Annotated in this window: 52 protein-coding genes (1 of these 52 cut by a window edge); 26 read left to right on the top strand and 26 right to left on the bottom strand. The window is 64.1% G+C overall.

What is annotated here, in order from left to right; all coding sequences use genetic code 11:
- Together BN1121_RS08800 and BN1121_RS08795 are read left to right on the top strand one after the other, a co-directional pair.
- A protein-coding gene (locus BN1121_RS08800) for an ABC transporter ATP-binding protein (protein ID WP_005349365.1) crosses the window boundary here: on the top strand, positions 1-454 show its 3' portion. It extends 1,352 nt beyond the left edge of the window; only the last 454 of its 1,806 coding nucleotides appear in the window; its start codon lies beyond the left edge, outside the window; it ends in the stop codon at positions 452-454.
- Entirely contained in the window at positions 448-2,187 is a 1,740-nt protein-coding gene (locus BN1121_RS08795) for an ABC transporter ATP-binding protein (RefSeq protein WP_005349378.1), read from the top strand. The genes BN1121_RS08800 and BN1121_RS08795 overlap by 7 nt, the downstream gene beginning before the upstream one ends.
- A gap of 93 nt (positions 2,188-2,280) precedes the next feature.
- Here the strand turns inward: BN1121_RS08795 and pyk are convergent, their stop codons facing one another.
- Entirely contained in the window at positions 2,281-3,318 is a 1,038-nt protein-coding gene (pyk, locus tag BN1121_RS08790) for a pyruvate kinase (protein WP_005349381.1), read from the bottom strand.
- Positions 3,319-3,381: 63 nt separating this feature from the next.
- A complete protein-coding gene (locus BN1121_RS08785) occupies positions 3,382-4,719 on the bottom strand; it encodes an MFS transporter (RefSeq protein WP_005349383.1) in 1,338 nt (445 codons plus the stop codon).
- Between the two features lie 264 nt (positions 4,720-4,983).
- Between BN1121_RS08785 and BN1121_RS08780 the strand changes: the two genes are divergently transcribed.
- From BN1121_RS08780 to BN1121_RS08770, 3 genes are read left to right on the top strand one after another with little or no spacing between them, the layout of a single operon-like run.
- Positions 4,984-6,264, top strand: a complete 1,281-nt coding sequence (locus BN1121_RS08780) for an ABC transporter substrate-binding protein (protein WP_005349385.1) — start codon at positions 4,984-4,986, stop codon at positions 6,262-6,264.
- A complete protein-coding gene (locus tag BN1121_RS08775; RefSeq protein WP_005349388.1) occupies positions 6,264-8,609 on the top strand; it encodes an ATP-binding protein in 2,346 nt (781 codons plus the stop codon). The genes BN1121_RS08780 and BN1121_RS08775 overlap by 1 nt, the downstream gene beginning before the upstream one ends.
- Entirely contained in the window at positions 8,606-9,862 is a 1,257-nt protein-coding gene (locus tag BN1121_RS08770) for a sigma-54-dependent transcriptional regulator (protein WP_005349392.1), read from the top strand. The genes BN1121_RS08775 and BN1121_RS08770 overlap by 4 nt, the downstream gene beginning before the upstream one ends.
- 1 nt (position 9,863) lies before the next feature.
- Here the strand turns inward: BN1121_RS08770 and BN1121_RS08765 are convergent, their stop codons facing one another.
- A complete protein-coding gene (locus BN1121_RS08765) occupies positions 9,864-11,507 on the bottom strand; it encodes a methyl-accepting chemotaxis protein (protein ID WP_005349396.1) in 1,644 nt (547 codons plus the stop codon).
- 116 nt (positions 11,508-11,623) lie between these two features.
- Positions 11,624-12,349: a VP0952 family biofilm-associated protein gene (locus BN1121_RS08760; protein ID WP_005349398.1), complete on the bottom strand. Its 726-nt coding sequence runs from the start codon at positions 12,347-12,349 to the stop codon at positions 11,624-11,626.
- Between the two features lie 119 nt (positions 12,350-12,468).
- On the opposite strand from BN1121_RS08760, the gene blrA reads away from it, so the two are divergent.
- The 5 genes from blrA (at position 12,469) to BN1121_RS08735 (ending at position 18,053) form a co-directional block, all read left to right on the top strand.
- A complete protein-coding gene (blrA, locus tag BN1121_RS08755) occupies positions 12,469-13,143 on the top strand; it encodes a beta-lactam response regulator transcription factor BlrA (protein WP_005349401.1) in 675 nt (224 codons plus the stop codon).
- A complete protein-coding gene (gene blrB, locus BN1121_RS08750; RefSeq protein ID WP_005349403.1) occupies positions 13,143-14,594 on the top strand; it encodes a beta-lactam sensor histidine kinase BlrB in 1,452 nt (483 codons plus the stop codon). Before blrA ends, blrB begins: the two co-directional genes overlap by 1 nt.
- A 32-nt stretch (positions 14,595-14,626) precedes the next feature.
- Positions 14,627-15,418 carry a class D beta-lactamase gene (blaOXA, locus tag BN1121_RS08745; RefSeq protein WP_005349406.1) on the top strand — a complete coding sequence of 264 codons (792 nt, stop codon included), beginning with the start codon at positions 14,627-14,629 and terminating at the stop codon, positions 15,416-15,418.
- 114 nt (positions 15,419-15,532) lie between these two features.
- A complete protein-coding gene (creD, locus tag BN1121_RS08740) occupies positions 15,533-16,816 on the top strand; it encodes a cell envelope integrity protein CreD (RefSeq protein ID WP_005349409.1) in 1,284 nt (427 codons plus the stop codon).
- Positions 16,817-17,102: 286 nt separating this feature from the next.
- Positions 17,103-18,053: a sensor domain-containing diguanylate cyclase gene (locus BN1121_RS08735; protein ID WP_005349412.1), complete on the top strand. Its 951-nt coding sequence runs from the start codon at positions 17,103-17,105 to the stop codon at positions 18,051-18,053.
- A 16-nt stretch (positions 18,054-18,069) separates the two neighbouring features.
- Here BN1121_RS08735 and ubiK read toward each other — a convergent pair whose 3' ends face one another.
- On the bottom strand, positions 18,070-18,327 hold the full coding sequence (gene ubiK / locus BN1121_RS08730) for a ubiquinone biosynthesis accessory factor UbiK (RefSeq protein ID WP_005349415.1): 258 nt from the start codon (positions 18,325-18,327) through the stop codon (positions 18,070-18,072).
- Positions 18,328-18,600: 273 nt separating this feature from the next.
- Here ubiK and BN1121_RS08725 point away from each other — a divergent pair, with 273 nt between their 5' ends.
- Positions 18,601-21,024, top strand: a complete 2,424-nt coding sequence (locus BN1121_RS08725) for a VolA/Pla-1 family phospholipase (RefSeq protein WP_005349418.1) — start codon at positions 18,601-18,603, stop codon at positions 21,022-21,024.
- A gap of 57 nt (positions 21,025-21,081) precedes the next feature.
- Here BN1121_RS08725 and BN1121_RS08720 read toward each other — a convergent pair whose 3' ends face one another.
- The 4 genes from BN1121_RS08720 to coaBC all read right to left on the bottom strand — a co-directional run bounded on the left by BN1121_RS08720 (position 21,082) and on the right by coaBC (position 24,385).
- The gene (locus tag BN1121_RS08720; protein ID WP_005349422.1) at positions 21,082-21,912 is read right to left on the bottom strand and encodes a mechanosensitive ion channel domain-containing protein; all 831 of its coding nucleotides are present in this window, start codon (positions 21,910-21,912) and stop codon (positions 21,082-21,084) included.
- A 122-nt stretch (positions 21,913-22,034) separates the two neighbouring features.
- On the bottom strand, positions 22,035-22,631 hold the full coding sequence (slmA, locus tag BN1121_RS08715; protein WP_005349425.1) for a nucleoid occlusion factor SlmA: 597 nt from the start codon (positions 22,629-22,631) through the stop codon (positions 22,035-22,037).
- 69 nt (positions 22,632-22,700) lie between these two features.
- Positions 22,701-23,159, bottom strand: coding sequence for a dUTP diphosphatase (dut, locus tag BN1121_RS08710; protein WP_005349428.1), 459 nt, complete (start codon positions 23,157-23,159; stop codon positions 22,701-22,703).
- Positions 23,156-24,385, bottom strand: coding sequence for a bifunctional phosphopantothenoylcysteine decarboxylase/phosphopantothenate--cysteine ligase CoaBC (coaBC, locus tag BN1121_RS08705; protein ID WP_005349431.1), 1,230 nt, complete (start codon positions 24,383-24,385; stop codon positions 23,156-23,158). Before coaBC ends, dut begins: the two co-directional genes overlap by 4 nt.
- Positions 24,386-24,529: 144 nt before the next feature.
- Between coaBC and radC the strand changes: the two genes are divergently transcribed.
- The 6 genes from radC (at position 24,530) to BN1121_RS08680 (ending at position 28,169) form a co-directional block, all read left to right on the top strand.
- Positions 24,530-25,204, top strand: a complete 675-nt coding sequence (gene radC, locus BN1121_RS08700) for a RadC family protein (RefSeq protein ID WP_005349434.1) — start codon at positions 24,530-24,532, stop codon at positions 25,202-25,204.
- A gap of 140 nt (positions 25,205-25,344) precedes the next feature.
- Entirely contained in the window at positions 25,345-25,581 is a 237-nt protein-coding gene (gene rpmB, locus BN1121_RS19415) for a 50S ribosomal protein L28 (RefSeq protein WP_005349438.1), read from the top strand.
- Positions 25,582-25,592: 11 nt separating this feature from the next.
- The gene (gene rpmG / locus BN1121_RS08695; protein WP_005307500.1) at positions 25,593-25,760 is read left to right on the top strand and encodes a 50S ribosomal protein L33; all 168 of its coding nucleotides are present in this window, start codon (positions 25,593-25,595) and stop codon (positions 25,758-25,760) included.
- Positions 25,761-25,854: 94 nt separating this feature from the next.
- Entirely contained in the window at positions 25,855-26,316 is a 462-nt protein-coding gene (locus tag BN1121_RS08690; RefSeq protein WP_005349441.1) for a hypothetical protein, read from the top strand.
- A gap of 8 nt (positions 26,317-26,324) precedes the next feature.
- Complete coding sequence (gene mutM / locus BN1121_RS08685) at positions 26,325-27,137, top strand: bifunctional DNA-formamidopyrimidine glycosylase/DNA-(apurinic or apyrimidinic site) lyase (RefSeq protein ID WP_005349442.1); 813 nt, start codon at positions 26,325-26,327, stop codon at positions 27,135-27,137.
- A gap of 165 nt (positions 27,138-27,302) precedes the next feature.
- Positions 27,303-28,169 (top strand): VirK/YbjX family protein, encoded by an 867-nt coding sequence (locus tag BN1121_RS08680; RefSeq protein WP_005349445.1) that lies wholly within the window; start codon positions 27,303-27,305, stop codon positions 28,167-28,169.
- Here BN1121_RS08680 and coaD read toward each other — a convergent pair.
- Positions 28,154-28,651, bottom strand: a complete 498-nt coding sequence (coaD, locus tag BN1121_RS08675; protein WP_005349448.1) for a pantetheine-phosphate adenylyltransferase — start codon at positions 28,649-28,651, stop codon at positions 28,154-28,156. The genes BN1121_RS08680 and coaD overlap by 16 nt on opposite strands.
- A 136-nt stretch (positions 28,652-28,787) precedes the next feature.
- Here coaD and BN1121_RS08670 point away from each other — a divergent pair, with 136 nt between their 5' ends.
- Positions 28,788-29,828, top strand: a complete 1,041-nt coding sequence (locus BN1121_RS08670; protein ID WP_043157236.1) for a glycosyltransferase family 9 protein — start codon at positions 28,788-28,790, stop codon at positions 29,826-29,828.
- A gap of 87 nt (positions 29,829-29,915) precedes the next feature.
- On the opposite strand, the gene BN1121_RS08665 is transcribed toward BN1121_RS08670, so the two are convergent.
- From BN1121_RS08665 to msrB, 5 genes are all read right to left on the bottom strand, one after another.
- Positions 29,916-30,281: a hypothetical protein gene (locus tag BN1121_RS08665; RefSeq protein WP_156139396.1), complete on the bottom strand. Its 366-nt coding sequence runs from the start codon at positions 30,279-30,281 to the stop codon at positions 29,916-29,918.
- Between the two features lie 223 nt (positions 30,282-30,504).
- Entirely contained in the window at positions 30,505-30,951 is a 447-nt protein-coding gene (locus tag BN1121_RS08660; RefSeq protein WP_005349456.1) for a hypothetical protein, read from the bottom strand.
- 92 nt (positions 30,952-31,043) lie between these two features.
- Positions 31,044-33,197: a 5-histidylcysteine sulfoxide synthase gene (gene ovoA / locus BN1121_RS08655; RefSeq protein WP_005349458.1), complete on the bottom strand. Its 2,154-nt coding sequence runs from the start codon at positions 33,195-33,197 to the stop codon at positions 31,044-31,046.
- A 124-nt stretch (positions 33,198-33,321) separates the two neighbouring features.
- Positions 33,322-33,828 (bottom strand): peptide-methionine (S)-S-oxide reductase MsrA, encoded by a 507-nt coding sequence (msrA, locus tag BN1121_RS08650; RefSeq protein WP_005349462.1) that lies wholly within the window; start codon positions 33,826-33,828, stop codon positions 33,322-33,324.
- 18 nt (positions 33,829-33,846) lie between these two features.
- Positions 33,847-34,296: a peptide-methionine (R)-S-oxide reductase MsrB gene (gene msrB / locus BN1121_RS08645; protein WP_005349465.1), complete on the bottom strand. Its 450-nt coding sequence runs from the start codon at positions 34,294-34,296 to the stop codon at positions 33,847-33,849.
- Positions 34,297-34,545: 249 nt separating this feature from the next.
- On the opposite strand from msrB, the gene BN1121_RS20030 reads away from it, so the two are divergent.
- Entirely contained in the window at positions 34,546-34,701 is a 156-nt protein-coding gene (locus BN1121_RS20030; RefSeq protein WP_197065753.1) for a hypothetical protein, read from the top strand.
- A 162-nt stretch (positions 34,702-34,863) separates the two neighbouring features.
- Here BN1121_RS20030 and priA read toward each other — a convergent pair whose 3' ends face one another.
- Positions 34,864-37,071 (bottom strand): primosomal protein N', encoded by a 2,208-nt coding sequence (priA, locus tag BN1121_RS08640; protein WP_081606401.1) that lies wholly within the window; start codon positions 37,069-37,071, stop codon positions 34,864-34,866.
- A 149-nt stretch (positions 37,072-37,220) separates the two neighbouring features.
- On the opposite strand from priA, the gene rpmE reads away from it, so the two are divergent.
- The 3 genes from rpmE to BN1121_RS08625 all read left to right on the top strand — a co-directional run bounded on the left by rpmE (position 37,221) and on the right by BN1121_RS08625 (position 40,397).
- Entirely contained in the window at positions 37,221-37,436 is a 216-nt protein-coding gene (gene rpmE, locus BN1121_RS08635) for a 50S ribosomal protein L31 (RefSeq protein WP_005349471.1), read from the top strand.
- A gap of 94 nt (positions 37,437-37,530) precedes the next feature.
- Positions 37,531-38,964 carry a DUF2867 domain-containing protein gene (locus tag BN1121_RS08630; RefSeq protein WP_005349472.1) on the top strand — a complete coding sequence of 478 codons (1,434 nt, stop codon included), beginning with the start codon at positions 37,531-37,533 and terminating at the stop codon, positions 38,962-38,964.
- 188 nt (positions 38,965-39,152) lie between these two features.
- Positions 39,153-40,397 (top strand): malic enzyme-like NAD(P)-binding protein, encoded by a 1,245-nt coding sequence (locus BN1121_RS08625; RefSeq protein ID WP_005349473.1) that lies wholly within the window; start codon positions 39,153-39,155, stop codon positions 40,395-40,397.
- A 78-nt stretch (positions 40,398-40,475) separates the two neighbouring features.
- On the opposite strand, the gene BN1121_RS08620 is transcribed toward BN1121_RS08625, so the two are convergent.
- The 9 genes from BN1121_RS08620 to BN1121_RS08580 form a co-directional block, all read right to left on the bottom strand.
- Complete coding sequence (locus BN1121_RS08620; protein WP_005349474.1) at positions 40,476-40,658, bottom strand: hypothetical protein; 183 nt, start codon at positions 40,656-40,658, stop codon at positions 40,476-40,478.
- Positions 40,659-40,712: 54 nt separating this feature from the next.
- Complete coding sequence (gene rstB, locus BN1121_RS08615; protein WP_005349479.1) at positions 40,713-42,038, bottom strand: two-component system sensor histidine kinase RstB; 1,326 nt, start codon at positions 42,036-42,038, stop codon at positions 40,713-40,715.
- A 39-nt stretch (positions 42,039-42,077) separates the two neighbouring features.
- Positions 42,078-42,785, bottom strand: coding sequence for a two-component system response regulator RstA (gene rstA, locus BN1121_RS08610; protein WP_005349482.1), 708 nt, complete (start codon positions 42,783-42,785; stop codon positions 42,078-42,080).
- Positions 42,786-42,853: 68 nt separating this feature from the next.
- Positions 42,854-44,101, bottom strand: a complete 1,248-nt coding sequence (locus tag BN1121_RS08605) for an ABC transporter substrate-binding protein (RefSeq protein WP_005349484.1) — start codon at positions 44,099-44,101, stop codon at positions 42,854-42,856.
- Positions 44,102-44,103: 2 nt separating this feature from the next.
- Complete coding sequence (locus tag BN1121_RS08600; RefSeq protein ID WP_005349487.1) at positions 44,104-45,549, bottom strand: ATP-binding protein; 1,446 nt, start codon at positions 45,547-45,549, stop codon at positions 44,104-44,106.
- Positions 45,546-46,271 carry a response regulator gene (locus BN1121_RS08595; protein WP_005349489.1) on the bottom strand — a complete coding sequence of 242 codons (726 nt, stop codon included), beginning with the start codon at positions 46,269-46,271 and terminating at the stop codon, positions 45,546-45,548. Before BN1121_RS08595 ends, BN1121_RS08600 begins: the two co-directional genes overlap by 4 nt.
- Positions 46,272-46,483: 212 nt before the next feature.
- Complete coding sequence (gene fadA, locus BN1121_RS08590) at positions 46,484-47,647, bottom strand: acetyl-CoA C-acyltransferase FadA (RefSeq protein ID WP_005349491.1); 1,164 nt, start codon at positions 47,645-47,647, stop codon at positions 46,484-46,486.
- A 21-nt stretch (positions 47,648-47,668) separates the two neighbouring features.
- On the bottom strand, positions 47,669-49,816 hold the full coding sequence (gene fadB / locus BN1121_RS08585; protein WP_005349493.1) for a fatty acid oxidation complex subunit alpha FadB: 2,148 nt from the start codon (positions 49,814-49,816) through the stop codon (positions 47,669-47,671).
- 203 nt (positions 49,817-50,019) lie between these two features.
- Positions 50,020-51,960, bottom strand: coding sequence for an acetoacetate--CoA ligase (locus BN1121_RS08580; RefSeq protein ID WP_005349496.1), 1,941 nt, complete (start codon positions 51,958-51,960; stop codon positions 50,020-50,022).
- A gap of 188 nt (positions 51,961-52,148) precedes the next feature.
- Here BN1121_RS08580 and pepQ point away from each other — a divergent pair, with 188 nt between their 5' ends.
- Genes pepQ through hemG form a run of 4 tightly spaced genes read left to right on the top strand, consistent with a single transcriptional unit; the run spans position 52,149 to position 56,101 of the window.
- Positions 52,149-53,471: a Xaa-Pro dipeptidase gene (gene pepQ / locus BN1121_RS08575; RefSeq protein ID WP_005349497.1), complete on the top strand. Its 1,323-nt coding sequence runs from the start codon at positions 52,149-52,151 to the stop codon at positions 53,469-53,471.
- Positions 53,468-54,079 carry a YigZ family protein gene (locus tag BN1121_RS08570; RefSeq protein ID WP_005349500.1) on the top strand — a complete coding sequence of 204 codons (612 nt, stop codon included), beginning with the start codon at positions 53,468-53,470 and terminating at the stop codon, positions 54,077-54,079. Before pepQ ends, BN1121_RS08570 begins: the two co-directional genes overlap by 4 nt.
- 31 nt (positions 54,080-54,110) lie before the next feature.
- Positions 54,111-55,568 carry a TrkH family potassium uptake protein gene (locus BN1121_RS08565; protein WP_005349501.1) on the top strand — a complete coding sequence of 486 codons (1,458 nt, stop codon included), beginning with the start codon at positions 54,111-54,113 and terminating at the stop codon, positions 55,566-55,568.
- Positions 55,569-55,576: 8 nt separating this feature from the next.
- Positions 55,577-56,101, top strand: coding sequence for a menaquinone-dependent protoporphyrinogen IX dehydrogenase (gene hemG / locus BN1121_RS08560; RefSeq protein WP_005349502.1), 525 nt, complete (start codon positions 55,577-55,579; stop codon positions 56,099-56,101).
- Between the two features lie 49 nt (positions 56,102-56,150).
- Here hemG and BN1121_RS20200 read toward each other — a convergent pair.
- The coding region (locus tag BN1121_RS20200; RefSeq protein ID WP_231553023.1) for a hypothetical protein at positions 56,151-56,362 on the bottom strand (212 nt) is incomplete at its 5' end.

Genomic DNA, 56,362 nt, shown 5'->3' with positions numbered 1-56,362 from the left:
CCAGGAGGTCGAGGCCGCCGCGCGCCGCGCCAACATCCACGACCGCATCCTGGCCCTGCCGCGGGGCTACGACGCCGTGGTCGGTGAGGACGCCAACCTCTCCGGCGGCGAGCTGCAACGGGTCAGCATCGCCCGCGCCCTGCTGCTCGACCCGCCGGTGCTGGTGCTCGACGAGGCCACCGCAGCCGCCGACGCCGACAACGAGGTGAAGCTGCAACAGGCGCTCTCCACCTTCGCCCACGGCCGCACCCTGGTCGTCATCGCCCATCGGCTCGACACCGTGATGCACGCCGACCGGATCCTGGTGCTCGACAACGGCGTCCTGTGCGAACAGGGGCGCCACCACGAACTGCTGGCCCGCCGCGGCCGCTATGCCCGTCTATGGGAACAGGGGGGATACGACACTCCCACCCAGACCCACACCCCTCATCAGGAGGCCGTCCCCACATGCTGAACACCTTCCTGCGCCTGCTCGGCGACGACGCCATCCTGCTGCGCCGCTACGGCCTGCTGGCCCTGCTCTACGGCCTGCTCTGCGGCCTGACCCTGGTCTGCCTCATCCCGGTGCTCACACACCTGCTGCGCGCCGAGACCGACGCCGCCACCGGCTGGCTGCTGGTGCAGCTGATCGGCGTGCTGCTCTGCTGGAACCTGCGCCGCCGGGTGGAAAAGGCCGGCATCGCCGTGGGGATAGCGGTGCTGCGCACCGGCCGCCACGCCCTGGGCGAGCACGTGGGCAGCCTGCCGATCGGCTGGTTCACCCCGGCCAACACAGCCCGCCTCAACCACCTGGCCTCGCAAGGCATGATGGAGCTGGCCCAGCTGCCGGCCCACGTCTTTACCCCCCTGCTCGGCGGGGTGATCACCCCGCTGGTGGTGCTGGTGGCCCTGTTTGCCCTCGATGTGCAGCTCGGCCTCATCGCCCTGGTCGCCCTGCCGCTGCTGGTGGCGGTCTTCCTGCTCACCACCCGCCTCAACCAGCACGCCGACCAGACCTTCCACCAGCATGCCGCCGATACCAGCCAGCGCATGGTGGAGTTTGCCCAGGCCCAGTCGGTACTGCGCGCCTTCAACGGCGAGCAGGGGGGCACCCGCTTCCTCGAGCAGGCCATCGCCCAGCAGCAAGCCTCCGGCAGGCAGTTGATCCGGCTCACCGCGCTGGCCTCCGGGCTCAACGTCTGGGCAGTGCAGGCCTGCTTTGCCACCCTGTTGCTGGTGGCCGCCCAACACCTGGGCGGTGCCGACAGGGAGAACCTGATCGCCGCCCTGGTGACCCTGGTGCTCATCAACCGCTTCATCGATCCCCTGCTCGACGTGGCCGGCTACAGCGACGTGCTGCGCGGCGCCCGTGCCCAGCTGGCGGCCCTGCAAACCATGTTCGACTACCCGGCCCAGCCGCAGCCGGCCACTCCTGCTACCCCGCTGGATGACTCAGTGGTGCTGCGCGGGGTGCACTTTGGCTATGACCCGGCCCACCCGCAGGTGCTCAAGGGGGTGGATCTGGAAGTAGCGCCCGGCAGCATGACGGCGCTGGTCGGTGCCTCGGGCTCGGGCAAGAGCACTGTGCTGCGGCTCATCGCCCGCTTCTTCGACGTCGGCGAGGGGGCCGTGCTGGTGGGAGGGGTGGACGTGCGCGCCATGAGCGGTGAGACCCTGGCTCGTCACATCAGCCAGATCTTCCAGGATGCCTATCTATTCCAGGGCACCATTGCCGACAACATCCGCATCGGCAAGCCCGAGGCCAGCGATGCCGAGCTGCTGCATGCCGCCCATCAGGCCGGGGTGAGCGAGATAGTCGAGCGCCTGCCGCTCGGGCTCGACACCCAGGTTGGCGAGGGCGGTGCGCGCCTCTCGGGGGGCGAGCGCCAGCGGATCGCCATCGCCCGCGCCCTGCTCAAGGACGCCCCCATCCTGCTGGTGGATGAGGCCACCGCCGCGCTGGATGCGGAGAACCAGGCCGCCATCACAGAGACGCTGGCCCGGCTGCGGGGCAAACGCACCCTGATCGTCATCGCCCACCAGCTCTCGACCGTGGCCATGGCCGATCAGATAGTGGTGCTCGACGATGGCATGGTGTGCGAGCAGGGCCCCCACGCCGTGCTCAGCCGCCAGCCGGGGCGCTATGCCCACTTCCTGACGCAGCGCGCCAGCGCCAAGGGGTGGCGCCTGACCGGAGAGGGGGCGTGAGAGTGCGTGCCCCATATGAAAAAAGCCATTGGTGACAATGGCTTTTTATTATTTATCGAACCGGGTGCTACCGGGTGGATACGCGGGTCACGCTCAGCGAGCGAGCTGTAACTCCCGCTCGGCGCCGAGGGCGATGCGGGCCATGGCCTCGACCGTCTCGACCGGGTACTGACCGGTTGCCGACTCGGCGGAGAGCATCAGGGCATCGGTGCCATCAAACACGGCGTTGGCGACGTCCATCACCTCGGCGCGGGTCGGGATCGGGCTGCCGATCATCGACTCCATCATCTGGGTGGCGGTGATGACGGGCCGACCGAGCAGACGGCTACGCTGGATCAGGCGTTTCTGCACCCCAGGCAACTGGGCGTCGCCGATCTCGACCCCGAGATCCCCGCGCGCCACCATGATGACGTCGGCGGCCCGGATCATCTCATCCATGGCCTCGGCACTGGCCACCACCTCGGCGCGTTCCATCTTGGCGACGATCAGGGCCTGGCTGCCAGCGGCACGCACCAGTTGGCGCGCCAGGTGCAGATCTTCCGGGGTCCGCGGGAAGGAGACGGCAACGTATTCGACCTCCATCAGGGCCGCTGTCAGTATGTCCTGGCGATCCTTGTCGGTCAGCGCCGGGGCCGACAGGCCGCCCCCGAGCAGGTTGATCCCCTTGCGGTTGCTCAGAACCCCGCCGACCACCACTCGGGTCAGCAGCTGGCGGTCACGTTTTTCCATCACGTCGAGCTGGATGCGGCCATCGTCCAGCAGCATGCGATCGCCCACCTTGACGTCATCGACCAGCTGCGGGTAATCGAGCCCGACGCTGTGGCGTGAGCCAAGCTGCGGCGCCAGATCGGCGTCCAGGATGAAGTGTTCACCCTGATTGAGAAGGACAGAGCCCTCGGCAAAGCCGGCGATACGGATCTTGGGTCCTTGCAGATCGGCCAACAGGGCGATCTCCTCGCGCAGGCGAGTGGCAACGACGCGCACCCTTTCGCTCATCTGCAGGTGCTGCTCGGCACTGCCGTGGGAGAAGTTGAGTCGAAAGACATTGACCCCGGCCCGGATCATCCGCTCGATCATGGCTTCAGAAGCAGTGGCCGGGCCCAGTGTGGCGATGATCTTGGTTTTACGCATCTTGATTGTCTCAGTAAAACGAACGAAAAAACCCGGGGCAAGCCCCGGGAAAGGAGAGGTGTATCAGTACTCGACAACTTTCTTGGCATTCCAGACGGTGAGTGCCAGGAACAGGGAGACCACAGAGGCACCGAGCCAGAAGTACTGGGCGCTGCTGAAGTCGTAGTGGGTGACACCATTGACCTCGCTGGTCTTGATCAGGGCGGCGGAGACCAGCTCCTGAGCCGAGGCGGCGACATAGGAGCAGAGGCCGATGAAGCCTTTCACGGCACCGACGGCGGTCTTCGGCATCAGGTCACAGGCGGTCAGACCGGCCAGGAACACCACCAGACCCCCGATGGCATAACCGATGAGGCCCAGGGCGACGGCGTCCATCATGCGGCTCTGGGGACCCCAGAACATCAGGCACATGCCGGCGATGTTGGCCAGACCGTAGAGCAGGGTCGGGATGTGGCGGTTGGCGTTGAACACCTTGTCGGAGATGATGCCGGCCAGAATCGCGCCGATGAAACCGGCGATCGGGTAGGCAGACATGGCGAAACCGGCGTCGATCAGGCTGTAACCCTTCTGCTCTTGCAGATAGAGGACGGCCCAGGAGCTCATGGCGTAGCGGGAGACGTACATGGCGGCACAGGCGGCGGCGATGAGCCACACGACCGGCTGCTTCAGGACGAAGATCTGGGCGCGGCGCACTTCCTTGGGATCGCTCTTCTTGGCGATCTCGGGCGCTTCACCGAAGGCGACAGCCGGCTCGGGCAGGCCATAGGTCTGCGGGCGATCCTTCAGCACCAGGTACATGCAGAGGGCGGCAGCCAGGGTGGCCAGACCGGCACCGATGAAACCGGCGCGCCAGCCGAAGTAGCTGACGATGGTGGCGGTCAGCACCCAGGTGATCCCTTCGCCGAGGTTACGCGAGCCACCCCAGATGGAGTAGACGGAGCCGCGTTGCTTGGGCGAGAACCACTGGAAGATCGAGACGCAGGAGGGCGCAGAGCCCACCGACTGGAACCAGCCGTTGAGTGCCCACAGCACGACGAAGAAGGCGGTCGCCGTGTTCATCCCCATTAGCAGACAGGTGATGGCCGACAGGCCGAGCGAGACCGACATGAAGCGACCAATGTTCGCGTAGTCGGACAGGAAGCCGTTAGAAAACTTACCCACGGCGTAGGTGAAGAGGAAGGCGGAACCGATCACCCCGAGTTCATCGACGGTGACGATGCCCGCATCCAACATGGGTTTCTTGGCAACGTTGATACTCATGCGGGTGACGTAGAACATGGCGTAACCAAACACCAGCCCAAGGAACACCTGCCATTGATACTTGCGATATATCGACCTTATCTGATCGGCGGTTGCCTCGATCAGTGGGCGGTCTTGCCCGGTTTTGAAAAAGCCCAGCATGGCCTATCTCCCGAATAGTTCTGCAGTGAAACCGGAGATGTAGAGGCCACTCCGGCATGGAAGTGAGCCTATGGGAGATGAAAAAACCTTACAAAATCGGGGTTTTGGGTCGAAACTAACCCAAACAGGCGAAAACAGGTGTCAAAGCTGGAACATCCGTCCCCTTGGCGGGGAGTGAGTCACGGCATAATACTCGGGTAATGAGTCACTCCTTACCCAAACCGGCACAGTCCGCCAGGGGACGAGATCGCAAAAGTTTGAAGCATGACACAAAAGCATATCCTCTCTACGTTCATGACCGGCCTGCTGCTGGGATCTTGCCTGCTGCTGGCGGCGCCGGCGCGGGCCGAAAACAGCTGTTTGGTGATCCTCACCTCCTTCTCTGAATCGCCGATCAAGGCGCTGGTGGATGACTATCATCGCCAACCGGGGAGCTGCCCTGTTCGCGTCATCTACCGTCGAACGCTACCGGCATTGCGGCTGTTGAGTCAGGGGGGGCGCGCACCGATCGACGTGGTGATCTCCTCGTCGCCCACCTTCTTCCATGCCCTCGAGCGGATGGACCTGCTGGCCCCCCGGGTGCACTCCACGCCGCCACCCGACTGGTTGTCTCCCCATGCACTGGTGCTCTCCGACAAGGCCACTCCGGTCGGCTATTCGGGGATCGGCATCATCTATAACCGGGATTATCTGAAGCGGGCACATCTCAAGGTGCCGCGTACCTGGCAGGCGCTGGCCGAGCCGGAGTACCGAGGCCATCTGATGATGAGCTCTCCCTCCCAGTCGGGCACTACCCACATGATGGTCGAGAGCATATTGCAGCAGCTCGGTTGGCAGCAGGGGTGGGCGCTGCTGATGAAGATCGGCAGTAACCTGGCATCGGTGTCGGCGCGCAGCTTCGGTGTCAGCGAGGGGGTGGCGCGCGGCCTGGTCGGTGCCGGGCCCGTCATCGACAACTATGCGCTGACCAGCAAGGCACGCTTTAGCTACGTGGATTTTCACTATCTGCCCGACACAGTGATCCTGCCCACCTACTATGCCGTGATGAAGGCGAGCCCCCATCAGAAGATGGCGACCACCTTCCTCGACTATCTTCTGTCGCCGCGCGGTCAGCACATCATCAGCAAGACCAGCACGGCCAAGACGCCTCTCGACAGCCCGACCCTGGCCAAGGGCACCCGCTTCGTGACCGACAAGCCCCAGCTCTACGGCCGCAATCAGGTGCTCAAGGTGTTGTTCGATCAGGTGATCACCCACCAGCTGCCGAGGTTGCGCCAGACCTGGCAAGGCATCTACCTGGCGCAGCGCGAGATGAAGCAGACCACCGCCAACCAGGCCAAGCTGGCCGAGGCGATCCGCCTGGCCAGTACAGTGCCGCTCACCGAAGCGCAGGCGCTCTCTCCCGAGCTGGCGCACGTGTTTGAAGAGATGGGCCAGCGCAGTGATAACCCGGAGTCCGAGCGCCTGACCCAGGCGTGGCGAGCCCAGATCGCCAGCCAGCTCGAACAGGCGCTGACGCTGCTGCAAACGCTGGAGTACCCCTGATGCGCGCCCGTTTCGTGCGCTCGCGGCTTGGTCGCCGCTTGCGGCTCGCCTTCCTCACCATGATGGCGCTCACCGCCTTGCTGGGCGGGATCAGCATGATGGCGTGGGAACGCCTCTCGACCCAGGTGGCGGGGCTGGTGGAGCGCAGCCTGCCGACCATCAGCACCACCTATCAGCTGGAGCGGGTGAGCAACCGCCTGCTGCTCCTGCTCACCCGCCTGCAGACCCCCCACGACGAGCTGATGCAGCAGCAGATGGAGCGCCAGATCGAGCAGGCCATGGGGGAGCTGGAGCAGATCTATCTGGTCAATGTGCGTGGTGAGGCCGAGCACGCCCGCAAGATCGCCGAGTTTGGGCTGCTGCGCCGGTTGATCGACGAACAGAATGCCCTGCTGCGCAACCAGATCCATCATGCTCAGGGGGTCGCCCTGCTGCACAAGCAGCTGATCGGTCTGCATCAGGATCTGGTAGAGGAGATGACGCCGCTGCTGCAAGAGGTGGAGTGGCACCTGCTGGGACAGATAGGTGACGGCGACAACGGCACCGCCGACTCTGTGGTGCACGAGTTCTCCCTGCTGCAGGATCTCGCCTTCAAGGAGAACGAGCTGAACCAGCTGGTGGGGGAGATCATGGTGCAGCGCTACGAGCGGGAGTTGGATAATGCCTTCGTTTTCATCGGTTACAAGATCGAGGAGATCCACCGGCTCACCAGCCAGCTCACCGGCTACCCCTCCACAGTGACTCACCGCCAGATACTGGAAGACCTGATTCAGCTGGTTCGCCCCGAGGGGGAGTTGCACAGGTTGCTGCGCCAGGATGTGGACAATCACGCCCGACTGGGGCTGCTGCAACCTAGGCTCGATGCCCTCATCCAGGACTACCACAGGCAGGTGCAGGCGGCCGTTCAGGAGGCCAGTCAGGATCTGGCCACCCTCAACCTCGACACGGCCAGCACGGCCCGCGATGGCAAGCGCATGATCCTGCTGGTGCTTGGCCTGACCCTGTTGGTGGGGGGCTTCGTGCTGGTGGTGCTCATCTCGCGTCGCCTCATCGGCCGCCTCAACCAGCTCAGCCAGGATCTCGCCAACGTCTCGGCCGGCAATCTGGAGAGCCCGGTCACTGTGAGTGGCCACGACGAGATAGGCCAGCTTGGCGAGCGGCTGCGCGCCTTCTGTGGCGAGCTCAGGGAGATGGAGCAGACCAATGCGCTGAACCTCATCAACAACACTCAGGCAAGCCTCATCACCTGCTTTGCCGATGGCACCGTAGAGTCGGTCAACCCCAGGGCCTTGGCGCTGCTGGGTGGCAAGGAGTACCGGCAGCGACCGCTCTGGCTCGCCTTCCCCGGTGCGGGTCAGGGGGTGCTGCAGGAGCAGTTTTCCCCCGAGAGTCTCTTGGTGACGCAGGGAGCAAGCGACTGCCTGGTCGAGCGAGAAGAGCAGGGGGAGCGGCGTTACCTGCATGTGGATCTGCGGCGCTATCGGCAGGGCGAGGTGAGCAAGTTCATCATCACCATCACGGACGTCACACGCCAGGAGCTGACCGCCCGTGAGCTGACGGCGCTGGTGGCCGAACAGACGCGGGATCTGCAGGAGAAGAACCAGGCGCTGCGGGGGGAGGTGGAGCGTCGCACCCAGGCCCAGGCCGAGCTGTTGCAGGCCCAGGATGAGCTGATCCAGGCGGCCAAGATGGCGGTGGTCGGGCAGACCATGACCAGCATGGCCCACGAGCTGAATCAGCCGCTATCGGCCCTCTCGACCTATCTGTTCACCAACCGGATGGCGCTGGAGCAGGGGGATCTGGCCCAGCTCGGCGAGAACACCAACCGGATGGAGCACCTGGCACAGCGGATGCGTCGCATCGTGGGGGCGGTTCGCCAGTTTGCCCGTAAGTCGCCGGCCGACAGGGTGGGGCAGTGGGTCGATCTCGCCGAGGTGGCCGATAATGCCCTGCTGCTGCTTGAGGCACGGGCGCGTCGCGATGGCAGCCAGCTTAGTAACGATTTGCCGCGCCCCATGCCGATCTTTTGCGATCCGCTCGAGGTCGAGCAGGTCCTGATCAATCTGCTGGTCAACGGGCTGGATGCGGTGGCGGGTGCCCCCACCCGCACCCTTCACATCCTGGCCCTGGCAGACAACTGCCTGGCCGTGAGCGATAGCGGGCAGGGTTTCCCCGACGACCTGCTCCCCAACCTGTTCAAACCCTTCACCACCACCAAGGAGGTGGGACTGGGGCTCGGTCTCTCTATCTGCCGCTCTCTGATGGAGCGCCAGGGAGGCCATATCTACCCCGCCGCCACCCTGGAGGGGGGTGCCATGATGATACTGGAGTTCGCCAAGCCATGACCCCCAACCTGTTGCTCATCGATGACGATGAGGATGTACTGGACGCCTGCCGCCACCTCTTCACCATGGCGGGCTATCGGGTAAAGGCCACCACGGCGCCGGAGAAGGTGCTGACCATTCTGGATCGCGCCTGGTGTGGCGTAGTGGTCTCGGATATCTATATGCCGGCCATGAACGGCCTGACCCTGCTCGAGAAGGTACAGGAGATAGATCCCGCTATCCCGGTCATCATGATGACCGGCCACGGCGACATTCCGCTCGCGGTGAAGGCGGTCAAGGCCGGTGCCTTCGATTTTTTGGAAAAGCCCCTCGATCCCCCCCTGCTGCTCGAACTGATCCGGCGTGCCCAGGAGAAGCGCGCCGCACTGGTGGAGATGCGCCGCGCCGTACAAGACTCGGTGCAGCACCAGCTGATCGGCAGCAGCGCCCAGATCAGCACCCTGCGCGAACAGGTGAGCCAGCTCGCCATGACGGATCAGGATGTGCTGCTGGAAGGACCGCTCGGCTCCGGGCGTCACACGGTCGCCCGTTTGCTGCACGATCTGGGTGAGCGCAGGCTGTGCCCGCTGGTTACCCTGGACTGCTCCCCGCAGACCACTCAGGAGCGGTTGCTGCAAGGCCTGCAAGAAGCGGCCGGAGGGACCCTGGTGCTGCGCCACCTGGAACACCTGCCGACCGAGTTGCAGCGCTGGCTGGGTGGCTATCTGCTGGATCAGGAGCGCAGTGGCAGCAAGGCCGTGCGCTCCATCGCCCTGTTCGAGCTGAGGCCAGAGCAGATGGTCGAGCAGCACAAGCTGACCCCCGAGCTCTATTACTACCTGTCGCAGGTGCGCCTGCGGCTCCCGCCGCTGGCCGAACGCAGCAGCGACATCATCCCCTTGTTCCGCGCCTTCCTGCGCGAGAGTTGTCGGCGGCTCGGCAAGGGGGTTCCGACGCTGGAGCGCGGCTATCTGGATAGCCTCAAGCATCACGACTGGCCCGGTAACGTGCGTGAACTACGCAACGTGGCCGAGCTCTATGCGGTGGGCATCGTCAAGCTGGCGGGGGTGGAGCGGGTGGTGGCGAACGGCCCGCTCGGGCCGCTCGACGATCTGGTGGAGGAGTACGAGCGCAAACTGATCGAGGATGCGCTCTACCTCTTCTCGGGGCGGGTCTCCGAGGTCGCCGACTATCTGGAGATCCCGCGCAAGAAGCTCTATCTGAGGATGAAGAAGTACGGCCTCGACAAGGAGTGCTTCAAGCCGAGGGGCTGACTCATACCCTGAAGCGGGAGAGCATACCGTCCAACCCCCGGCTCTCTTGCTCCAGCGCCTGGCAAGCCAGGCGCATGGCCGTGACCTTCTCCTTGATGGTCAGGGACTGGGCCACCGCCTGACGCAGGCGCTCGTCCATGCCACAGTGCAGTGTGCTCTGCTCGTTGGCGGCGGTCTCGACCTGGTGGTTCATGTCGCGAATCATGCCGATGGCCTGCTCCATCTGCGCCAGGCTGGCGCCGGCGCCCGCCATCAGTTGCACCGCCTGACGGCCATAACCCTGGCTCTCCTCCATGGAGACCAGCGACCGGCGGCTGCTCTCTTGCAGCTCATCGATCATGGTGCGGATCTCGTCTGTGCTCTGTTGTACCCGGTTGGCCAGGGTGCGCACCTCGTCGGCGACCACGGCGAAACCGCGCCCCTGTTCACCCGCACGCGCCGCCTCGATGGCAGCGTTCAGCGCCAGCAGGTTGGTCTGGGCGGCTATGTTGCTGATCACATCGGCGACCGTGGTGATGCCGTCGACCGTGTCACTCAGGGCCGAGAGGGTGGCGTCGGTACCATCCAGCCGGCTGGCCAGGCTGTGGATGGCACCGCTGGTCTCTTGCAGTGCCGTCAGGGTGGCCTCTGTCTGACTGACCAGCACCCGGGTTGCATCGGCGGCATCGGTGGCACAGTGGCGGACCTGATCGCTGGCCACCGTCTGTCCCTGCATGGCATCGGCGATGCTGTCGTGCTCGCTCTGCTGGCGATCGGCCTCGACCCCCATCTCCTGGCTCAAGCCATGTAACCGCTGGCGAGCCCCGGCCACCGAGGTGGAGATGCGGTGCGCCTCTGTCATTATCTCGTGGATGCGGGCCACGAAGCCGTTGAAGGCGTGGCCGAGGCGGGCGGTCTCATCGCGTCCCGTGACGGTCAGGCGGCGGCGCAGATCCCCCTCTCCGTGAGCGATTTCTTCGAGGGCGTCGGCCAGATGCAGCAGGGGGCGCAGGCTGGCGCGTCCCAGCCAGCTGCTGCCCCCGAGCGCCAACACCATGGCCAACAGGCAGCCGAAGGTGATCGCGCGCTGGGCCTGCTCGGCCATCTGCAGGTTCTGATCCGACAGGCGCACCTCAAGCAGCTCCACCTCATCCTTGAGCTGGTTAAGCCCCCGGCGCAGTGCGCCGAACTCCTGCCCCATCTGGTCAAAGTGGCGGGTCAGATAGGCATCCGCCTGATGGGGATCGGCAAAGACCGCCTGATAGTGCCGAAACCAGGTGTCGAAATCTGCCAGGGTGGCCGCCAGTGTCGCCCTGTGCCGGGGATCGACCAGTCCCGCGTCGATCAGCGTAGCAAACGCCGCCACCCGCGCCCTCGCCTTGCCACCATTGTCTTGATACTCGAACTGCTGATGCTTGAGGTTCTCCTCGCTCAGACCACCTATCACCAGTGCCTGCCCGGCGTCGATGACCTGATAGAAGTCCCGGTAGGCATTCTCGATGCTGTCCTTGACCGGCAGGACCTGATGGCGCAGTTGCAGGGTCGTCTGGTGCTGAAGCGAGAAACGGTGATAGACGAATGCAGACAGCAGCAGAAACAGGCTGACCGCCAGCAGCGAAGGCAGCAGAAACTTGGTGCGAAAAGAGAGGTGGTGGAGTGGTGACATGGTGCTCAATCCGGCAATAAAACGGTTCAGGCACCATAAAGAGTTCATTTTTGATCGGCCAGCGATGACATCACACTTCACCGACAGCAAGAGAGTCCCTTTGTGTCAGGGGTGACTTAATTTGCCGACTCTTCGTCGCCGAGTAGCAGCTCGCCGCCCCATGCGGTTGCAAACAGCATCAGCCAGGCGATGAGCACAGGGTTGGGCAGCTCGGGCACCAGCAGCACCTGAGTGGCGAAGGCCAGTGCAGGTAACAGCAGGGTGAGGGGCGGGAGCCAGCGGCTGGCTCGCACGGAGAGGGCGTGCAGCGAGAAGAGCAGCATCATGAGGCCGCAGGCGAGGGCGATCAGCGCCTCATGCCAGAGGCATAAGGCCAGCAGCAGGAGCCCCAGCAGCGGGTGCCAACTCATCGCCAGCGGCGTCTGGCGCAGGCTGTGCCACAACAGCGCTACGCCTCCCAGCTGCAACAGGGTGGCGGCCGGTACACCCGCCAGCTGGCCGTCGAGCTGCAAGTAGAGCAGGGTGCCGTACATGCTGGCGGCAACCAGACCAAGCAGTTGGCGCAGGATCGGGTTGCCGCGGGGATGAAAGGCCAGCGTGAGCAGGGGAAACAGGGTGCACACCGCCACCGAGAGGGACGGTGGCTGCCAGGCCACCACTGCGCCCAGCATCAAGAGCCCGAGGCCGGCCCGAAGGGCGCGCGGCGAGCGAGATGCGCCGAGGGCCGCACAGGGGAGCAGCAGGGCCAGCCAACCATAGCCGATGTCATCCGAGAGGAGACCCATGCTGGTGCAGACGGCGGCCAGGATCGCCAGGACAAACAGGGAAAACGGATAACTCATGTCCACCTCGAGAGGTAAAAACGTACCCGAATGATATGTAAGGAAATCGACGGCAAAGACAGTATGATATTTAGCCCGATTTCTCACAATACAGCACGGTTCGCCGGGCACAGAACGACATGAGAGAACAACCGCAGGTCTGGCTGGTGGAAGACGAAGCCAGCATAGCCGACACCCTGATCTATACCCTGCAGACCGAAGGGTTTGCGGTGGAGTGGTTTCCCCTCGGCCGCCCCATGCTGGCGCGGCTGGCAGATATGGTGCCCGACTTCATTATCCTCGACGTGGGGCTGCCCGATATCAGCGGCTTCGAGCTGTGCAAGGCGGTGCGTGCCGTCAGTCAGGTGCCGCTGATGTTCCTCACCGCCCGCAGCGAGGAGATAGACCGCCTGATCGGTCTCGAGATCGGCGCCGATGACTATGTGGCCAAGCCGTTCTCGCCGCGGGAGGTCTCGGCCCGAGTGCGGGTGATTCTGAGGCGCAGCCAGGGCGTCAGCTCGGCCACCCCACCCGGTTTGCAGCTGGATGAGGAGCGGGCCCGCATCACCCTGGAGGGCAAGGCGCTCACCCTCACCCGTTACGAATACCTGCTGCTCAAGACCCTGATGCAGGCGCCGGGGCGGGTCTTCTCGCGCCAGCAGCTGATGGAGCGGGTGTGGCAGGATGCCGAGGAGAGCCTGGATCGCACCGTCGACACCCATATCAAGACACTGCGCGCCAAGCTGCGCGAGCAGGCGCCCGGGTTTAATCCGATCCTGACCCACAGGGGTCTTGGTTACAGCCTGGAGGGGTGATGCGGCTCTGGCAGCAACTGCTGGTGGGGCTGGTCCTCATCTTCGCCCTCGGTGCCTGGTTTGTGCTCGAGATCTTCGTGCAGGAGATAAAGCCGGGCGTGCGCAGTGCCACCGAGGATACCCTGGTGGACATGGCCCAGCTGCTGGCCCCCCTGGCTGCCGAGGATCTCCAGCGCGGGCGCATGACCGATGGCAGCCTGGCCAAGGCCTATGCCCGCCTCAACCAGACACCGATCAACGCCCTCATCGACGGCCACCTCAAGGAGCTGGTGGAGTACCGGATCTATGTCACCGACCGTCTGGGCAAGGTGATCTACGACTCGGCCGGGGAGGCCCTCGGCCAGGACTATTCGCGCTGGAACGACGTCTATCTGACCCTGCGTGGCGAGTATGGCGCCCGCAGCACCCGCAGCGATCCGGACGACCCCGCCACCTCAGTGATGCACGTGGCCGCCCCCCTGCGCGACGGTGAGGCGATCGTCGGCGTGCTGACCGTGGCAAAACCCAACCGGGCCCTGATGCCGGCCATCGAGCGCAGCGAGCAGCGGTTGCTGCGCGCGGCCGGACAGCTGCTGCTGATCGCCCTGTTGATCGGCGCCCTGCTGGTGTGGTGGATGAACCGCGGCATTGGCAAGCTGGAGCAGTATGCCGGCGCCGTGACCCGAGGGGAGGCGGCGCCTCTGCCGCGCCTCTTCACCCCCGAGCTGGACCGGCTCGGCCGGGCCCTCGAGACTATGCGTCGCCAGCTCGACGGCAAACGTTATATCGAGCGCTATGTGCATGGTCTCACCCACGAGCTCAAGAGCCCGCTGGCCGCCATCCGCGGTGCCGGCGAGATCCTGGCGGAGTCTCCACCCCCCGAGGTGGCCGCCCGTTTTCTTGCCAACATCCGCGAACAGGGCGACCGCATGCAGCAGCTTATCGATCGCATGTTGCAGCTGGCCCGCCTCGAGTCGGGGCAGGGGATAGAGCGTCAGCCAGTCGCCCCCGCGGCACTGGGGCAGCGGGTTGCGGCCGGCAAGGAGACCCAGGCGAGCCAGCGACAGATCCGTCTCACGCTGGATCTGGCCGAGGCTCACGCCCTGCGCTGGGATCCCCTGTTGGTGGAGCAGGCTCTCGGCAATCTGATCGACAACGCGCTCGACTTCGCGCCCCCCGGCAGCACCATCACCCTGCAGGGGCGCCCCACTCAGGGCGGTTATTGCTTCCTGGTGGAAGATCAGGGGCCGGGCATACCCGAGTACGCCCTGCCGCGCATCTTCGAGCGCTTCTACTCCCTGCCGCGCCCCGACAAGGGCAAGAGCAGCGGCCTCGGGCTCAGCTTCGCCCGTGAGGTGGCCCAGCAGCACGGAGGGAGCCTGACCCTGAGCAACCGTCCCGGGGGCGGGGTCAGCGCCGAGCTGGCGTTGGCCTCGCCGCGACTTCACAAGGAGCACACTCAGCCGGGTTAGAGTCGGTGCATTCATACCCATGAGGAGTTTCCATGTCTGCTCTGTTGCTGCGCGGCCTGCTGGCCGCCGCCCTGTTGCATGCCATCCCGGCCTCGGCCGCCGGCTGCTTCCTGTTTGCCGATGCCAGCGGCAAGCCCCTCGAGCGGGAGGGAGAGTGCAGCCAGCGCCTGCCGCCGGCCTCCACCTTCAAGATCCCCCTGGCGTTGATGGGGTTCGACAGCGGCTTTCTGGTCGACGCCGGACACCCGGCCCTGCCATTCAAGCAGGGCGATGAAGACTGGTTGCCGGCCTGGCGCGAAACCACCACCCCGAGCCGCTGGATGACCTATTCGGTGGTCTGGTATTCCCAGCGTCTGACCGAGTGGCTCGGCGCCGAGCGTTTCCAGCAGTACGTCGACCGCTTCGACTATGGCAACCGGGATCTCTCGGGCACCCCTGGCCAGCACGATGGCCTGACCCAGGCCTGGCTCAGCACCAGTCTCGCCATCAGCCCGGAGGAGCAGGCCCGCTTCCTCGGCAAGATGGTGAGCGGCAAGCTGCCGGTGTCGGCTACGACCCTGGCACGCACCGCCGAGATCCTCAAGGTGACCGAGATCGACGGCTGGCAGGTGTATGGCAAGACCGGCATGGGATACCCCAAGCGCCTCGACGGCACGCCAAACCGGGAGCAGCAGATCGGCTGGTTCGTCGGCTGGGCCAGCAAGGGCGGCGAACGGCGCATCTTTGTGCATACCGTCATCCAGCCGCCGGGCCAGCAGTTTGCCTCTCTCAAGGCCAAGGAAGAGGTGTTGGCAACCCTGCCGGCACGCCTCGCCGCCCACTGATCCCTCCGGCGCCCATGCGCCGGTTTTTTTGTCCACTTCACCCGGCCTTCACACGGCCCCATTCCACCTTCACGACAAGCCCCTAGAGTGGCACCGTCTCAAGGAGGGATTGTCATGGTGAAACAGATACTGACTCATAAAACGACCCTGTTGCTGCTGCTCAGCCTGCTGCTGATGTTGCCGATGCAGTGGATCCTGGACCTTAACCAGGAGCGCCAGGCCTATCGCCGGCAGGCGATAGAGAAGATCATGGGCAGCGCCAGCGGCCCCCAACGACTGATCGGGCCCATCCTGGTTCAGCCTCTCGTCCGCGAGGTCATGCTGAACGATGGCAAGGAGTGGAAACGTCATCAGGAGCGTCTGCTGCGCTACCGTCTGCCACAGCGGCTCGATGCCCAGATCGGGATGGAGGTGACCCCGCGCCATCTCGGTATCTACCAGGCTCAGGTCTATCAGGCCGTCATCACCCTGAGCGGCACGCTGGGGACACAGTCCGATTGGCAGGTGCCCGACGATGCGGTGGCCGAGACTCCCTATCTCAGTCTGGCGCTCTCCGATGCTCGGGGTATCAGTCAGATCCCTGCGGTGACGCTGGCCGGCAAGAGCCGTGAGGTGGTGCCGGGGGCCCGGCTGGGCCAGCTGGCGGGGGTCCATGTGCCGCTGACGGTGGGTGAGGGGGGGAACTTCGAGGTGAAGCTGGCCCTGCAAGGGATGGAGAGTATCGCCCTGGTGCCGATCGGCCGCGACAGCAGTCTCACCCTGGCGGGGAACTGGCCCCACCCTAGCTTCCTCGGTGACTTCCTGCCCACCAGCCGGGAAGTGAACTCGGCGGGGTTCACCGCGCGCTGGCAGACCAGCTGGTTTGCCACCGACATGGAGAGTCGCCTGCCGGGCCTCATCGAGGGGCAGAGCGAGACGCTCCCCGCCTTCACCACCAGCCTGGTGCAACCGGTCGATCATTATCAGCAGAACGAACGCAGTGCCAAGTATGCCCTGCTCTTTATCGGTCTCACCTTCCTGGCCGTGGTCATGGGGGAGCTGCTGCGCGGACTGCGCATCCACCCGATCCAGTACGCCCTGGTGGGGATGAGTCTGGTGATCTTCTACCTGGTGCTGCTGGCCCTGACCGAACAGATTGGCTTTACCCCCGCCTATCTGCTGGCCAGTCTGGCTTGTGTGTTGCTTAATGGCGCCTACCTGAGCCAGTCCCTGGGGGGCGCCCGCGCCGGTCTCGCCTTCGCCGGCCTGCAGGCCCTGCTCTATGGCGTACTCTATGGCCTGCTCCAGGCCGAGGATCTTGCGCTGCTGTTGGGGGCCCTGCTGTTACTGCTGATCCTGGCCCTAGTGATGATGCTGACCCGCAAGTTTGATTGGTATGCCCTGAGTCGGGAACCCTGAGAGCGGGGCCTGCTCCGCCAGCCCGGGGCCCCTTGTCAAAATTGGTGTCGATGGCCCCTCGCTCCCCTGGCGTGAGGGGCCGGTTGTTCAGTGCGCCTCGCCCCGGTTCACCCTCGAAAACCCTCCACTCTCGGCGGCGCGTACCGGCGTTGCCATCTGCGCCTCCTGCATACCCCTTCCCAACCCGTGATGGCCCTCTCTCCGGGACGCTTCATTCCTTGCATTTTATTGATAATCAACATTACTGTGTCTCACTTGGAGCACCAGTGTTCATTGCATGGAGGCGATGGTGACGGAATGTTCGGAGTGGTTAAGGCAGCCACAGGCACAAGAAGGGGCGCTGCAGCAGCTGCGCGATGCAGTGCGCCAGCTGGAACAGGAGAAGCGGGTCTTGCAGGAGCGTCTCAATGCCGCGCTGGATGGTACCGGCCTCTGTATCTGGCAGGGGCTGATTCCGACCGGTGAGCTTAAGGTCTTCAACTTGCAGCATTTTGAGGCGGGAGATGTGGCCCCTCACTTCGAACAGTGGAAGGCCAAGCTGCATCCTGAAGACAGAGAGCTGGCCCTGACCCGTTATTTCGAGCATCTGGCGGGAAGAAGCCCCTTCTATGAGGTCGAGTACCGCACCTTGGGCCCCGATGGTCGGGTGACCTGGCTCTGGGATCGCGGTCGAGTCGTGGAGTGGGATGGTGATGGCAAGCCATTGCGGATCCTCGGCTCCCATCTCGATATCACCCATCGTAAGGAGAACGAGCAGCGTCTGGCCCGTCAGGCCCGGCGCGATGCCCTGACCGATCTGCTCAACCGGCAGGGGTTGGATCAGGCCTTCAGCGACACCCCGGATCTGGCGGCGCTGCTGTTTATCGATCTCGATGACTTCAAGCTGGTCAATGACCGGTTGGGACATGCCTGTGGGGACAGGGTACTGCAACAGATTGCGGGCTGGCTGCGTGACATCATGCCAGCGTCGGCACCGTGCGGGCGTTATGGCGGAGATGAGTTTGTGGTCTGTCTGCCGGCCGGGGTGGCACCGGGTCCGCTGGCCGAGCAGCTATTGGAACGGGTGAACGGTGATTTGCCCGATCCGACGGGCAGTTTGCAGCTCGGGATGAGCATAGGCATCGCCCGGTGGGAGGCGGAACGTCCCCCCTTCCGGTTGGCGCTGGAAGTGGCGGATCGGGCCATGTATCTGGCCAAGGAGCGGGGCAAGCAGCGTTGGCATCAGCTCTTCCTGTGACGGCCTGCCCACGGGGTTACTCGCCCTTCTGACCCAACTGCTGCTCAAGCTGCTCCAACTTGGCTTCCAGGGTGGCCAGCTTCTCGCGGGTGCGCAGCAGCACCTTGGTCTGCACGTCAAACTCTTCGCGGCTCACCAGATCGAGTTTGCCGAGCTGGGACTGCAGGACCTGACGAATTTTCTTTTCCACCTCTTCCCCTACGCTCTTGATGCCGGGCGGCATGGCGTTGTGGATCTGCTTGGCGATCTCTTCCAGTTTTTTCGGGTCAATCATGGCTGTCTCCTTTTTGCTGGCCAGCATTCTACCCCTAATGGCCTCACCTGCCGAGCCTGTTTGGAGCGCCGCCTGGTCGGAGCGGGTTCTGAAGGGGGCTGTGCTAGTCTGCGTTCCCTCCTGATGAGGGGTGTGTCGCATTTTTGAGCATGAATCGAGATCCGATGACGGACCAGTTGCTTCTCGGCTGTTGCTTTTATGTTAACGTGGTTGGGTGCGGGTTGGAGCCGTACCCGCCTCATCAGGACACATTCACAATAATGAGACATGGATATGAAGAAGAAGCTGATCTTTATTGCGGTGGCCTCCGCGCTGCTGACCGCCTGTGGCGGTGGTGACGACGACAAGGGGGATACCTCCTCCTCCCTCGATTATCTCTTGACCGGTTCTGCCGGTCTGCGCGCCAGCGTATTGGCTCCCCGTGATGCTGACGGAACCCTGAAATTTTCCACCGAGACGGCGGATCTCTCCAACCCGGTGTCTGCTCTCTCCACGCTGGATGGCTGGTCGACCACCCAGCCCGTCACCCTGATCCCCACCGGGATCGAAGGGGTGAGTGTGCCGGTGCCCGCCAAGGCCGACTTTGCCGCCGCCGTAGCGCCCATCTATCTGTTCGAGCTGGAGTTTGACAGCACCACCATGGCCCCCAAGGGGATCAAGAAGCAGTGGGTCTATGGCACCGACTTCGTCGTGGCCGATAGCGGCGGCAAGCTGGCCCTGGTACCGCTCAAGCCCTTCAACCCCTCTTCGTACTACATGACGGTGGCCACCAGCTCCCTCAAGGACAGCCGTGGCAGTGCCCTGCGTGCCGGCGACGACTACGCCAACCTGAGGGCAAACAGCGGCAGCAGTGCCACCGAGCAGAAGCTGCACGGCCTGATCGCCCTGCAAGAGGGGCTGTTCTTGCAGGCGACCGGCATCGCCTCGGACAAGGTGATCTTCTCCGACTGGTTTGCCACCCAATCCGGCGCCGATGTGCTGACCACCGTCAAGGGCGCGGCCGCCAGCATCCTGGCCAAATCTGCCACCCTGGATGCCGCCGCCCTGTGGCATCAGGATGCCCACGGCAATACCAGCCTGCCGGGAACCTATACCATCAACCAGATCGATGGCGGTACCGCCTTCCTGACCCGACTGGCTGCCGAGCCGTTTTTGCCCCAGGCCTCGCGTGATCAGCTGGCTCAGGTGATTGGTGCCGATCCGACACTCTCTGGCTTGGCCGCTGCGACCAAGGTTTATGCCGGCACGGTCAAGCTGCCCTACTTCCTCTCCACCCCGGCGCTGTCGGGCTCCTGGAACAAGGCCAAGACCGAGTCCTGGCACGGTGCCATCGACAGCCTGTATGCCATCGGCAACGCCCTCAAGGCGGGCGATAAAGAGGTGATTGGTGGACTGGTGGGTGCCGGTGTCGATCCGGCGCTGCTTGGCGAGCTGATTGCCGACCCGAGCCGCTCCGCCGAACTGCTGGTTGAGGCGAGCAAGCTGATCGGGGTGACCCTCACCTCCGGCGGCAAGCCCCTCGATGCCCAGCACAACATCGGCCGCTTCAACCCGTTGCCGGCCCTGAGCGAGGTGCAGTCGGTGCCGATGCGTATCTTCGCCGCGGCGCCCCTGAGTGCCGTGACCGATGTGATCATCTACCAGCATGGCGTCACCTCGGTGAAAGAGAACGCCTACGCCCTGGCCCTGAGCCAGATCGGCGCCGGCATGGCGGCCAGCAAGAACGTGGCCATCGTGGTGATCGATCACCCCCTGCACGGGGAGCGCGGTTATGCCCTGAGCGGCAGCATGGATACGGTCGCCACCAGCAGTAACCCGACCCCCTACCTCAACCTGAGCTACCTGACCGTGGCCCGTGACAACCTCAAACAGAGCGTCGCCGACTTGCTTGGCCTGCGTCTGGCAGTGGGTCTGGCCAACAGCAAGGGGATGATCGGCGGGGCTGGGCTCAAGGTGCACTTCTTGGGTCACTCGCTGGGGGCCATGACCGGCACCAATCTGCTGGCGGTCGCCAACCAGTCGGTGGGTAACCCGGTCGCCGATGCCCTGTTCAAGTTCGACACCGGCGGCCTGGCCATGCCCGGTGGCGGTATTGCACCCCTGCTGCTCAACTCCCCGACCTTCGGGCCGACGATCCAGTACGGGGTGCTGACCAATGGCTCCGAGGCGCTCAAGAACGGCTTCGCCGCCTATGCGCCGAGCTGCCAGAAGGCACCGGACCCTGCCTGCTTCGTCAACGAGTTCCTGCCGAAGCAGGATGCGTCGATCCAGGCTGCCGCCGCCGCCACCCTGGCCAGCTACAGCTTCGCCGCCCAGTCGGTGCTCGACTCGGCCGATCCCATCAACCTGGGGGCCGGCATCAAGAGCGACCTCAAGCTGTTTGCCACCGAGATCGTGGGCGACGGTGCCCTCAACCTGCCGGATCAGGTGATCCCCAACAGCACCAAGACCTCGCCGCTGGGGGGGACCGAGCCTCTGCTCAAGGTGCTGGGGTTGCAGTCCCTGACCAACACTCAGGTTGGACCGATCCGTCATGTGGCCCGCTTCGTCGACGGCGGCCACAGCTCGCTGCTGTCGCCGGACGGTGGCGACGACACCGGGGCTGTGACTGCCGAGATTCAGAAGGAGTTTGCCAGCTTCTTCATGAGCGGCGGCGCGGCGGTGCAGGTCACCGACCCCAACCTGCTCAAGCAGTAAGCCTGTCCGATAACAAGAAGGCCGCCCCTAGGGGCGGCCTTCTTCATGGGCGCAAGCTCACCCTTGTTTCATGTGCACCACGCGCTGGGGGAAGGGAATCTCGATCCCTTCGGCGTCGAAGGCCATCTTCACCTTCTCATGGAAGTCAAACCAGACCCCCCAGTAGTCGGCGGTCTTGACCCAGGGTCGCACCACCAGGTTGACCGCGGAGTCGGCCAGGGCGGCGACGGCGATGGTCACGGCCGGATCTTTCAGGATGCGCGGCTCCTCGTTCACCAGACGCTCGAGGATCTGCTTGGCCTTGCGGAGATCCGAGCCATAGCCGATGCCGAAGGTCATGTCGACGCGGCGGGTCTCCATGCGCGAGTAGTTGACTATGGTGCCGTTGAGGATGGCGGAGTTGGGCACCACCACCATCTTGTTGTCACCTGAGGTGAGGGTGGTGGTGAACAGCTGAACGGATTGCACCACGCCATTGGTGCCTGCCACCTCGATAAACTCGCCTGCCTTGATGGGGCGGAAGATGATGAGCAGGAAGCCGGCGGCGAAGTTGGAGAGCGATCCTTGCAGCGCCAGACCGATGGCCAGACCGGCGGCACCGATAATGGCGACGAAGGAGGCGGTCTGCACCCCGACCCGGCCCAGCGCCGCGATCACCACGAATACCAGGATGGCGTACTTGAGGATGCTGCCGACAAACTCGGTGATAGTAGTGTCGAGTTTGCGGCTTTTCATCACCTTGACCACACCACCGCTGATGAGGTTAGCGGCGATATAGCCGACCAGCAGGGTCAGCAGGGCGGCCGCAATGTTGACGCCGTATTCGATGATCAGCGTCTGGTTATTTTGCAACCAGGTCTGGGCCTCGTTGAGGATCTCGGGTTCCATAGGGTCTCCTGTCCGTTGTGATGATGGGCAAAGGGGCGATTAGAGCACATGGGTGCGACGAGTACGGTCGCATATGAAGCAGGTAAAAAGAAGGGGGAGACCTCTGGTCTCCCCCTCGGCGGTCAGCTCTGTAGTAGCTGGCTGCGGATGAAGTGCCACTGCTCCTCGAAGCCGGCGGTGGGCTTGAGCTTGAACTCGGAGCGGACAAACTGGCTGATGCGCCCCTCGGCGTAGGCGAGCAGCAGGTTGGCCAGCATGGTCTCGTCGAGCTGGAAGCCCTGTCCTTCACGCAGACGCTTCTCGCGCAGCACCTGCTTGAGCTGGGTCTCCAGCTTGTCGAACAGCAGGCCGATGCGATCGCGCAGGCGGTCGTTCTCGCCCAGCAGGGCATCGCCATTGAGGATGCGGGTGATGCCGGGGTTGCGCTCGGCAAACATCAGCAGCAGTTGCAGTATGTGGCGGCAGCGCGCCATGGTGTCCTTCTCCTCGGCCAGGATCAGGTTCACCCGGGAGAGCAGGGAGTCTTCGATGAAGTCGATCAATCCCTCGAACATGCGGGCCTTGCTGGGGAAGTGCCGGTACAGTGCGGCCTCCGAAACCCCGACCTCGGCGGCCAACCGGGCCGTGGTAATGCGCTGCCCCGGGCTGGTTTCCAGCATGTGGGCAAGAGCCTGCAGGATCTGCTCCCGACGGCTCTGCTTGAGTTGACTGCTTGCCATAAATTCCCCTAAAAAAACAATGCCTTCTCTTTATTATTCGGCGCTGCCCGGGTGCGTCTGCCGGCGGCGTTACTGGCGTCCGGAGGAACCAAAGCCCCCTTCGCCCCGCTCGCTCTGATCAAACTCATCGACCAGCGTAAAGCTGGCCTGTACCACCGGCAGGATCACCAGTTGGGCGATGCGCTCGCCCGGTTGCATGGTGAAGCTCTCCTGGCCACGGTTCCATACCGAGACCATCAGCTGTCCCTGGTAGTCGGAATCGATGAGGCCAACCAGGTTGCCGAGCACGATGCCGTGCTTATGGCCGAGGCCGGAGCGCGGCAAAATGGTGGCGCACAGGCCGGGATCCTGGATATGGATGGCCAGGCCGGTGGGGACGAGGAAGGTCTCGCCGGGGGCCAGCGTGATGCTCTCGTCCAGCAGGGCGCGCAGATCCATACCGGCAGAACCGGGGGTGGCGTAGGCAGGCAGCGGAAACTCGCGACCGATGCGGTCATCGAGGATTTTCAGTTCAATCTGTGTCGTCATGAGTGCTTAGTATCTTGGGCGCGGCGGCGCAGATAGTGTTCCGCCACCAGAGTGAGCAGGTGCCGGGCGATCGACAGCTTGTCGGCCAGCGGCAACTCGTGGCGTCCCCCCTGCCAGTACAGGGTAAGGGCGTTGTCATCGGCATTAAATCCTTGTCCGGTGCGCGACACGTCGTTGGCGGCGATCATGTCGAGCCGCTTCCGTTGCAGCTTGTCGAGGGCATATTGTTCCACATCCACGGTTTCGGCGGCAAACCCCACGGTGAAGGGCTTGTCGCTGAGTGCGCCGACCGAGGCGATGATGTCCGGATTTTTCACCAGGGTTACGACCATCTCCTCTTTATCGACCGTTTTCTTGATTTTCTGAGGGTGTACCTCGGCCGGTCGATAATCGGCCACGGCGGCGCAGCCGATAAAGATATCGCTGCTGGCCACCTGTGCCATCACGGCCGCGTGCATCTGCTCGGCGCTCTCCACGTCGATCCGGGCTACTCCGGCCGGGGTCGGCAGGTGCACCGGTCCGCTGACCAGGGTGACCTCGGCCCCCAGCTCGGCGGCGGCGCGGGCCAGGGCAAAGCCCATCTTGCCCGAGCTGTGGTTGCTGATGTAACGCACCGGATCGAGCGCCTCCCGGGTCGGGCCTGCGGTCAGCAGCAGGCGGCAGCCGGCCAGAGGGCGGGCGCCCTGCAGCTGCGTCACGCAGCGCTCCACCAGTTCGAGTGGGTCGAGCATGCGGCCCGGCCCCACGTCGCCACACGCCTGGCTGCCCGAGTCCGGCCCCCACAGCAGCACACCGCGGCTGGCCAGGGTTTTGAGATTGGCCTGGGTGGCGGCGTTGAGATACATCTGCTGGTTCATGGCCGGCGCCAGTGCGACTGTGGCCGGGGTGGCCAGGCAGAGGGTGGTGAGCAGCTCGTCGGCCATGCCGGCCGCCATGCGAGCCATCAGGTTGGCGCTGGCCGGGGCGATCAGTACCAGGTCGGCCCACTTGGCCAACTCGATATGCCCCATGCCCGCCTCGGCGGCCGGGTCGAGCAGGCTATCGGCCACCGGGTGGCCCGAGACCGCCTGCAGCGTCAGGGGGGTGATGAACTCCTTGGCGGAACGGGTCATCACGACCCGCACCTCGGCCCCCTGATCCTTCAGGCGGCGCACCAGCTCGGCACTCTTGTAGGCGGCGATCCCCCCGCTGATGCCCAGCAGGATGCGTTTGTCGGCCAATCTCATGGATCTCGTTCCGGTCGTCTCAGTCACTGGTCGGCTAAGATATCACACCCCTCTGTCCGGGACAGGGGGCAAGGTCAAGTTCGTGAATAAGCAGGGGAGGAGGGGAAGGACTAAGGTTGTTTCATGGCTCAGGGAGGGTGACAAATGGCTATCAAAGACTGGCCCCGGGACGAACGCCCGCGCGAGAAACTGTTGGCGAGGGGGGCGGAGGCGTTTTCGGATGCCGAACTGTTGGCCATCTTTTTACGCACCGGTGTCAGCGGCATGGATGCGGTAACCCTGGCGCGCAATCTGTTGGGGGAGTTTGGTTCCCTGCGTGCCCTGATGAGCGCCGAGCGGCAGGCTTTTTGTCGTGGCCGTGGTCTGGGAGAGGCTAAATTTGTTCAATTGCAGGCGGTGCTCGAGATGGCCCGTCGTCATCTGGCCGAGCGGTTGGAGCGGGGCGAGGCCCTCACCAGTCCCCAGCTCACCCGCGACTATCTGCAGAGCCGATTGCGGGATCGTGAGCGGGAGATCTTCGCGATCCTGCTGCTCGATAACCAGCACAGGGTGATCCACGACGAGGAACTGTTCCAGGGAACCTTGGGTAGTGCCAGCGTCTGGCCAAGAGAAATTGTGCGGATCGCGATCAAACATAATGCAGCCGCCGTGATTCTGGCGCATAATCACCCGTCCGGCGTGGCCGAGCCCAGCCGGGCCGATCGCCAGTTGACGGAACGGATCCTGGCCGCACTGGCCCTGATCGATGTGCGAGTCCTGGATCATCTGGTGATCGGTGACGGCATCACGGTTTCCTTCGCCGAGCGCGGTTGGCTCTGACAATCCTGGCGCTGGGCCCCGTTTTAGTTGATCTTTGATCACAGATGCTGTATAAAATGCCGCCTTCTGTTTGCCCCGCAATCGAAGGCCAGCGGGGCAAATATTTGCTCGAGCAAGAAGTAAGATTTGGAGAGACTGACATGTCTAGAGTATGCCAAGTAACCGGCAAGCGTCCGGCTGTTGGTAACAACCGTTCGCACGCTAACAACGCTACCAAGCGTCGTTTCCTGCCGAACCTGCACACTCACCGTTTTTGGGTTGAGAGTGAAAAGCGCTTCGTAAGCCTGCGTGTTTCCGCCAAGGGCATGCGTATCATCGACAAGCGTGGCGTAGAAGTCGTTCTGGCTGAACTGCGCGCCCGCGGTGAGAAGGTATAAGGAATTAGATCATGGCTAAAGGTATTCGCGAGAAGATTCGCCTGAACTCCAGCGCCGGTACTGGTCACTTCTATACCACTACCAAAAACAAGCGCACCATGCCCGAAAAGATGGAGATCAAGAAATTTGATCCGGTCGTTCGTCAGCATGTGATCTACAAGGAAGGCAAAATCAAGTAATTACTTGATCTTGCACTCCCAAAAACCCGGCTTAGGCCGGGTTTTTTTATGGTCGCGATCCACAGTACACTGCTCCCTCACTCAGGAGGAAAGCATGTTCAGACTCTCCCGTCGGGGCTGGAACAACGTCATCATAGTCGGCGTGTTGGCCGCCATTACTCTGTTGCATCGCATGGAGCAGATGCAGGAGATCAACAGCCAGAGCCGCCAGCGAACCCTGTTGCCGGCCGACGCCGTGGTACTCACCTGGCAGGGGCCTACCTGGCAGATAGAGCGGATTGGCCAGGGGTGGCGCAGCCAGCCCGATCTGGGATTGGAGAGCGCAGCCCTCGGGGCCAGGGTGAGCCAGTGGAGCCAGTGGCTGCTGTCTCCTGCCGAGCCGCTGCGCGGCGCACCGACCCTGATCCGGGTCTGGCTGGCCGCCAGTGACGACCCGGTGGAGATCGGTCTCTATCAGGATAACGGCCGCTATGGCGCCCTGTTGCCGCCGGATCGCTGGCTCGCCCTCAGTGCCGAACAGTACCAGGCCCTGCTCTCCCCCGCTTCCGCCAAGTAAGAGGACACATGCCAGAACTACCCGAAGTCGAGGTGAGCCGGCAGGGGATCGCCCCCTGGCTCACCGGTGTCGAGGTCACTCGCGTCGTGGTGCGCGACGGTCGCCTGCGCTGGCCGGTACCGGGCGAGATCCAGGAGCTGAGCGGGCTCACCATCCGCCGGGTCGCGCGGCGCGCCAAGTATTTGCTGCTGGAGACCGATTTTGGCACCGCCATCCTGCATCTGGGGATGTCGGGCAGCCTGCGGGTGCTGCCCATCGGCACTCCTGCCGAGAAGCACGATCACGTGGACATCGAGCTCGCCAACGGCAAGCTGCTGCGGCTCAACGATCCGCGCCGCTTCGGTGCCCTGCTGTGGACCCGTGACCCCGCCGAGGCGCACACCCTGCTCGCCAAGCTGGGGCCGGAGCCGCTGACCGATGCCTTTAGCGCCGACTACCTGGCGCAGCGCGCCAAGGGGCGCACCACCGCCATCAAGCAGTTCTTGATGGACAACCAGGTGGTAGTCGGCGTCGGCAACATCTACGCCAACGAGGCCCTGTTTGCCGCCGGCATTCATCCCAAGCGGGCGGCCGGCGACATCAGCCGGGAGCGGCTCGAGAAGCTGGTCGGGGAGATAAAGCGGGTGCTGGCCGAGGCCATTACCCAGGGGGGCACTACCCTCAAGGACTTCACCAGCGCCGACGGCAAGCCGGGCTACTTTGTGCAGCGGCTGCAGGTCTATGGCCGTGCCGGTGAGCCCTGCCACACCTGCGGCAGCGAGATCCGCTCCCTGCGGCTGGGGCAGCGCAATACCTTCTTCTGCGCTCACTGCCAGCACTGAGACGGTCGCCCATCTTGTAAGAGTGTGTTGCTGCGTCTTGTGGCGCGGCACGCTCTTTTCTTAGTATCTCGTTCGTTCAGGCTGTACACGAGATAATCAACAATGACAACATCACACGCATGTTGGGCCGACCTGGCTCGACAGGGTCACTATCGCTCCTTTGCCATGGCTCGTTACCTCTATCCTCAAGGTGCCGAGCGCAGAACCTTCAACCGCGCCAAGTTTGTGCTGCGCAGCGCCATCTATCGTGCCGCCTTGTGCCGTCTCTATGACCTCTTCTGTGAGGCGCCCCTGCGCGAGTTGCCGACCCGTTACCCCGAGCTGCTCGACAAGCCGCTGCGGCCCTATCGCTTCGCCTGCTCCAGTGCCCGTCAGCGTGCCGCCATGGTAGAAGAACACTATCGCCTGATGCTGGAGCAATTCCCTGCGCTGATCGCCCCCCTCTATCTGCAGCAGGGGATCGAACTTGGGCGGGTACCCGATTCGCCCGTCCGTCTGGTGCTGCGTCATGACGGCACCTTCCGCCGCGAGGCGGAGCTCTCCTTCTCTCTGCTCGATGAGCAGGGGCGGCGCCTCTACAGCTGTGCCTTCTCGCTGGAGCGCTGTGGCGCTGGACTGGGGCTGGTGATCGGCTCGGTGCAGGGGCCTGAGCCCGGCATTGAGGGGGCCCAGGAGCGGGTGCGCGCGCTCACCAAGCAGTGCCATGGTCTGCGCCCCAAGTCGTTGGTGGTGATGCTGGTGTTGATGCTTGGCAAGAGGATGGGGGCCGACCGGGTGAGCGCCATTCGCAAGTGCGCCCACATCTTTCAGGCCAGACGTTACAGCAAGAAGCAAAAGGAGTGTCTGCTGGCCGACTATGACGAGCTGTGGAGCGAGTTTGGCGCCGAGGATCTCGACGCCAACTTCGTGGCCCTGGCCCCGCTCGAGCGCAAGCCCCTCGAGGAGATAGCATCCAAGAAACGGGCCATGTATCGTCGCCGCTACGAGTGGCTGGACGAGCTGGCCCGCGGCATCGATCAGGTCGTGGACTGACGCTGGGCCAATTTGGCCGCGATGGCCTTGCCGACTCTGGGATCGACAAACTGACCTATGTCACCACCGTGCAGAGCCACCTCCTTGACCAGGGTGGAGGAGATAAACGAATTCTCCTCCGCCGGCGTGAGGAAGACGCTCTCCAGGGTCGGCATCAGGCGACGGTTCATGTTGGCCAGCTGAAACTCGTACTCGAAGTCGGAGACGGCGCGCAGGCCGCGGATCAGCACGTTGGCCTGGTGGGCCTTGGCAAAGTCCACCAGCAGGCCGGAGAACCCCACCACGGTCACGTTGGGCAGGTGTGAGCTGACCTCGCGGGTCAGGGCTACCCGTTCATCGAGATCGAACAGTGGGCGCTTGCTCGGGCTGGCGGCTACCCCGACGATCACCTCGTCGAACAGGTGGGCGGCACGCTCGATGAGATCGGTATGGCCGTTGGTGATGGGATCGAAGGTGCCCGGATAGATGACCCGATGGCTCATGATGTGCTCTCCTGGGATCGAAATAGGGCGCATTATACGGCCACACCTTGAGAAGTGCAGTCGGTCGGGCAAGAATAGCGCACCACAGATAATGATGGTCCCCGCCATCGTGGCCGGGGCACAGGATGAGGTTGTGATGAAACGAATTCTGGTGGTTCGCAACGACAAGATCGGCGACTTCATGTTGGCCTGGCCGAGCTTTGCCATGCTCAAGCAGTCGCTGCCCTGTCATGTGACCGCCCTGGTGCCGGCCTACACGGCACCGCTGGCCAGGCTCTGTCCCTGGATCGACGAGGTCTTGATCGACCCGGGCAAGGGGGCCGACAAGGAGAAGCAGCAGTCACTGCTTGGCGCAATTCGCCAGCAGGCGTTCGATGCGGCGATCTGCCTCTTCTCCAACTCGCGCAACGCCATGCTGGTGTGGAAGGCGAACATCCCCTATCGGCTGGCGCCGGCTACCAAGCTGGCTCAGGTGCTCTACAACCAGCGGCTTACCCAGCGTCGCTCCCGCTCCGAGAAACCGGAATCCGAGTACAACCTCGACCTGATCCGCCGCTTCCTGGCCGATCAGGGGGCGACCCCGGTCGAGAGCCAGGCTCCCTTCTTGCGTTTCCCGGATGAGGTGCTGGCCCGGGTGCGCGAACAGGTAGCGGCCCGGCTGCGGGTTGACGCCGGGCGCCCCTGGCTGCTGGTCCATGCCGGCAGCGGTGGTTCGGCCAACAACCTCTCCATCGAGCAGTACGCCCGCATCATCATCAAGCTGAATCAGGCGCGCCCCGAGTTGCAATGCATCCTCACGGCGGGCCCCGGCGAAGAGAAGATCGCCGAGCAGCTGGCGGCCGAGCTGTTGGCCCATGGTGGCAACGGCTGGATCTACCGCTCCGAGGGGGGCTTGCCCCTGTTCTGCCAGGTGATCGCCAACGCCGCCCTCTTCATGGCCGGCAGCACAGGGCCGCTGCATATCGCCGCAGCTATGGATGTGCCCACGGTCGGTTTCTTCCCGATGCGTCGCTCGGCCACGCCGCTGCGTTGGCGGCCGCTCAACGGTGAGGGGCGTCACCTGGCGTTCAGTCCGCCCGAAGACAGCGATCATCCCGAGGACATGAGCCAGATCGAGCCCAAGGTGGTGGCTGCGGCCATCGCCGAGTGGGCGCCCCGGTTCTGGCAAGCGCCGTGAAGGGGTGAGGCGATCCACCGGCGCGACAGAGCGGAATACGATAACGGACACCCAGAGGTGTCCGTTTTTATTGTCGGTGAACCGGCCCTAACGAGAGACCCAGGCCCCCACCAGAGACGCGACCAGCAGGGTGGCTACCAGGGCGCTGGCAAGCCCGGGCGGGGCTTGCTTGGCCAGGGTGCGTTCCGCCTTGCTCATGCGGTGGACGACCCGGGCTTTCCCCATCAGCAGCAGGGCTGCATGGATCAGCGAGAGGGCGGCGAGCAGGATAAAGGTGACGACAGGGGGGCCGCCGAGGCCGGAGAAGCCGAACAGAATGGTGGCGCCATACAGGCCGACAAAGCCGGCGTTCATTCCGCTATGCAGGCCCAGCAGTGCCGGGCGAAACAGGCCCACCAGGGCCAGCAACAGACCGATAAGGGCAGCCAGCGCCGCCAATTGGGATAGCATCATGCCTCCTTGGCATCGATTCCCGGTCCACCCCCATGGCCACAGACCCCGGCCACTTGGTAGCAGGCGGGAGTATTGATTGGACAAGAAACGTACTCTGCCCGTCTAGGCTACGCCTGCCCCGGCCTGGAATGAAGCCGGATCGCTTCAGGATGTGACCCTGCTCAGCTACTGAGTGTGGGTGAGGCAGTGGCGGCAACCCTTGCCGCCCACTGGCCATCGAGGGTCAACGAGGATTGCCGGGTTCGGGGTTGGATTGGCGCTCTTCATCCCCGCGCTGCTGGCGTCGTTCGGCGGCCTCCTGGATGAGCTCCTCTCGCTGCCGGTCGAGGTCCTCCAGCAGCTTCTGTTTCTCTTCATCGGAGAGGGTCGGGTCTTCGGCAACCTCTTTCTTCTTCTGCTTGAGCTGGTCGAGCTTCTCCTTGCTAAGGCCTATCCGTTGGGCCAGCAGGTTGTCCCAGGCTATCTCGGTCAGGCTCTGCTCCGGCTCTTTGCGGGTGCGTCCCGGGTGGGCATAGGTAGGGGAGGGATCGCGGCTGCCTCCGCTCAGGGTCACCCTCTCTTCGGCAAGCAGTAGCCCCTTCTGCTGCTCTTGCTCTCGCAACAGCGCTGTGCCCTGTCCGACCTTCGGTGAAGGCCGCAGTAAGCCAAATTGCACCGCACCCAGGTTCATCTCTCATCCTCCTCGCCTCTGCGTCGGCGGGGGAGAGAGCAATAACCGTTCCAGCTCGCGGTTAAGGAGAGGGGCCTGCCGGCCCCTCGTCGTTAACTGCGTCTGCGCCAGACCGTGAGCTGGGCCACCGTATGCTGGTACTTGCGAGCCGTCTCGCGGATCACAAACGGCAGGTCGCGCGGTTCGCCGACCTCTTCAAACTCTGCCGCCAGCAGTCGTTGCAGGGCCTGATGGGTGGTCAGCGCCTCGCCGTTCTCCCGCACACCACCGAGCCAGTTGGCCTTGGGGGTGTACTCCTCGAGCCAGGTGTAGGGGCTGGTGAGCAGCAAGATGCCACCCGGGCGCAGGCGTCGGCCAATGTCTTGCAGGAAGCGAACGGGTTCACGCAGCCGGTCGATGAGGTTGGAGGCCAGCACCAGGTCGTAGTGATCGTACTTGGGCTTGAGGTTGCAGGCGTCCCCCTGGCTAAAGTGGATGCGCGCCGCCTGCTCGGCCCCGAGCGCGTGGTCGGCCAACCGGGCCTCCCGGTATTCCACCAGTTCCCCCTCCAGCGGCACGGCGTAACGGAACCCCTCCTGCCGGGTCATGGCCAGGGCCACGTCGATGAAGCGGGCCGAGTAGTCGACCCCGTCCACGTGCTGGAAGTGACGGGCCAGCTCGAAGCTGGCGCGGCCCACGGCGCAGCCGATGTCGAGCGCCCGCTGATGGTTGGGGGCCAGCTCGGCGGCCAGGCTGGCCAGAGTCTGGCCGTAGTTGGGCACCCCGAAGTGGCTCGGGCCGTAGTGGAAGTCGAGATACTGGGCCACCAGGGTATCGGTCTCGTAGGGGTTGACGGTGTGGGCCTCCTGATGGCGCGACACCAGGTAGCGGAAGCCGGCGTGCTGGAAGAAGTGGCGACGAAACGCATAGCGGGAGGCGGCGATCGCCTCGTTGCCGGTGCTGATCCAGCTGCCCCCCTTCATCAGGTTGTGCTTGCCGTCGAAGGTGGGGGTGGAGAAGTCGTCGTAGAGCGGGTGCACCTTGAACCCCTCGAAGCCGTCGATGGGGGTGCCGGTCCACTGCCAGACGTTGCCCACCAGATCGCAGAAGGCCCCCTGCTCGAAATGATCGACCGGGCAGGAGGAGGCCCAATACTCCAGGTTGAGATTGCCGGGGGCCTGTGGCCAGTTCGGCAGATCCACCGGGATGCGGCGGCGCAGGTGCATCCACTCGGCCTCGCTCGGCAGCTGCACCGGCAAGCCGGTGGTCTCGCTCTTCCAGCGGCAGAAGGCGGCGGCCTCGAGCTGATTCACCTCCACCGGCCAGTCCCATGGCATGGGCACTTCCTCGGTCATCAGCCGCAGTCGCAGGGCATCGGGTTCGCCCGGATCACCGACCCAGAAGGTGGGCATGGCGGCACGGGCGAATTCGCGCCAGCCCCACCCCTCGTCATCCCAGAAGCGGCGCTCGACGTAGCCACCGGCGGCGACGAACGCGAAGAATTCGGCGTTGCTCACCAGCAGCCGGCTCGCCTGGAAGGGAGCCAGGGTGACCCGTCGCTCGCCATATTCGTTGTCCCAGCCGTAGGTGTCGTCCTGCTTGCCGAGCACCACCTCACCGCCGGTTACCGCCAGCAGGGAGTTGGCCGGCACGCTGGCGCGATCGCGTCGGGCCTGGGGGCAGGCGGGCCAGTGGGGCTGGGCGCGCACCCACGCCAGCGGCAGCTGGCGGATCAGCACGCTCGAGGTTTCGAGATGGATGCGTTCGTGCTCAATGCCCATCAGGATGGCCCAGGCCGGGCTCTCCCAGTCGATGGGCAGAGTCAGCGGTATCTGCTCGATGAAGTGGATCACCCGCTCGCGCACCCGGGCGCGATAGCGGCGCAGCTCGCCCACGCTCGGCCAGTCGTAGTTGCGCTCGTCCAGATCGTCCCAGCTCATCTCGTCGACACCGATGGCGACCAGGGCCTCGATGCGGGGATCGATGCGCTCATCGATGAGACGAGCGGCCAGCAACTTGTTGATGAAGAAGGCGGCGGTGTGGCCGTAGTAGAAGATGAGAGGGTGGCGCAGGCGGATCGCCTTGGTAAACCAGGCGCGCTCGTCGGCCAGGCAGTCGAACAGGCGATCGTAGAGATCGAAGGTCTGGGTGAAGTAGGCGAGCAGTTCGCGGCGCTTGCGTGCCGGGTCATCACCATGGAGAACCAGGGTGCGGGTCGGGTCGGGCAGGGCGGCGGTCTCGGCGCGCAGGGGTTGGGCAAGGGTCACGGGCACGGCTCCTTATGCGGGGGAACGACTCCACTCTATACGGCGTGAGTGACAAAATGGATCGGCGATCCGTCAGAGGAAGTTAGCCCATCGACCGGGTAAGAGGCCAGTCGACGGGCCTGGGTTATCGGTTGCAACGCGGCAGTACCCAGCCTGGTCTGACCCAGTGACAGGTATAGCCTGCCGGGTAGTGTTGCAGGTAGTCCTGGTGCTCCGGCTCTGCCACCCAGAAGGGGCCGGCGGGTTGTACGTCGGTCACCACAGGGCCCGGCCAGAGGCCACTTGCCTCCACGTCGGCGATGGTGTCACGGGCCTCGCGTTCTTGCTCGTCACTCAGGGTGAAGATGGCCGAGCGATAGGAGCGGCCACGATCGTTACCCTGACGGTCCCGGGTGGTCGGGTCGTGGATCTGAAAGAAGAAGGCGAGCAGATCCCGGTAGCTCAGTCGGTCCGGATCGAAGATGACTTCGATCGCCTCGGCGTGGTCCCCGTGGTGGCGGTAGGTGGCATGAGCCACCTCACCACCGCTGTAGCCAACCCGGGTCGAGATGACCCCGGGGTGGTGGCGCAGCAGCTCCTGCATGCCCCAGAAGCAGCCTCCGGCCAGGATGGCGGTCTCGTGCCGATGCATAAATGTTCCTCCTGTGGGTCAGTCGTGTCGCTTCAGGGCCACGGCATTGATGCAGTAGCGCAGTCCGGACGGGGGCGGGCCGTCGGGGAAGACGTGGCCCAAATGGGCGTCGCACACCTGACAGCTTACCTCGATGCGGTGCATGCCGTGAGTGTGATCCTGATGGTAGGCCACCACCCCCTCCTGCAGGGGTTGGGTGAAGCTGGGCCAGCCGGAGTGGCTCTCAAACTTGCAGCCGGCGTCGAACAGCGGGGTATCGCAGCAGACGCAGTGGTAGCATCCAGGCTCAAACAGGCTGCACATGGCCGAGCTGTGGGGTCGCTCGGTACCCTTTTCGCGGGTGACCCGGTATTGCTCCAGGGTGAGACGAGCGCGCCACTCCGGCTCGCTGCGCTCAACCCTGGCGGGGGGCAGGGGATTGCCCTGGTTGGCCCAGCGCAATATCTGGTGCCAGTCGGGATGGGACATGGATGACCTCCTGGAGCGGGCTGTGGGCCAGCAGCTGTAAATGATCTGGGTGTGGCCCAGCAGAGAAGACCGGAGCGGCGGCAATCTGCTTTCATCCCAGGGCCATCATGACGCTAATCGCCATCTTGGATTGAACGTTTATTGTTCAATCGTTTTTTTGATGGACCCTCTCTCCCGACCCGACTGTCTAAACTGGTGAGGGGCTATCCCGTCGGCCAGTCTGACACCCATTCAGGGAAGGAGAGTGTGATGGACAAACTTGACCACGAGATCGACACCCTGCGCCATGAGCAGGAGTTGCAGCATCAGAAACAGGCCCAGGAGCGCTGGCAGGCTCGTATCGACGAACTGGAGCGTGAGCGCCATGAAGAGCCCAGCGGCGAGTCCGGCTCGGCAGACCACTAAACCAAGAGTCAGAGGGCCCCACAGGGCCCTCTCTCTTTGGGGGGTTACTCGCCCGTGTTGTTGATCCGATCGCAAATCTCCTTGGCCATCAGTAGCTCGCTACTGCTGTAGCTGGCGGCGTACTTCACCTGATACTCGATGCCGGCCAGTATGACGCAGTGGCTAGCCCAACTCGATGGGGTCCACGTCCACCACCCAGCGCACCCGTTTGGTCTCGGGCCAGGCTTCCAGCTCGGTGATGACCCACTCCAGCAGCTGGGCCAGGGCGGCGCGGACCGGCGCCTGCACCATCAGGTGCATGCGGTACTTGCCGGCCTTACGCTCCATGGTGGCGCTCAGAGGGCCGATCACCTGCAGCCCCGGCAGGCGTGCCAGGCGCAAGGTCTCGGCGAGGCGGGTCAGAAAGCCGTGCACCTCGCTCTGGCCGGTGGCCTCGGCCTTGAACAGGGCCTGGTGGCTGAAGGGGGGCAGGCTCAGCAGACGGCGCTCCTTGAGGGCGGTGTCGGCGAAGTGGTCGTAACCGTTCTGGGTCAGGTCCTGCAGCAGGGCATGCTCCGGATGGTGGCTCTGCAGCACCACCAGCCCCGGCTTGCTGGCCCGCCCGGCGCGACCGGCCACCTGGGTGTAGAGCTGGGCGAGGCGCTCGGCGGCGCGAAAATCCGCCGAGAAGAGGGCGCCGTCCACGTCGATGAGACCGACCAGGGTGACGTCGGGGAAGTGGTGCCCCTTGGCCAGCATCTGGGTGCCGATGAGGATCTTGTAGTGACCGCTCCTGATCCCCTCCAGGTGGCTCTCCAGCTCCCCCTTGCGGGCCGTGCTGTCGCGGTCGATGCGTACCACTGGATAGTGGGGAAACAGGGTCGTCAGCAGCTGTTCGAGCTGCTCGGTACCGACTCCGGAGCCGATCAGCTCATGGCTGCCGCACTCGGGGCAGGAATGGGGCAGGGGCCGCACGCTGTCGCAGTGGTGGCAGTGCAGCCGTCGCCCGGCCTGGTGCCAGGTGTACCAGGCGTCGCACCGCTCGCAGGCGGCGCTCCAGCCGCACTGGTGGCAGATCAGGGCCGGCGCATAGCCGCGCCGGTTGAGAAACAGCATCACCTGGTTGCCGGCGGCCAGGTGCTCGGCCATCAGCCGCTCCAGCTGGGGCGAAAGCCCGGCCTGCAGTCGCACATTCTTGATGTCCAGAATCACCTGGCGCGCCTTGGTGGCGTTGCCGGCGCGCCGGGTCAGGCGCAGGTGGTGATACTTGCCGCCGCGGGCGTTATGCAGACTCTCTAGCGACGGAGTGGCCGAGCCGAGCAGGATCGGGATACCGGCCCGGTGGGCGCGCATCACGGCGAGATCCCGGGCGTGGTAGCGGAACCCCTCCTGCTGCTTGAACGAGGCGTCGTGCTCCTCGTCGATGATGATGATGCCGAGACGCTTGAAGGGGGTGAAGACGGTGGAGCGGGTGCCGATGAGGATGGCGGCGCCCCCGTCACGGCAGGCGAGCCAGGCGTCGAGCCGCTCCCGGTCGTTCATCCCCGAGTGCATGGCCACCACAGGCACGTTGAAACGGCGCTTGAAGCGGTTGATGGTCTGGGGGGTGAGGCCGATTTCCGGCACCATGACCAGCGCCTGTTTCCCTTCCCGTAGCAGGGGCTCGAGGATGCTCAGGTACACCTCGGTCTTGCCCGAGCCGGTGATCCCCTCGAGCAGGAAGGCGTTGAAGCGATCCCGCTGGCTGGTGACCGCCGAGACCGCCAGTGCCTGCTCTGTGCTCAGATGCAGGGCGCCGTCACAGCTGAGGCGCTCGGCCCAGTCGGTCGGATGGCTGGGTTCCAGGCTGCGCCTCTCGACCAGCCCCTTCTTCTCCAGCGCCGTGACGGCGGCGGATTGCACCTCCTCCTGGCGCAGGGCCGAGGGGGTTTGCGGCCCCTGACGCAGCAGGGCCAATGCCTGTTGCTGCTTGGGTGCGCGCTTGAGCTCGTTGATATCGCAGGCTTGCCCGGCCTCGGTGGCGAACCAGAACTCCAGCTCCCGATAGGCGGCCGGCTCCCCCTTGCGCACCAGCACCGGCAGGGCCACCGCCAGCACCTCACCGAGGGGGTACTGGTAGTAGCTGGCGCTCCACTGCATCAGGGCCAGGATATCGGGGCCGAGCACGGGGGTGGCATCGAGCACCTGTTTGACCGGTTTGAGCTTCTCCCTAGGCAGGGCGCTCTCGGTCGGGTGGTCGACCACGAGTGCCACCAGGGTCTGGTGGCCGAAGGGGATCTCGACCCGGCAGCCGGGAGTCGGAAGGGGACGAGGACAGAGATAGTCGAAGGGACGGCGCAGGGGCACCGGCACGGCGACACGAACCAGATCCAGCTTGTTGGAGGAATTCACCAAAGATTGCCTATTTTTTCCGCGGGGCCACTTGCCTGAGCTCAGGCGTTTCCTATATTATTCGCTGCCTTTGAAACTGTGTTCAATAATCGTGTGGTGTCCGACCCAAGGCTCGGATGGCGACACGGCTTATATCTTAGAGGTTGTCCATGAAAGCTGGTATCCATCCGGAATACGTTGAAATCACCGCCAAGTGCTCTTGCGGTAACATCATCAAGACTCGCTCCACCATCGCCAAGGATCTGAACCTGGACGTATGCTCCGAGTGCCACCCCTTCTACACCGGTAAGCAGAAGGAAGTGTCCAGCGGCGGCCGCGTAGACAAGTTCAACAAGCGTTTCGGTGCCCTGGCTGGTAAGAAATAAGCCACACTGAGTCGAAAAAAAGCGCCCATCGGGCGCTTTTTTTGTGCCCGGCTTTCTCCTAAGGTGGGGTGCAATCGCACCCGAGGAGAATCTGATGCGGACCTGTCTGGTCATGGGGGCCGCCGGCTATGTCGGCTCCTACCTGGTACCCCACCTGCTCGCGCAGGGCCATACCGTCATCGCGGCCGCGCGCCGCCCCTGCCGTCTGCCACCCGGGGTCGCCTTCCGGCACGCCGACAGCCTGGACCCGGCCACCCTGGGCCCGGCCCTGGCAGGGGTCGATACCGTCTTCTATCTGGTGCATGCCATGGGCGCTGGCCCCGGTTTTCATCGCCTCGAGCAGCAGGGGGTGAAGAACTTCGCCGCCGCTGCCCGCGCCGCCGGGGTGCGCCGCATCGTCTACCTCGGCGCCATCCAGCCGGAACGCTGCGAGAGCCGCCACCTCAACTCGCGGCGCCTGTGCGGCGAGCTGTTTCGGGCCGCCGGCGTGCCGACCGTGGAGCTGCGCGCCGGCATCATCATAGGTCCGGGTTCGGCCGCCTTCGAGGTGATGCGCGATCTGGTGTTCAACCTGCCCCTGATGGTGACCCCCAAGTGGGTACGCTCGCGCACCCCGCCCATCGCCCTCTCCAACCTGCTCTACTACCTGGCCGGCCTGATCGAGGCCGAGGGGGTCGACGGGACCATCCTCAACGCGGCCGGTCCCGCGCTGCTCAGCTATCAGCAGCAGCTCGAGCGTTTCGCGGCCCACATCGGCAAGCGCTGCCCGATCCTGCCTATCCCTTGGCTCACCCCGCGTCTGTCGGCCTGGTGGCTGCAGTTTGCCACCTCTGTGCCCCAGCCGGTGGCCAAGGCGCTGGTGGGTGGGCTCAAGCACGACATCCCGGCCGACGATGGACCGCTGCGTGCCCTCTTGCCCCAGCGCCTGCTCGATTTTGACGAGGCCCTCGGCGAGGCGCTCGGCCTCGAGCAGCGCCTCGGTGCCGAGCAACACGGAGAAGAAACCCCCCTCGGCCTGCGCTGGCGCCATCCCGAGTACGGCTTCTATGACCGCACCGCGAGTGGCACCGCCCTCTCCCTCGCCCCGCCGGAGGCACTGTGGCAGGCGCTGCAGGGGCTCGGTGGCGAGCGACGCTACTTCTACATGAACGGCCTGTGGAGCGTGCGCGAGTGGATGGATCACCTGATAGGCGGTCCGGCGCGCCAGTACGGGCGCAGCGACCCGACCCGCTTCACCAAGGGGGACAGGCTCGACTCCTGGGAGATCCTGGGGGTGGAGGAGGGGCGACGGCTCGATCTGCTGTTCAACATGAAGGCCCCCGGGGTGGGGCGGTTGGAATTTGTCATCGTTCCCGAGCGATCCGGCCTGACCCGGCTCACCGTCACCGCCCACTGGCACCCGCAGGGGGCCTGGGGGCTAGGCTATTGGATCGCCATGCTGCCGTTCCACCTCTTCATCTTCCAGGGGATGACCGAGGCGATCGCCAAGCTGGCCGAGACCCAGAGTGGCATTCCGGTGCTGGACTGATTGATACCTCCAAGTTGGTAGTTGATCGCAGGATAAGCTGCGGCGGTGCTGGTCCGCCCAGGCTTTTTGGCCATATTATCTGCTGGGCATGGGGAACCCTTTTCTTTATGATCCTACCCCTCGCCGGCTTGCCGGCGGGGCAAAACACAACTATTACGTGAAAATCCAATACCGTATCGGGGTTCCCCATGTCCGATCTGCGCCAACAGGCACTCGACTACCACGCCCTTCCCGTACCCGGGAAGATTGCCATCGAACTCACCAAGCCGGCGGAGACTGCCCGCGATCTGGCGCTGGCCTACAGCCCGGGCGTGGCCGAGCCGGTGCGCGAAATCGCCGCCAACCCGGATGATGCCTACAAGTACACCGCCAAGGGCAACCTGGTGGCGGTCATCTCCAACGGCACCGCCATCCTGGGGCTGGGCAACCTGGGACCGCTCGCCTCCAAGCCGGTGATGGAGGGCAAGGCCCTGCTGTTCAAGCGCTTTGCCGGCATCGATGCCATCGACATCGAGGTCAAGCACCGCACCAATGAAGAGTTCATCAACACGGTGGCGGCCATCGCCGACACCTTCGGTGGCATCAATCTGGAAGACATCAAGGCGCCCGAGTGCTTCGCCATCGAGCAGGCCCTGATCGAGCGCTGCAACGTGCCTGTGTTCCACGATGATCAGCACGGCACCGCCATCGTCACCGCCGCCGGTCTGCTCAACGCCCTCGAGATCCAGGGCAAGCGCATCGAAGAGAGCCGCATCGTCTGCATGGGGGCCGGCGCCGCCGCCGTCGCCTGTATGGAGCTGCTGATCAAGTGCGGCGCCATGCGCGAGAAGATCTACATGCTCGACCGTAAGGGGGTGATCCACACCCGCCGCGACGATCTGAACGAGTACAAGGCTCTGTTCGCCAACAACACCGACATGCGTACCCTGGAAGAGGTGATCAAGGGAGCGGACGTGTTCGTCGGCGTCTCCGGCCCGGACGTGCTGCCGGTCGAGGCGGTCGCCCTGATGGCGCCGAACCCGGTCATCTTCGCCTGCTCCAACCCGGATCCGGAGATCAGACCCGAGCTGGCCAAGTCGGTGCGTGACGATCTCATCATGGGCACCGGCCGTTCGGATTACCCGAACCAGATCAACAACGTGCTCTGCTTCCCCTTCATCTTCCGCGGTGCCCTGGACGCTCGCGCCAGCCGCATCAACGACGCCATGAAGGTGGCCGCGGTCGAGGCGATCCGCGCCCTGGCCAAGGAGCCGGTGCCGGCCGAGGTGCTGCGTGCCGCCGGGGTGGACGCCCTGTCGTTTGGTCGCGACTACGTGATCCCCAAGCCGATGGACGCCCGCCTGCTGCCGCGCGTCGCCCGCGCCGTGGCCCTGGCTGCGGTGGAATCCGGCGTGGCGCGTATCGAGCTGCCGGCCGACTACATGCTGGCATGAGCCAGGGTTCAGATACCCTGAAAACAGAAGGGGCCCCATGTCGGGGCCCCTTCTCATTACGGGAGCTTGGTCGATAGATTACTTGGTCTTGGGGGCTACCTTGACGGCAGGCGTCTTGGCGTGGGCCGCCTTGTGATGCTTTTTCACGACCTTGGTCTGGGTCGCTTGGGGGGCGGCAGCCTTGGCCGGTGTGGCCGCCATGGTGAAGCCGGAGGTCAGGGCGAAGAGAGCAGCCAGGCTCAGGGGGATCAGCTTTTTCATTTTCCAGTTCCTCGTGCGGGTTGATGACATGGAGGCTTGCTCCATGACTTCATCCTAGGGCTGCTTCGCCAACGGTTCAGTGAGCGGCTGGTGACGGTTTGTATCCATATGTACAGGCAGCGTCAGGCAGAAGTGGGCGCCGCCGATGCCAGGCAGTAGCTGGACGTCGCCACCGTGGCGGCGGGCTATGCTGCGCACTATGGCCAGCCCCAGCCCGGCACCACCGGTGCGGCGATCGCGACTCTCGTCGAGGCGCACGAAGGGCTCGAAGATGCGGCTGGCGTGCTCCATCGGGATGCCGGCCCCGTCGTCTTGTACCTCCACCAGACAGGCCTCCGGGCCCAGGCTCAGGGTCAGATGCACCGCCTGGTGGGCATGGCGCAGGGCGTTGCGCACCAGGTTCTCCACCGCCCGGGTCAGCAGCCGCTCATCCCCGCACCAGGGGAGGGGAGAGTCCGGGCAGTGCAGGGTCAGCGACTTGTCCGGGCTGAGGGCCTGCCAGTCGAGCAGGTGAAGCCTGGCCCAGGCGCAGAGTTCGATATCGACCGGCTGCAATGGCATCTCGGGGCGATCGAGGCGGGCGTAGGTGAGCATCTCGTCGATCAGGGTGTCGAGGGCGGCCAGGTCTCGCGCCAGGGCCAGCCGCTCGGTCTCGGGGGGCGGCGGCTCGAGCATGGCGAGGCGATACTGCAATCGCACCAGGGGGGTGCGCAGCTCATGGGCGATGGCGTCGGTGAGTTGTTTCTTGCCGTTGATGAGCGTCTCCAGCTGGGCGGCCATCTGGTCCAGGGTCTGACCCATGCGCGCCAGGCTGCTGCCGGCGGGAAGTCGGCTGCGGGCGGTGAGATCCCCGCGGCCGAGGCGCCGGGCAGTCTGCTCCAGAGCCAGCAGACCGTGCCAGTGAGGGCGTAGCCAGAGCAGGATCGGCAGGCCGAGGGAGAGGCCGATGGCCAGCAACAGGCCGACGTCGACCCAGTGCAGCTCATGCAGATAAGAGAGATAGGGGACGGGGCCGACGATCAGCACCTGATCGGTGCCGGGGATGCGCTGCAGGAAGGTGTCATCCTCTTTGACGATGACGATGTTGCCCGCCTCGAGAAAGGCCTGGTCCTCACTGGCCAGGGGCTGGTTGGTGAGGGCCCCTATCTGCAACGGCAGGGTGAGCTGGCGGCTCTGCTCTGCCAGGCGGGTGCTCCAGTGCTGTGGCGGCAGACGGGCCAGCTCGCCGGTGAGCAGGCCGAGGGAGCCTTGCATCATCCGCTCCAGATAGCGATCCCCCGCCCGTTCGGCGCTGACCTGGTAGACCATGCCGACCAGCAGGATGGCCAGGGTGAAACAGCCGATCAGCAGCAGATAGAACTGGATGAACAGACGACGCATGGACGACTTCTCCCGTGGTTGGCGAGCCGCAGGCTCCGGTTATTCCCAGGCGTGGGGGACCAACAGGTAGCCCTTCTGGCGCACCGTCTTGATGCGGGTCGGGTTATTGGTGTCATCGCCCAGCTTGCGTCGCAGGCGCGAGATGGCCACATCCATGCTGCGATCCTGGCCGTCGTAGTCGCGGCCGCGCAGATTGCGAAACAGGGCGTCGCGCCCCAGGATCTGGCCGGCGTGGCAGGCCAGTTCCCACAACAGGTCAAAATCGGCGGTGGAGAGCGGGATACTGTCGCCATCGAGGCGCACGTCTCGCCCCGGGCCGTCGATCTGCAACCGGCCGAACCGCAGGCGCTGGGGTGAGGTGTTCGGCGCGACCGGCTGTGGTGCCTGCCCCTGCTGACGGAACTGGACCCGCAGCCGGGCCAGCAGCACGGAGGGGGGCGTGGTCTTGAGGATGTAGTCGTTGGCCCCCAGCTCCAGGCTGAGGATCTGGTTCATGTCGCTGTCGAGCGAGGTGAGCATGACGATCGGGCCGGCAAAGCGCGGGCGCAGATCCCGGCATAGAGAGAGGCCGTCCTGGCCCGGTAACATGATGTCGAGCAGCACCAGATCGGGCCGCACCTCCTCCACCCTGGCCAGGGCCCGATCCCCACGCGGCTCGAGGATCACTTCCATCTCGTGGCGAGATAGCCAGCCAGTGACCAGCTGGCCGATATCGGGGTCGTCTTCAACAAACAGGATGCGATGCATGGGGCCACCATCTCGGGTCGGTCTGTTGACAGCATACCCGGCTGGTGACCATAGGGAAGAGGCGCTTATTAACCCTTGGCCGAACGGATGACGCGACCGATGCGTTCTGCGGTGGCCTTGGCATCGCCGGCGGGATCGTTGAAGAAGGCGGCCAGCACGTCCATCAGTGCCTGTTGCAGCGGGGTCGGCAGGGCCATCCCCTCGGCGATGCTGGGGAGCAGGGCGCCTCCCTGTTGCGCCTGCTCGAAATCCGCTTGGGAGCGAATGGCGCAGCGGTCGAATCCCTTCATGGGGACCTTCTCCAGCGCAGGGATCGAGCCCTTGGCCTGGTTGAAGCGGGCCTGGAAGTCGGGACGCATGATGAGCTCGGCCAACTCACTCTGGGCCTGGAGTTGGGCCGGCTCACGCACCTTGAACATGGCGATGGAGTCGATGTTGTAGCTGAAGAGCCCCTGGCTGCCCGGGGCCGGCAGGCAGAGGATATCTTCGCCGGGGCGATAGTTGCCGGCACTCAGCTCTCCCTTCACCCAGTCCCCCATCACCTGCATGGCGGCGCCGCCGGTCTCGAGCAGGGTGGTGGCCTGGTTCCACTTCAGACCGACGAACTCCTGCGGCACGAAGGGGCGCAGCTGCTGGAAGCGCTCCAGCACCCGGATCATGTCGGGGCCGGTCAGGGTGGCGGGGTCGAGTGCGAGGAAGGCCCTGCGGTAGAACTCGGCCCCCCCTTCACCGAGAGCCACCGACTCGAACAAGACCGCAAGCTGCCAGGGCTCGTTGCCGATGGCGAGCGGGGTGATCCCCTTGGCCTTCAGCCGTCCGGCCAGCGTGATGAAGCTGGGCCAGTCGGTCGGGGGCTGCAGGCCGGTTTCGGTGAGCAGGCGGCGGTTGATCCAGAGCCAGTTCACCCTGTGGATGCCGGTCGGCACCGCCACCAACTCGCCGTCCGGGCTCAGGGTCTGGCGCACCAGGGGCGGCATGGCCCGATACCAATCGAAGTGCTCTGCCATGGGGTCGAGCGGACGCAGGAAGCCGAGTCCGGCCCACTCGCGCAGCTCGATCCCCTTGAGGTGGGCCGCCTGGGGCGGGTTGGCCGCCAGGGCCCGGCTTTTCAGCACCGTCATGGCGCTCTTGCCGCCCCCGCCCTGAATGGCGAAGTCCTGCCACTGGTTACCCTCGGCCTTCCACATGGACTTGAGCACCTCGACGGCGCGCGCCTCCCCCCCCGAGGTCCACCAGTGTTGAACCTCCACCTGGGAGGCGTGGGCGGCCGAAGTGGCGAGCAGGGTGCAGAGCAGGGGATACAGCGTCGTTCTCATGGTCATTGCCGTGGCAGGGAGAGGGTGGCCTGCAGGCCGCCGGTCGGTCGATTTTCCAGCACCAGATCGCCGCCGTGGGCGTGGGCTATGTTGCGGGCGATGCCGAGCCCCAGGCCGTTGCCCGGTTGCTCGGTGTCGAAACGATAATAAGGCTCGAAGATGCGGTCGAGCAGCTCTTCGGGCAGGCCGGGGCCCTCATCCATGATGAAGAGGATCAGCATCTCGTCGTCGTCGAGGAGGATGATGCGCACCTTCTTGCCGTACTTGATGCCGTTGTCGACCAGGTTGGCGATGCAGCGCTTGAGGGCCAGCGGCTTGCCCCGGTAGCCATGCTTGCAGCGCCCCTCTATGGTGAGCCGCTCCTCACGCAGGTTGAGGCTCTCGGCCAGCTGGTCGAGCATGGCGTTGATGTCGATCTGCTCTATGTTTTCGTGGATATCGGTGTCTTTCACCGTCTGCAGCGCCCCCTTCACCATCAGCTCCAGCTCGTCGAGATCCTTGCTGAACTTGGCGATCTGAACCTCGTCATCGAGCAGCTCGACCCGCAGTCGCAGCCGGGTGATCGGGGTCTTGAGATCGTGGGAGATGGAGCTGAACAGCCGCTCTCTATCATCGATATAGCGCCGGATGCGATGCTGCATGATGTTGAAGGCACGGGTAGCCGCCACGATTTCCGAGGCGCCCTCTTCCTTGAGAGAGGGCTGGTCTATGTCCTTTCCAAGATTGGCGGCGGCCTTGGCGAGGCGGCGCAGGGGACGGGTCTGCCAGCGCACCAGCATGAAGGTGAAGAAGCAGAGGAACACCGTCATCAGGGCGATGAAGCGCACCTGGTTGGCCGGCATGACGGTGTCGTCCAGGGTCATGTAGGGGGCCGGCAGCAGGGCCGCCAGGTAGAGCCATTCGCCGCGCTTTATCTCGATCTGGATCACCAGCACCGGCGGATTGATGGGTTCGAGCGACAGGGTGTAGCGGGCCCAGGAAGAGGGCAGATCCGCCAGCAGGGTGTCGTTGTTGAAGACGTGCAGCTCCTCGGGACGCGAGAAGTCCACCTTGATCGCCATGGTGTCGGAGAGCTTGTTGCCCAGGATGGTTCGCACCTCGCCCAGCACCACCGCCTTGCGCTCGCTGTCGGGGATGGAGTTGACTCTGATCTCCTCCTCGTTGAGCGACACGAAGAAGCGACTGCCCCCCATATTGCGCAGCTGATCCAGCGCGATATGCCGGTATTGCAGGGGAAGCGACTTGAAGAAGCTGACGGTGGAGGCCGCCGACATGGCCAGGTTGCGGGTGGTGCTGAGCATTCCCTCCAGCTCCCGCTTCTGGATCTGTTGCATCCAGATCCCGGTGAGGATGGTCTGGGAGAGCAGGATCGCCAGCAGCAGGAGCAGCAGCATGCGCGACAGCAGGGAGCGCGGCACCAGAGGAGACCACCACCGTTTGGCGTTCATGCGTCCTCGAACACCTCGGCGATCAGCATGTAGCCGCTGCCACGAATGGTCTTGATGATGCGCGGGCTCTTGCCGTTGTCACCCAGCTTCTGGCGCAGCCGGCTGATCTGCACGTCGATGCCGCGCTCCATGGGCAGGCTCTCGCGACCACGAGTGGCGTCCGAGATGGTATCCCGATCCAGCACGGACCCAGGCTGCTGCAGGAACATGGCCAGCAGCATGAAGTCGCTGCCCGACAGATCGAGTTTGCTGCCGTCTTCGTGGGTGAGCTGGTGGCTCAAGGTGTCCAGCGTCCACTCGGCGAAGCGCAGCCGGCGCGGCAGCTCCTTCTCCTTGACCTCGGGCTGACGGAACTCGGCCCGACGCAGCAGCGCCTTGATGCGGGCCTGCAACTCGCGCGGGCTGAACGGCTTGGCGATGTAGTCGTCGGCACCGAGCTCGAGGCCGATCACCCGGTCGGTCTCGTCGGAGGCGGCGGTCAGCATGATGATGGGAACCTGAGAGTCGCGACGGATCTGTTGGCACAGGGTGAAGCCGTCATCCCCCGGCATCATGATGTCGAGGATGATGAGATCCGGGCTGTGCTGGGCCAGCTGGCGGCGCATCTCGTTCCCTTCGGCGGCGGTGAGCACCTCGAACCCGGCGCGGGTCAGGTATTCGTTGAGCAGCTCACGAATTTCCTGATCGTCGTCGACGATCAGCAGCTGTTTGCTCAGTGACATAGGCGTGTGCATCCATTTTTTTGTGCAGATTGAACCCGTCGGGGGCACAAAAAGCAAGCAGACCTGCCCACCATTGTGAGTGGCTGGGCACTCCTTGTGCATATAGCCATGGTTGCGGAAAGAAAAAAGGCCGATTCGATGAATCGGCCAATAAGGCGCATGGATCCGCGTGTTACCACTGCATCGGGGCACCGTGTTGCCCCGCGCATGACTCAGATGCGCTCAAATACGGTGGCGATGCCTTGGCCGAGGCCGATGCACATGGTGGCGACCCCCAGGGTGGCGTCCTTCTCCTCCATCAGATTGATCAGGGTGGTGGAGATACGGGCGCCGGAGCAGCCGAGCGGGTGACCCAGGGCGATGGCGCCGCCGTTAAGGTTCACCTTCTCGTCGACCTGATCCAGCAGGCCGAGATCCTTGACGCAGGGCAGGGATTGGGCGGCGAACGCCTCGTTGAGTTCGAACAGATCGATGTCGTCGACGCTCAAACCGGCACGCTTGAGGGCCTTCTGGGTCGCCGGCACCGGGCCGTAACCCATGATGGCGGCGTCACAGCCGGCCACCGCCATGGCGCGGATGCGGGCACGGGGGGTGAGGCCGAGGGCGCGGGCGCGATCCAGGCTCATCACCAGCATGGCGGCGGCGCCATCAGACAGGGCCGAGGAGGTGCCGGCGGTGACGGTGCCGTTGGCCGGGTCGAACACCGGACGCAGCTGACCCAGGGTCTCGATGGTGGTCTCGGGGCGGATCACCTCGTCATAGTCGTAGAAGAAGCGGGCGCCGTTGGCGTCGTGCCCCTCCAGTCCGACGATCTCCTTGGCAAAGCGCCCTTCCACCGTGGCGGCGTGAGCGCGCTGGTGGGAGCGGGCGGCGAAGGCGTCTTGCTGGGCGCGGCTGATGCCGTGCAGCTTGCCGAGCAGCTCGGCGGTCAGCCCCATCATGCCGGAGGCTTTCGCCACCGACTTGGCCATGCCCGGATGGAAGTCGACCCCGTGACTCATGGGCACGTGACCCATGTGCTCGACGCCGCCGATGATGAAGATGTCGCCGTCACCCACCTGGATGGCGCGAGAGGCGTCGTGCAGCGCCTGCATGGAGGATCCGCACAGGCGGTTGACGGTGACCGCGCCGACCTGCTTCGGGATGCCGGCCAGCAGGGCGGCGTTACGGGCGATGTTGAAGCCCTGCTCCAGGGTCTGCTGTACGCAGCCCCAGTAGATGTCCTCGATCTCGTTCGGGTCGAGGGCGCCGTTACGCTTGAGCAGTGAGCTCATCAGGTGCGCGGAGAGATCCTCGGCGCGCACGTTGCGAAAAGCCCCGCCCTTGGACCGCCCCATGGGGGTCCGGATACAGTCGACAATGACTACGTCTTTCATGAATGGGTCTCCTTTCCGCAATCAGTAGAAGGTCTTGCCCTGGGCCGCCATCTCGCGCAGCTGGTTGCTGACGCGATAGAGGGGGCCCAGATCCGCGAACTGGTCGGCCATGGCCACATAGCGATCCAGGCCAATGGTGTCCAGATAGCGGAACACGCCACCACGGAAGGGAGGGAAGCCCAGACCGTAGACCAGGGCGATGTCCGCCTCGGCCGGAGTCGCGATGATCCCCTCTTCGAGGCAGAGCACTACCTCGTTGATCATGGGGATCATCATGCGGGCTATGATGGTCTCCTTGTCGAAGGCCTGCTGCGGCTTGGCGATCGGGGTCAGCAGCTCGTAGGCCGCGGCGTCGGCCACCTTCTTCGGCTTGCCCTTTTTGTCGGCCTCATAGGCGTAGAAGCCCTTGCCGTTCTTCTGACCGAAGCGGTTCGCCTCGTACATGACGTCGATGGCGGTACGGCCATCCTTGGTCATGCGGGTCGGGAAGCCCTGGGCCATCACGTCTCCGGCATGGTGACCGGTGTCGATGCCGACCACGTCCAGCAGGTAGGCCGGGCCCATGGGCCAGCCGAACTCTTTTTCCATCACCTTGTCGACGGCGGCGAAGTCGGCGCCGTCGGCGACCAGCTTGTTGAAGCCGAAGAAGTAGGGGAACAGCACCCGGTTGACGAAGAAGCCCGGGCAGTCGTTGACCACCACAGGGGACTTGCCCATGGCGGCAGCATAAGCCACCACACGGTCGATGGTTTCGTCCGACGTCTGCTCGCCACGGATGATCTCCACCAGGGGCATGCGGTGCACCGGGTTGAAGAAGTGCATGCCGCAGAAATTCTCGGGACGCTTGAGCCCCTTGGCCAGCAGGGAGATGGGGATGGTGGAGGTGTTGCTGGCGAGCACGGCGTCGTCACCGAGAACGGCTTCCACTTCACCCAGCACGGCGGCCTTCACCTTGGGATTCTCGACCACGGCCTCGACCACCAGATCCACGCCCTTGACGCTGTCATAGCTGAGGGTGGGGGTAATGGCGGAGAGCACCTGGCCCATCTTGATGCCGTCGATGCGGCCCTTCTCGAGCTGGCCGTTGAGCAGCTTGGTGGCTTCGCCCATGCCCAGCGCCAGCGCCTTCTCGTTGATGTCCTTCATCACCGCCGGTATGCCCTTGCTGGCAGACTGGTAGGCGATACCGCCCCCCATGATGCCGGCACCAAGCACGGCGGCGTGGCTGGTGGCCTTGCTCGCCTGCTTGGCGGACTGCTTGGCCAGGGCCTTGATGTGTTGGTCGTTCAGGAAGATGCCGACCAGGGCCTTGGCGACGTCGGTCTTGGCCAGCTTGATGAAGGTGGCGGCCTCGGCGGCCAGCGCCTCGTCACGACCCATGCCGGCGGCGGTCTCTACCGTCTTCACGGCGGCCATCGGCGCCGGATAGTGCTTGCCCGCGACGGCGGCAACCATGCCGGCGGCGGTGCTGAAGCTCATCATGGCTTCCAGTTTGGAGAGGCGCAGCGGCGCCTTCTTGGCGGCGCGGCGGCCCTGCCAGTCGAGCTTGCCGGCGGCGGCGTCTTTGATCATCTGCACCGCCGCGACGGTCAGGGCGGCGGGGGCGACCACGGCGTCCACGGCGCCCACCTTGAGGGCGTCATCGGCACGGTAGTCCTTGCCGGTGGTGATCCACTCCAGCGCGTTGTCGGCGCCGATCACGCGCGGCAGGCGCACAGTGCCGCCAAAGCCAGGCATGATGCCGAGCTTGGTTTCGGGCAGGCCGATCTTGGCCGTGGTGTCGGCCAGGCGGAAGTCGGTGGAGAGGATGGTCTCGCAGCCGCCGCCCAGGGCGTGGCCCTTGATGGCTGACAGGGTCGGGACCGGCAGATCTTCGATGGCGTTGAAGATGTCGTTGGCCTTCTTCAGCCAGCCGAGCAGTTCGGCGTCCGGCAGGGCGAACAGCTCGAGGAATTCGGTGATGTCGGCGCCGACGATGAAGGCGTCTTTACCGGAGGTGAGGATCAGGCCACGCAAGTCGGCTTGTTGCTGTAATGCGGTGATCGCTTCGCTCAGGGAGAGCAGGGTGGCGCGATCGAGCTTATTGACTGAACCTGGTGCGTCGAACCTGAGTTCGGCAATGCCGTCTTCCAGGTAGCGGACCGACAGGGTTTCGCCTTGGTAGATCATGAGGGTCTCCTTGTTCCCGGCAGGTTGCGGGGATGGCTCCTTGTTCTCCCCCTGAGGGGACGCAGCTCAATATTGATCCATCAAGCGACATTTTCAACACCTATTTTAAACATTCGTTTAACACAGCTTGGTGCAAAGGCTCTAATGGCGCGCCTCCCATGAAAAAGGCGCCTTGAGGCGCCTTCGTAAAGTTGTGAGCGAGATCAACTGGCCAGCTCCTGGCGGTCCCGGTATTCGTCGAGCACCTCGGGGTTGGCGAGGGCGTGGGTGTTCTTCACCGGCCTGTGGTGCACCACCTCGCGCACCGCCAGCTCGACGATCTTGCCCGACTTGGTGCGCGGGATGGCGCTTACCTGAACGATGCGGGCCGGCACGTGACGCGGGGTGCAGTGGCGCCGCACCTGCTGGCGGATCCGCTCGCGCAGGGTATCGTCCAGAGTCAGGCCATCGCGCAGGCGCACGAACAGCACCACCCGCTCGTCCTGCTGCCACTGCTGGCCGATGACGATGCTCTCCTCCACCTCGTCGAGTTGCTCCACGTAGCGGTAGATCTCGCTGGTGCCGATGCGCACGCCACCCGGGTTGAGGGTGGCGTCGGAGCGGCCATAGAAGAGGATGCCGTCGTGCTCGGTCAGCTCGATCCAGTCGCCGTGACACCAGATGTTGTCGAAGCGCTCGAAGTAGGCGGCATGATACTTCTCGCCGTTCTCATCTCCCCAGAAGCCGATGGGTTGGGCCGGGAAGGGCTTGGTGCAGACCAGCTCGCCCTTTTCACCCTGCACCGGCTTGCCCTCGTCGTTGAACACCTGCACTGCGAGGCCGAGGCCGCGCCCCTGGCTCTCGCCCCGATAGACCGGGCTCATGGGGTTGCCGAGCACGAAGCAGGAGCAGATGTCGGTGCCCCCCGAAATGGAGGCGAGTTGCACGTCCTGTTTGATCTGCTGATAGACGTAGTCGAACCCCTCGGGGGAGAGCACGGAGCCGGTGCTGCAAACAAGGCGCAGCTGCGGCAGGGCGTGGGTCTTGATCGGGGCATAGCCCTGCTTGTGCAGGGTATCGAGGTACTTGGCCGAGGTGCCGAACAGGGCGACCTCCTCATCCCGGGCAAGATCCCACAGCACCTCGCCGTCCGGGTAGAAGGGGGAGCCGTCAAACAGCACCAGGGTGGCGCCGGAGGCGAGCGCGCTGGCCAGCCAGTTCCACATCATCCAGCCGCAGGTGGTGAAGTAGAAGATCCGCTCTCCCGGCTTGATGTCGCAGTGGAGCTGGTGTTCTTTCAGATGCTGTAGCAGGGTGCCGCCGATGCCGTGCACGATGCACTTGGGCTTGCCGGTGGTGCCGGAGGAGTAGAGCACGTAGAGGGGATCGTTGAAGGCGCGCTCGATGAATTGCAGGGGGGGCGCCTCGCCCGCCTGCAGGGCCGTCCAGTCGACCCAGTCGCCCGGCGAGTCATCGAGCCCGAGCAGGGGCACCATCACCACCCGGCGCACGCTGTCGATGGCACGCACCACCTCGGCCACCTTGCCGCGGATGTCGATAGCCTTGCCGCCGTAGCGGTAACCGTCGCTGGCGATCAACACCACGGGGCGAGTCTGGCCGAAACGCTCGATCACGCTCGCCTCGCCAAAGTCCGGACTGGTGGAGGTCCACACCGCGCCGAGGCTGGCGCTGGCCAGCATGGCGATGATAGCCTCGGGTATGTTGGGGAGGTAACCGGCCACCACGTCGCCGGGTTGTACCCCTTCGCCGCGTAGCCAGTGGGCGAGGTGGGCTACCGCCTGGTGCAGCTGGTGCCAGCTGAGGGTGCGGCGCGAACCATCCTCGAGCCGGCTGATGATGGCGAGGCTGCTGTCATCGCGTCGCAGCAGGTTTTCGGCGAAGTTGAGCCGGCTGTCGGGGAACCAGCGGGTGCGGGCCATCTCCTGGCGGTTCTCTGCCACCACGTCACCGAGCCGACCAACCACGCCGCAGTGCTGCCACACCAGAGGCCAGAAACGGGTGGTCTTCTCCACCGACCATTGCCACAACTGGGGATAGGTTTGCAGTTGGAGTCCATGGAAGCGGTTAACCTGTTCCATGAACTGATACATGTTGGAGTGGCGGATGCGCTCCGGGCTTGGTTGCCACAGGCAGGCACTGTTCATGAGAGATCCCTTTCTCGACGGTCTGGCAGCAGTTTATCGGTTTGTTTTGCATTTGTTAATGAATGTGGTTTGTCTGGTGTGCGCCGAGCGTCACCTTTGCGTGACATCACGAACCGGGGGCGTGGCGGGTCGAGCCTGTGCCATCAAGATGTTATGCTGGTGTGATTGAACCAGCCGGAGCCCGATCCATGAGCAGCTACAGCCAACTCTATGTGCAACATATCGAGACCCTACAGCGGCGCACCCGCGACATCCTGGCCCAACAGGGACTGGAGGGGTTGGCCATTCACTCCGGTCAGAGTCTGCGAGTTTTCCTCGATGACCAGGATTACCCCTTCAAGGTGAATCCTCACTTCAAGGCGTGGCTACCGGTGCTGGACAACCCTCACTGCTGGCTGCTGGTCGATGGCCACAGCAAGCCGGTGCTGCTCTTCTACCGGCCGGTCGATTTCTGGCACAAGGTGCCGGATCTGCCGAGTGCCTTCTGGGTCGAGCAGTTTGATATTCGCTTCCTGACCCGCCCCGAACAGGTGGCCGATCACTTGCCAGCCCAGCGGGCTAACTGGGCCTATATCGGTGGGCACCTGGAGGTGGCCGAGCTGCTTGGCTTCAGCCAGCCCAATCCGGAAGCTGTGCTCAACTACCTGCACTACCATCGCGCCTACAAGACCGACTACGAGCAGGAGTGCCTGCGCGAAGCCAACCGCATCGGGGTTCGCGGTCACCTGGCGGCGCGTGATGCTTTCCTGGCCGGCGCCAGCGAGTTCGAGATCAATCTGGCCTACATGAAGGCGGTCGGGCAGGGAGCCTCTGATGCACCCTACGGCAACATCGTCGCCATCAACGAGAACGCGGCAGTGCTGCACTACACTCATCTCTCGCACCAGCGCATCGCCGACGTGGATCGCCATTCCTTCCTCATCGATGCCGGAGTGGACTTCCACGGTTATGCCTCGGACATCACCCGCACCTGGGCCTGGCGGCGCGGCCTGTTTGCCGATCTGGTCGCCGCTCTCGAGGTGCAACAGCAGGAGGTCATCGGCGAGATGCGTGCCGGTCTGCGCTATACCGAGCTGCACCTACAGATGCACAGGCGCATCGCCCGCCTGCTCAAGGAGTTCGAACTGGTGGAGATGTCGGTCGAGGGGGCGGTAGAGAGCGGTGTCACTGCGGCCTTCTTCCCTCACGGGCTTGGTCACCATCTGGGGCTACAGGTGCATGATGTAGGGGGCTTTATGCAAGATGAGCGTGGCACTCATCTGGCCGCCCCCGAGGCGCACCCATTCCTGCGCTGTACCCGGATCATGGAGCCGCGTCAGGTGTTTACCATTGAGCCGGGACTCTACTTCATCGACTCCTTGTTGGCGCCGCTCCAGAGTGGCGAGCATGGTCGTGCGATCAACTGGGAGCGGGTGGATGCCCTGCGCCCGTGCGGCGGCATCCGGATCGAGGACAACGTGCTGCTCCACGAGCACGGGACAGAGAACCTGACCCGTCAGGCCGGTTTGTGACCGATTATCCCATTCCCGGCGAGGCGGTGACGTGGAGCGAGGAGATCAAGAAGAGTCGCTTCATCACTCTGCTGTGCCACACGCCGGATGTGGAGGCGGCGCGGGCCTGGATTGCGAAGGTGCGTGCTGACCACCCGGCGGCACGCCACCACTGCTGGGCCTATGTGGCCGGAGCCCCGGACGATAGCCAGGTGTATGGCTTCAGCGACGATGGCGAGCCTTCGGGCACCGCGGGCAAACCCATGCTGGCTCAACTGATGGGGTCTGGAGTAGGGGAGATCTGTGCCGTTGTAGTGCGTTACTACGGTGGGGTGCTGCTCGGCACGGGTGGGCTGGTCAAGGCGTATGGCGGTGGGGTCGGTGCCGCCTTGCGCCAGATGCCTCGGGCGATCCGGCGAGCCATGGTCTCGACCCGGCTTCAGTGTGAATACGGGGACATGGCGCTGATTGAACACCTGCAGGGGCAGTTCGACGGGGTGACCGAGGTCGCTGACTATGGTGCCCGGGTCAGTCTGCAACTTGCCTGGCCTGCCGAGCACCTGGCCCAGGTCACCGCCCTTCTGACCGAGCGTAGCCAGGGACGGCTCCTCCTCTCTACCTCGTTTTAGCCAATCACCACACTGGAGGCGTCTTTTCGGAATGCAGTTTCGGAGCCTGATCCGTATCGTCGGTCTATTGGTCGGTATCTTCAGCTCAACCATGCTGATCCCGGCATTGGTCGCCTATCTCTATCGTGACGGAGGAGGGATCGAGTTTGTCCTCTCTTTCTGTATCTCTCTGGCCATTGGTTTCTTGCTCTGGTTCCCCAACCGCTATCAGAAGCGGGACTTGAGAGCCAAAGAGGGCTTTCTCATCGTCGTTCTCTTCTGGACCGTGCTGGGCAGTATGGGGGCCTTGCCCTTCCTGCTGGGGGACGTACCGGCCATGACGGTCTCTGAGGCCTTCTTCGAATCTTTTTCCGGGTTGACGACGACCGGCGCGACCGTGCTCACCGGCCTCGATACCCTGCCCAAGGCGTTTCTCTTCTACCGGCAGTTGCTGCAGTGGTTGGGGGGGATGGGGATTATCGTGTTGGCAGTGGCGATCCTGCCGTTGCTCGGTATCGGTGGCATGCAGCTCTACCGGGCCGAGATCCCGGGGCCAGTCAAAGACAACAAGGTGACACCACGCATCGCCGAGACGGCCAAGGCGCTCTGGTATATCTATCTCTTGATCACCATTCTCTGTGCCCTGGCATTTTGGGCTGCCGGCATGGATATGTTTGATGCCATCTGTCACTCCTTCTCGACCGTGGCTATCGGTGGCTTCTCTACTCATGATGCCAGCATGGGCTATTTCAACAGTCCGGCGATCAATCTCATTACTGTGGTATTTCTGCTGATCGCCGGCGTCAATTTCAGCCTGCATTTCGCCGCCTTTGTCCATGGCCCCACGCGCTTGGGAGTCTATTGGCGAGATCCCGAGGTGAAGACCTTTCTCGGGGTGCAGGTGGTGCTGACCCTCATCTGTTTCTTGATCCTGCTCGATCACAAGGTCTACGCATCGGCGACGCAAGCGCTGGATCAGGCCCTGTTCCAGTCGGTCTCTATTTCGACCACCGCAGGCTTCAGCACCACCAGCTATGCCGACTGGCCCCTGTTCCTGCCGGTGTTGTTGATGTTCTCCTCCTTTATCGGCGGTTGTGCCGGTAGCACAGGGGGAGGCATCAAGGTCATGCGCATCATGCTGTTGCACATGCAGGGGATGAGAGAGCTCAAGCGGTTGGTGCACCCCAGAGCAGTCTATCGGCTTAAGCTGGGTAAAAAAGCCATCTCGGAGCGTGTGATTGAAGCCGTTTGGGGGTTCTTCGCTGCCTATGCCACTATCTTTGTGCTCTGCATGTTGGGACTGATCGCCACCGGTATGAGCGAACTCACTGCCTTCTCGGCGGTGGCCGCCACGCTCAATAATCTTGGCCCAGGTCTGGGGGAGGTGGCGCTTCACTTTGGCGAGAGCACGGCGGCAGCAAAATGGATCATGATCCTGGCCATGTTGTTCGGCCGATTGGAAATTTTTACGCTTCTGGTACTGTTTACTCCAGCATTCTGGCGTTGTTGAGGTAGCTGATGGACAAGGTTTTGGTGCTTTACTCTTCCCGTGACGGTCAAACCAAGAAGATCGTCGATGTCATGGCCGAGGAGATGGCTGGCCACGAAGTGGTGATGATGGATCTCCATGCCATGCCAAAGTGCAATTTGAGCAAGTACGCCAAGGTATTGATCGGCGCCTCTATTCGCTACGGTCATTTCCACCCCAGCCTGATGGGTTTCATCTATGCGCATCAGGAGCAGCTCGAAGTAGCCAATGCCGCCTTCTTCTGTGTCAATCTCACGGCCCGTAAGCCTGAGAAGGCGACGCCGGCCACCAACGCCTATATGAAGAAGTTCCTGCGCCAGTCGCCCTGGAAACCCAAACTGCTTGGCGTCTTCGCTGGTGCCCTGCTCTACTCGCGCTATAACTGGTGGCAGACACTGATCATCCAGCTCATCATGAAGCTGACCGGAGGGAGCACGGATACCAGCCGTGACATCGAATTCACCGATTGGGAACGGGTTCGAGGCTTCTGTCGCGAGTTTATGGCCCGCCGGTGAGGCGAAAAGCGACAGTTTGTTGAAATAAAGCGCATTCGGATGGCGTTTTTCATAAAACGCCATTTTTTTGCAAATTTCCCCTTGCCAGCAGAACTGAACTCCCTATAATGCGCCTCCGTCGACAGGGCAACGCCGCCACAGCAGCGAGCCGGTCGATGTGAGAAAAAGCCTTGAAAAATAAGGCTTGACTCACCAGGCGGGAAGCGTAGAATGCCACTCCCGTTGCGATGCAAATCGCACTGTTCTTTAACAAATTGAATC

The organism is Aeromonas diversa CDC 2478-85, from assembly GCF_000819805.1.
GTDB lineage: Bacteria > Pseudomonadota > Gammaproteobacteria > Enterobacterales > Aeromonadaceae > Aeromonas > Aeromonas diversa.
Note: the sequence above shows the minus strand (reverse complement) of the source record. Positions and strands in the feature narration are given on the sequence as shown.

Bases quoted from the DNA above. Each gene is read 5' to 3' on its own strand.
- coaBC (WP_005349431.1), bottom strand. From the start codon at position 24,385: ATGAGATTGGCCGACAAACGCATCCTGCTGGGCATCAGCGGGGGGATC.
- mutM (WP_005349442.1), top strand. From the start codon at position 26,325: ATGCCAGAACTACCCGAAGTCGAGGTGAGCCGGCAGGGGATCGCCCCC.
- coaD (WP_005349448.1), bottom strand. From the start codon at position 28,651: ATGAGCCATCGGGTCATCTATCCGGGCACCTTCGATCCCATCACCAAC.
- BN1121_RS08735 (WP_005349412.1), top strand. From the start codon at position 17,103: ATGGTGACGGAATGTTCGGAGTGGTTAAGGCAGCCACAGGCACAAGAA.
- BN1121_RS08785 (WP_005349383.1), bottom strand. From the start codon at position 4,719: ATGCTGGGCTTTTTCAAAACCGGGCAAGACCGCCCACTGATCGAGGCA.
- hemG (WP_005349502.1), top strand. From the start codon at position 55,577: ATGGACAAGGTTTTGGTGCTTTACTCTTCCCGTGACGGTCAAACCAAG.
- BN1121_RS08580 (WP_005349496.1), bottom strand. From the start codon at position 51,960: ATGAACAGTGCCTGCCTGTGGCAACCAAGCCCGGAGCGCATCCGCCAC.
- rpmE (WP_005349471.1), top strand. From the start codon at position 37,221: ATGAAAGCTGGTATCCATCCGGAATACGTTGAAATCACCGCCAAGTGC.
- slmA (WP_005349425.1), bottom strand. From the start codon at position 22,631: ATGGCAAGCAGTCAACTCAAGCAGAGCCGTCGGGAGCAGATCCTGCAG.
- msrB (WP_005349465.1), bottom strand. From the start codon at position 34,296: ATGTCCCATCCCGACTGGCACCAGATATTGCGCTGGGCCAACCAGGGC.
- msrA (WP_005349462.1), bottom strand. From the start codon at position 33,828: ATGCATCGGCACGAGACCGCCATCCTGGCCGGAGGCTGCTTCTGGGGC.
- BN1121_RS08625 (WP_005349473.1), top strand. From the start codon at position 39,153: ATGTCCGATCTGCGCCAACAGGCACTCGACTACCACGCCCTTCCCGTA.
- fadB (WP_005349493.1), bottom strand. From the start codon at position 49,816: ATGATCTACCAAGGCGAAACCCTGTCGGTCCGCTACCTGGAAGACGGC.
- BN1121_RS08765 (WP_005349396.1), bottom strand. From the start codon at position 11,507: ATGTCACCACTCCACCACCTCTCTTTTCGCACCAAGTTTCTGCTGCCT.
- BN1121_RS08600 (WP_005349487.1), bottom strand. From the start codon at position 45,549: ATGAACGCCAAACGGTGGTGGTCTCCTCTGGTGCCGCGCTCCCTGCTG.
- BN1121_RS08630 (WP_005349472.1), top strand. From the start codon at position 37,531: ATGCGGACCTGTCTGGTCATGGGGGCCGCCGGCTATGTCGGCTCCTAC.
- pepQ (WP_005349497.1), top strand. From the start codon at position 52,149: ATGAGCAGCTACAGCCAACTCTATGTGCAACATATCGAGACCCTACAG.
- BN1121_RS08725 (WP_005349418.1), top strand. From the start codon at position 18,601: ATGAAGAAGAAGCTGATCTTTATTGCGGTGGCCTCCGCGCTGCTGACC.
- BN1121_RS08565 (WP_005349501.1), top strand. From the start codon at position 54,111: ATGCAGTTTCGGAGCCTGATCCGTATCGTCGGTCTATTGGTCGGTATC.
- BN1121_RS08775 (WP_005349388.1), top strand. From the start codon at position 6,264: ATGCGCGCCCGTTTCGTGCGCTCGCGGCTTGGTCGCCGCTTGCGGCTC.
- BN1121_RS08680 (WP_005349445.1), top strand. From the start codon at position 27,303: ATGGCTCGTTACCTCTATCCTCAAGGTGCCGAGCGCAGAACCTTCAAC.
- rpmG (WP_005307500.1), top strand. From the start codon at position 25,593: ATGGCTAAAGGTATTCGCGAGAAGATTCGCCTGAACTCCAGCGCCGGT.
- BN1121_RS08660 (WP_005349456.1), bottom strand. From the start codon at position 30,951: ATGAACCTGGGTGCGGTGCAATTTGGCTTACTGCGGCCTTCACCGAAG.
- BN1121_RS08605 (WP_005349484.1), bottom strand. From the start codon at position 44,101: ATGAGAACGACGCTGTATCCCCTGCTCTGCACCCTGCTCGCCACTTCG.
- dut (WP_005349428.1), bottom strand. From the start codon at position 23,159: ATGACGACACAGATTGAACTGAAAATCCTCGATGACCGCATCGGTCGC.
- fadA (WP_005349491.1), bottom strand. From the start codon at position 47,647: ATGAAAGACGTAGTCATTGTCGACTGTATCCGGACCCCCATGGGGCGG.
- radC (WP_005349434.1), top strand. From the start codon at position 24,530: ATGGCTATCAAAGACTGGCCCCGGGACGAACGCCCGCGCGAGAAACTG.
- blaOXA (WP_005349406.1), top strand. From the start codon at position 14,627: ATGTCTGCTCTGTTGCTGCGCGGCCTGCTGGCCGCCGCCCTGTTGCAT.
- BN1121_RS08770 (WP_005349392.1), top strand. From the start codon at position 8,606: ATGACCCCCAACCTGTTGCTCATCGATGACGATGAGGATGTACTGGAC.
- BN1121_RS08665 (WP_156139396.1), bottom strand. From the start codon at position 30,281: ATGATGCTATCCCAATTGGCGGCGCTGGCTGCCCTTATCGGTCTGTTG.
- BN1121_RS08620 (WP_005349474.1), bottom strand. From the start codon at position 40,658: ATGAAAAAGCTGATCCCCCTGAGCCTGGCTGCTCTCTTCGCCCTGACC.
- BN1121_RS08595 (WP_005349489.1), bottom strand. From the start codon at position 46,271: ATGTCACTGAGCAAACAGCTGCTGATCGTCGACGACGATCAGGAAATT.
- creD (WP_005349409.1), top strand. From the start codon at position 15,533: ATGGTGAAACAGATACTGACTCATAAAACGACCCTGTTGCTGCTGCTC.
- pyk (WP_005349381.1), bottom strand. From the start codon at position 3,318: ATGCGTAAAACCAAGATCATCGCCACACTGGGCCCGGCCACTGCTTCT.
- BN1121_RS08780 (WP_005349385.1), top strand. From the start codon at position 4,984: ATGACACAAAAGCATATCCTCTCTACGTTCATGACCGGCCTGCTGCTG.
- BN1121_RS08720 (WP_005349422.1), bottom strand. From the start codon at position 21,912: ATGGAACCCGAGATCCTCAACGAGGCCCAGACCTGGTTGCAAAATAAC.
- blrB (WP_005349403.1), top strand. From the start codon at position 13,143: ATGCGGCTCTGGCAGCAACTGCTGGTGGGGCTGGTCCTCATCTTCGCC.
- rstB (WP_005349479.1), bottom strand. From the start codon at position 42,038: ATGCGTCGTCTGTTCATCCAGTTCTATCTGCTGCTGATCGGCTGTTTC.
- BN1121_RS08670 (WP_043157236.1), top strand. From the start codon at position 28,788: ATGAAACGAATTCTGGTGGTTCGCAACGACAAGATCGGCGACTTCATG.
- rpmB (WP_005349438.1), top strand. From the start codon at position 25,345: ATGTCTAGAGTATGCCAAGTAACCGGCAAGCGTCCGGCTGTTGGTAAC.
- ubiK (WP_005349415.1), bottom strand. From the start codon at position 18,327: ATGATTGACCCGAAAAAACTGGAAGAGATCGCCAAGCAGATCCACAAC.
- BN1121_RS20030 (WP_197065753.1), top strand. From the start codon at position 34,546: ATGGACAAACTTGACCACGAGATCGACACCCTGCGCCATGAGCAGGAG.
- rstA (WP_005349482.1), bottom strand. From the start codon at position 42,785: ATGCATCGCATCCTGTTTGTTGAAGACGACCCCGATATCGGCCAGCTG.
- blrA (WP_005349401.1), top strand. From the start codon at position 12,469: ATGAGAGAACAACCGCAGGTCTGGCTGGTGGAAGACGAAGCCAGCATA.
- BN1121_RS08690 (WP_005349441.1), top strand. From the start codon at position 25,855: ATGTTCAGACTCTCCCGTCGGGGCTGGAACAACGTCATCATAGTCGGC.
- BN1121_RS08760 (WP_005349398.1), bottom strand. From the start codon at position 12,349: ATGAGTTATCCGTTTTCCCTGTTTGTCCTGGCGATCCTGGCCGCCGTC.
- BN1121_RS08795 (WP_005349378.1), top strand. From the start codon at position 448: ATGCTGAACACCTTCCTGCGCCTGCTCGGCGACGACGCCATCCTGCTG.